The following is a 57,671-nucleotide window of genomic DNA, read 5'->3' as shown; positions in this document are numbered from 1 at the left end:
TGTTTTTTTTAGTGATGAATTACATTTTAGAAATATTGTACCAATTGCTTATATTGCCGAACAGTATAGTGTGGAAGAAGAGCAAATTCAAATAGTTATTTAATACTGATAAATTAGTATGTATATGGAGAATAAACAATCCCTAATTTTACTCTTCTTTATTCTAATTCTTGGATTTTCAGCTTGTAAGAAGGAAATAAAGAATCCAGAGAAAATAGATCACGATACAAAAGAAGATCTGATAAAAGATTCTGTGTTTTACTATACGAAGTTCCTCTCATTATGGCAGGAATATATGCCCCCAAGAAATGTAGATGATATATTAAAACAAGATGTTCTCCGTAAATATACGCAGGCCTTTAGCAGTGGAGAAGAAGTGTTGTACTCTTTAGTGAAGTTGACACCAAATGACCCTTTAACTAATCGGCCTATTGACCGATTTAGTTTTTTAGATCGTGATGGTGAAATTAGTGGCGAGATGCAGGGAATTGCTACAACTAGCTTTGGTGTAACATTTTTCTTTTTACAAGATAGTGAGGAAAGAAACCGATATGATTTATCAGTGCAAATGGTTGATAAAGCTTCGCCTGCTTATACTGCAGGAATGAGACGGGGTGATAAGGTTCTAAGTATCAACGGTGACGATAAAATAGTTTCTGTATATGGAGATAATCCCGAGGACCCTTTATTAGGAAAATATTTAACAGCCGGATCAATGATAATAAAATTTGTAAATAAAAAAGGAGTTATCATTGAAAAAGAAATTACGAGTGGTACGTTTATTCCTAATCCTATTTTGGCTGACAATATTCTAGATCTGGCAGGCAAAAAAGTTGGTTATTTGGCTTTTAACTCTTTTTTAAATATAGATGAAAGTGTGGGTACTAATGGAGAAGGGGGAGTATTTGTGAAAACGGATATGTATCATGCGTTTGAGAAAGTGTTCAAAAATTTTGAATCTGCAGGGGTGGATGAGCTGGTCGTGGATCTACGATATAATGGAGGAGGTTCTGTATTAACAGCAGAGTACCTGGCAGATAAAATTGTGCCTTCAGCTATGGATAAAAAGCTAATGTATACAAACCAAGTAAACGGAACTTTAGAAAGTTGGGGGTGGTTAGATGAAGGTGATGAGTTTGGCCCTGTATACTTTAGTAAAAAGGGCCATTTAAACCTTAGGAGAGTCTATTTTTTAGTTACATCTGCTACAGCATCTGCAAGTGAGCTTTTGATGAATGTGTTAGAACCACATATGGAGGTTTATATAGTTGGAACATATAGTAATAGAGATGGCAATCAAATCGCTGATAATACATATGGAAAGCCCGTGGGATTTTTTGGAATACCTATAGTTGATCCAAAGATTGAATTGTATGTGACATCTTTTATGACAATAAATAGTGATAACAATAAGGGTGGTAAGAGTAGTAAAAGATATGACGGAGGTGAGTATTTTGGTGGTATGAAGCCTGACGCACATGTTTGGGAGTTTGGGAGTTTCGCAGATTTCGGCGACAAAGAAGAATCAATGCTAAGTGCTGCGTTAAATCACATTCAAACCGGATCTTTTGAAAGTTTAACAAGAAGCATTAGTAAAGTTGCTAGTTCAAATATGAGAAAAGAACGACCGAAATCACATATTCAAATTGGTGGTAGTAAGCTTAAAAACGGGATGTATAAGTTTCCAAAGAGAAATTTGCTAAAATAAAGCTTATATTTGTGAGTGATAAAAAGCATGAAGCATGAAAAAAAAGCCCACAACAATAAAAGAAATTGCTAAAAAGCTAAAAATATCACCTTCAACTGTTTCTCGGGCATTGAATGATCATCCTAGTATTGGTTTGGTAACAACTATGCGGGTCAAAAAGATGGCTGAAGAGTTGAATTACGAGCCAAATCAAACAGCTATTTTTTTTAAACAAAAAAAGACGTTTACAATCGGTGTTATCTTACCAAGTCTTTCTGAACCTTTTTTCTCTTCGGCCATAAGCGAAATAGAGAATGTAGCTAGCGGCCACAAATACACAGTTCTAATGGGACAATCTCATGATGATGCTGATAGAGAATTACAGATTATTCAAACTTTTCGAAAACACAGAGTTGATGGTATTTTAATGTCTTTAGGTAAAAATACGGAGGATTTGAATTTTGTACAAGTGCTTAAAGAAGCAGATATTCCTGTAGTTTTTTTCGACTGTGTACCTAAAACTGAAGGAGTAAATAAGGTATATAGTGATTTATCATCTGGTATGCGTGAAGCTATTCAGGCATTTGCTTCTATAGGGCATCAGAATATAGCATTAATAAACGGGCCTGAAAATTTACTAGCTTCACAGGAACGGGAAGAGTCCTATAAAAAAGCGTTAAAAACCGAAGGTTTAGTATACGATGAAAAGTATGTAGTTAATACAGATTTAACTGAGGAAGGGAATGTTGTTGCTATGGAAGAATTGCTAGTTTTATCTGATCGTCCTTCTGCGGTAGTTTCTTTTAATGATTTTGTTACCCTGGATGTTATGAGGTATGCAAGACAGAGAGGTTTAGTTCAGAAAAAGGATGTTTATTTTATTAGCTATGCTAATTATCCATTATGGAAGTATATGGAAAATCCACCAATGGGAAGTATTGAACAATATCCCGATCAACAAGCTCGTAAAGCAGCGGAGATTCTCTTTGAAAATATTATGTCAAAAGAAGAGCTTGCAACCAAAGATGTTGCATTTCCCTCGAAGTTAGTTTTAAAATAAAAAAGTTTATAAAATAAAAAGAGCCTTTAAGAATTCTTAAAGGCTCTTTTTATTTTATAAGTGAATAACTTCACCATATGCGTCTGCTGCTGCTTCCATGATGGCCTCACTCATTGTTGGGTGCGGGTGTATTGCTTTAATAATTTCGTGCCCAGTAGTTTCTAGTTTTCGTGCAACTACAATTTCTGCTATCATTTCCGTGACATTAGCACCAATCATGTGAGCTCCTAATAATTCACCATACTTTGCATCGAAGATAAGCTTTATAAAACCATCTTTAGCTCCTGCCGCAGAGGCCTTCCCAGAAGCAGAGAACGGGAACTTGCCAACTTTGATTTCATACCCTGCATCCTTGGCTGCTTTTTCGGTATAGCCTACAGAAGCAACTTCAGGAGAACAGTATGTACAGCCAGGGATATTGTTATAATCAATAGGATCTACTTGCAGCCCCTTGATTTTTTCCACACATGTAATGCCTTCTGCAGAAGCAACGTGGGCTAAAGCTTGTCCTGCAACAATATCTCCTATAGCGTATACTCCGTCTATGTTAGTTTTGTAGAAGCTATCTACTACAACACGACCTTTATCAGTCTTAATGCCTACTTCTTCTAGGCCTAAGTTTTCGATATTAGGTGCTATTCCTACGGCTGATAGAACAACTTCTGCTTCAATAACTTCTGTTCCTTTTGCTGTTTTTATAGAGACCTTACTTAACGTCCCTGAACTATCAACAGACTGTACTTCAGCTTTTGTAAGAATTGTTATTCCAGCTTTTTTAAGAGACTTTTCTAATTGTTTAGAAACCTCTTCATCTTCAACCGGTACAATTCGATCCATAAATTCGACAATGGTTACATCTACACCAATTGCGTTATAGAAATAGGCAAATTCAACACCTATAGCACCAGAACCAACTACAACCATTGATTTTGGTTGTGAAGGTAAATTCATAGCTTGTCGATAGCCGATTATTTTTTTGCCGTCTTGTGGCAGGCTTGGTAATTCACGAGAACGTGCTCCTGTAGCTAAGATAGTGTGTTTTGCTGTATATTCTTTTACTGAACCGTCGGCAACTTTTACTTCAATTTTACCGCCTTTTTTAATTTTAGCAGTACCCATGATAACATCAATCTTGTTTTTTTTCATTAAAAACTGTATGCCTTTGCTCATGCCTTCTGCTACACCACGGCTTCTTTTGACAATAGCTGGAAAATCAGCCTCTCCACCTTGAACTTTAATGCCGTAATCTTCTGCATTATTTAGGTATTCGAATACTTGTGCACTTTTTAATAATGCTTTTGTAGGTATACACCCCCAGTTTAAACAGATACCACCTAATGCTTCGCGTTCAATAACTGCAGTTTTGAATCCTAGTTGTGATGCGCGAATAGCAGCTACGTAACCGCCGGGGCCACTACCAATTACTATGATGTCGTAATTCATATGTAAATAATTTGTCTTTTAATAGTTATATGAGATATCCAAGCCGATTGTCACGAGCTCGTGCAATAATTATATTCATTTGGGCTTGTGCTGTCTCTGTCATATGGATATTTCATATGTGTATAATCTATTTTTTATCCGTCATATGGAGCTCTCGTGTTTTTTACTTATTAAACATGAGAATGTCATATGTGTTTAATTTACCAATTAAAGGTAATTTAGTGTTTTTTTGCTCTAAAAAAATATAGAACCTTTAAACTCTTTAAATCTATAATGTTAAACTTTCTGAGCGAGTAAGTTTGTTGTAAAATTGCCTATTATTCGAATAAATTATATTCGCTTCGATAGGCCTCTATTTAATTTTTACAATCAAATTATACCAGTTTCTGTCCTATATTTCAAATATGATGTTTGCTGTGATTTTACAGTAATATACATGATATCTGTTTACCAAAAATACATATTTTTTTGGGGATAGAGCAAAGCTTTTTCGCTTTGTTTATATAAATGAGTGGGTGTTTAACGGGGCTAGTCTTTAAAATGTCAAAAAATATGGAGTTCAATGTTCGTATAATACTATATTAGTAATTTTGTCACAAATTGCAACCGCAAAGTATGGGGTTGTATTGATTAGTTTACGAATATTTTATTATCTGATATGTTACGAATTTTTCAACAAATTGCCTTATGGGAGGCGGTGTCTACTGTTATTTTGTTCTTTGTGGCTATGCCTTTAAAATATTTTGCTAACATTCCTGAGGCTGTTAAAATAGCCGGATCCATTCATGGCTTTTTAGTTGTACTTTTTGTTATATTATTAGTAATGTGCTGGAATGAATATAAATGGTCTTTCTCTAGAGTGGCAAAATATTTTTTTCTATCCCTTATTCCAATTGTCTCTTTTTGGGTAGAAAAAGATTTGAAAAAACAGGTGTTCGCAAAAAAGTAATATTTTATTCGGGTTTCTCTACTCCCATATAGGCATAAGTTATTTCTGTTTTGTTATGAGGGGTAGGGGTGCCATTCTCATCTAAGTTTACGAAAACAAGCTTGTCTATTGATAAGATTGTTTTTCTAGTTATTTTATTTCTAACTTCACAGCGCATAGTAATAGAAGTCCTACCAAACTGAGTCGCTACTATGCCCATTTCAATGATATCGCCTTGTTTGGCTGTATTGATAAAGTTGATTTCAGAAATATACTTTGTAACCACATGGTGATTGCCTAGTTGGACAATTGCGTATATAACGGCTTCTTCATCTATCCAACGTAAAAGTGTTCCACCAAATAGTGTTCCATTAGGGTTCAGATCTTCTGGTTTAATCCATTTACGAGTGTAAAAGTTCATGTTTTTAATTTTTAAAAGAGAATATTTATTCTATATAAATGAATAGCTAATGCAGTTGAGCATATAAGATTATAGGGTGGAATATCTCAAAGGTACAGTAAGTGCCTTTGAGATATTTGATTTTACGCATGTATTGCTCGATTAGCTGTAGCAGCTAAAGCAGCTTCTTTTAAAGCTTCTGTAAATGTAGGGTGCGCATGACATATACGTGCAATGTCTTCAGCAGATGCTCTATATTCCATAGCAACGACAGCTTCTGCAATCATATCAGCAGCTCTAGGGCCAATCATGTGTACACCTAAAACCTCATCAGTTGTGGCGTCTGCAAGTACTTTTACGAAACCGTCAGTATCTCCTGATGCTTTGGCTCTGCCCGATGCTTTGAATGAAAATGAACCTGCTTTATATTTAATCCCTGATTCTTTAAGTTGTTCTTCAGTTTTTCCTACTGAAGCAACTTCTGGCCAAGTGTATACTACACCAGGTATCAAATTATAATCAATATGTGGCTTTTGTCCAGCAATTCTCTCTGCTACGTAAACTCCTTCATCTTCAGCTTTATGTGCTAACATTGGCCCCTTTATAACATCTCCAATAGCATAAATCCCTTCAACAATAGTTTCCATATGCTCATTGGTTGAAATCTTGTTTCCTCGCTCTTCAGTGGTTATGCCGATATTCTCTAAGCCTAGACCTTCTGTATAAGAAGTTCTTCCAACAGAAACAATGCAGTAATCACCTTCAATTGTGATAGGTTCACCTTTCGCATTTTCTGCTGTTACTGTTACGTTTTTACCTTTACTGGTTGCTCCCGTAACTTTGTGACCTAAAAAGAATTCCATACCTAAATTCTTTTTTAGTACACGCTGTAATTCTTTGCCTAAGCTTCCGTCCATTGTACCTATTATAGATTTAGCGAATTCTACCACAGATACTTTTGCTCCTAATCTCGCATAGACAGAACCTAACTCTAAGCCGATTACACCACCGCCAATAACAATAAGATGTTTTGGAACCTCTGTTAAGTTTAAGGCTTCTGTTGACGTAATTATTCTTTTTTTGTCTATAGGTAAAAATGGTAATGCAGTTGGCTTAGATCCTGTAGCAATAATTACATTTTTAGCTTTAAGTTCTTCAGTCGCTCCGTTTGTTTTAGTTACTTTAACGGTGTTTTTGTCGATGAATGAACCAACGCCTTCGAAAGAGTCAATTTTGTTCTTTTTAAAAAGATAGGTAATGCCTGCTGTATTTTGCGCAATAACATCATTTTTGCGCTCAATCATTTTTTTTACATCGATTTTTAAGCTACTGATCCCAATTCCATGCGTAGCAAAATTATTTGCTGCATTATGGTAATGCTCAGATGTGTCAAGTAATGCTTTAGAAGGTATACAGCCTACATTGAGGCACGTTCCTCCGAAAGTACTATATTTCTCAATTATAGCGGTTTTTAATCCTAGTTGTGCACAGCGTATAGCACCAACATATCCTCCCGGGCCACTTCCTATAACGATTACGTCGTATTGCATAAATAAAGTTTTAATGTTCCTAGATCAAAGTTAATTAATATAATATATTTATTTGTATTTAAGATGTAAAAAGCTCTGAGTGTCTTTTTATTAAAAAAAGGCACTCTTTATTAAAAGAAGTGCCTTTGTTTTTTTTATATAAGGAGACTTATTCGGCAACGATTTTACCTTGCATTAAACCGTAGTGACCCGGAAAACTACAGATAAATGTGTAAACACCTTTCTCTAAGGTAAAGGTGATTTTATCTTCTTCAGCTGGTCCTAAAAGCTTTGTGTGTGCTACGATTGATGAAAGGGAAGTTTTAGGTATATATTCATTATCAGACGCAGCAGTTGCTTCACTTGCAAATGTTGCAACATCAACATCTGATTTAAGAACTACGAAGTTATGCCCCATAGATTCTTTTGGTAGAGAACCTACATTTTTCAGAGTTAACTCAACTGCTTCTCCCGCTTTAACACGTAATAACTCTGTGTTAAACTTCATCTGATCGTTACCTTCAACGACGATTGTGTTTGATAATTCTACATTTTCAATACCTGGAACAGTCTCAGCTGGAGCTTCTTCTACAGATGTTGTAGTTTCTTGAGTGGCAGTGGTTTCTGTTTTGTTTTCAGAACCTCCGCACGCAGTAAATGACAATGCTAGTGCAATTGCCGGTACAATGAATAACTTTTTCATATTAAAATTTGATATTTTATGCTTCTGACAAATTTAAGAATATTATTTAAGAATCAATATATTACATTTTTTGTGTCAATAAGCTGACTTATTTTATCGTGAAGCTCATTCGGGTCAAAAGGTTTTCTTATGACAGAGTCGGCACCAGCTTCATAAGCAGACTGTTGTTCATAGTCAAGAACGGAAGCGGATATTGTGATGATTGGAACTGCGGCTTTTACTGCGTCAGGATGATTTCGGATTTCTTTTATGGCTTCAAAACCTGACATGATGGGCATATGTGTGTCCATCATAATAAGACTATAGTCTTTAATGTTTATATGCTCGACAGCTTGTCTACCATTTTTTACGATATCGACTTGGCAACCCCACGATTCTAAAATATGGCTGAGCATAAAGCTATTTAAATCGTTATCTTCTGCTACTAATACAACGGTGTTATTTAGTCTGGTTAATTGAGAAATGTTTTTCTTATTAATGTTTTTATCGGAAGTTGGTTGTAATCCATTTTCAAACTCAGCCATAAAACAAAAACGGGAACCTTGTCCGTAAACACTTTCTGCAAATATTTCTCCTTTTAATAGATCTGCTAAACGTTTTACAATAGCTAATCCTAGCCCTGTGCCGCCGAATTTTTTTGTAATTCCATCGTCTCCCTGTTCAAATGCAAGAAATATTTTTTCAACAGATTCCGGTTTAATACCTATACCAGTATCAATCACAGAAAATTTTATTCTGGTAGAATTTTTGAGCTTCTCAACAACCTTGGCTTGAAAGATTATTTTTCCTTCATCGGTAAATTTTAGACTATTAGAAATAAAATTATTGATTATTTGTTGTAAGCGTAAAGGGTCGCTTTGTATATACTCTGGTAAGTCTGGGTCAATTTCTATTTCAAACTTCAGATTCTTGTCTAAAGCTTTTATTTTGAATAAATTACATATGTCTTCTAATTTTTTGTGCAAAGAGAAGTTTTCTTTTTCAACCTTCATCATGCCGGAATCAATTTTTGAAATGTCAAGTACGTCATTAATGATGAGGAGAAGAGAGTTAGAGGCGTCTTCTAGTCTATTTACCCAACTTTTTTGCTCTTCATTTAGTGTAGAGTTTTTAAACATGTGTATAATTCCAATAATACCGTTTATTGGTGTACGTATTTCATGGCTCATATTAGCAAGAAAGATCTCTTTAGATTTTCGGGCTTCTTCTGCTTCTTCCTTTGCTTTGATGAGTTGAGCTTTTGACTCTTCTAGTGCTATGTTTTTTTGTTTTATTTCCTCTTGGTTATGCACCTGTTTGACAAAGGAGCTAACTTTAGCAATAGTAATTTCAGGATTTAAAGGCTTGTATAGATAATCAACAGCACCACTTTCTAAGCCTTGAAGTAAATATTTGTCCTCCTTAGAAATAGCAGTAACCATAATGGCTATGACGTGACTTGTTTTAGGGTTTGATTTTAAAATAGAAACGAATTCAAACCCGTCTATATCGGGCATTTGCACATCAACTAGAGCGATAGATATATCATTCTTCCAACATATTTTTAATGCTTCGTTCGGATCAGTTGAACTTATAATGTTAATATGCTCTACTTCGGAAAGTAAAGCTGATAAACTAATTATGTTTTCTTCTTTATCATCTAATATTAATAAGTTGATATTTTTCATAATCATTTATTTTAATTTTTGGAAAAAAGAAATGATTTGTTCGTTTTTCCAAATTTTAGCGTTTTGATTTCCAGCTATTGCGCTTTCAGGCATCGTTGACATCAAAGCCTCCGCTGGAGACTGTATGTATATTTCTCCTCCCATGTGGTAGACGTGTTGTAGGCCATCTGTTCCATCTCGATTTGCACCAGACAATAAAATCGCTGTGCATTTATCTGTATAAGCATCCGCAGCTGATTCAAAAAGTACATCTATCGAGGGACGAGAAAATTGCACAGGTTCAGATTGATCTAGGCAAAATGTTTTGTTTGGTTCTATTAGTAAGTGATAGCCAGCTGTTGCAAAATATATATTATTAGGTAATATTATGGCTTTATCACGTGCTGTTAAAACCGAACGCTTTAAACGTACTGTTAGTGTTTCTTCAATCTTTGTTATGAATTTAGGGTTACGATGAATTACGATTATAATTGCAGCGGAGAAAACAGAAGGTAATGATTCTATACAACTTAAAATAAGGTTATATGAACCAGCACTTCCTCCAATTAAAATAATATTCTCGGCCGGTAGCATTACTTAATTTTTTGATAAATGTTAAACTCTTTATTGATGATTTTAAACTTTGACATGATGTTATGGTGACTTAGAGATTCTTTAGCTCCTAAACATAAAAAGCCAAACTCACTTAATGATTCATAAAATAAATCAAATACTTTTTTTTGTAGTTCTATATCAAAATAGATCAGCACGTTGCGACAGGATATGAGCTGAAATTCGTTAAAGGCAGAATCGGTAGCTAAATTGTGTTGTGAGAAAAGAATATTGTTACGAATTTTCTGGTTGAATATAGCATTCTCGTACATCGCAGTATAATAATCAGCGAGGCTATGTGGAGCGTTTGTTGCGTGGTAATTTTCTGAATATAACTTTAGTTTTTTAACGGGATAGATTCCCTTTTTTGCTGTTTCTATTACTTGGTTATTGATGTCAGTACCATATATAAAACTTCGTTCGTATAAATTGCTTTCTTCTAGTAGAATAGCTAATGAGTATACTTCTTGCCCTGTAGAGCAGCCTGCACTCCATATTTTTAGACGTGGATAGGTTGCAAGGTAAGGGAAAACCTCTTGGCGTAGCATTGCGAAATATTGAGGGTCTCGGAACATCTCTGTAACATTTACCGTCACCTCATTCATTAAGAAGTTTTGAAACCCATCGATGTTTGTTATAGCATTTTTTAAATCAACGATATCCATTCCTTGTAGATCTAAAATGCGCTGAATTCGCCGCTTTAAAGAGGATTTTGTGTAGCCTCTTAAATCAAAATCAGAAATATTTTTAAGGAGTGTTACTACCTCTTCAAGTTCTTCAAATGTTATATAAGATGTATTTAACTTAGCCATACTCGAAGTAAAGAAATTAATTTATCAATATCTATTGGTTTACTTATATAATCGTTGGCTCCTATTTTTATCGATTTTTCTCGGTCGCCTTTCATTGCCTTTGCAGTAACTGCAATTATAGGAAGCTGTGCGTTTCTTTTGTTTTTTCTGATTTCGTGAATCGCTTCATATCCATCCATCTCGGGCATCATGATATCCATCAGCACAATCTCTATTTTACTATTTGGATCATCTATTATTTTTAAAGCTTCTAGTCCATTATTAGCGATTTCTACTTGCATACCTAAGCTTTGTAAAGTTGTCGTAAGAGCAAAAATATTCCGCATGTCGTCATCTGCAACTAGTACTTTTTTGCCAGAAAGGCTATCTTTAGCGTTTGTTGCGGGAGCTAATTTTTTGATATTTTTAATCGGTGAGTAGTCTTTTGAACTAATTTTATTAAGAAATAAGGTTGCCTCATCGATTAAACGACTATTACTTTTACTTGATTTTAGAATCATCGCCTTTGTGTGCTGTGTTATGCGGTCTATTTGCTGTTTGGAAAGGTCGTACGCAGTATTAATAATAATAGGAGTGTCTTGATGTTCGGGGATTGACTTTATCTTGTCTAGAGTATCTAGTCCGTCTTCATCTGGTAGCTTAATGTCCAGTATTATACAGTCTATATTGCTTTCATGTGTAAGTTTATCAAGTGCTGATTGTGCAGAGAAAGCTTGTAATACATTAATGTTTTGTTCTGCAAAGGCATTTTTAATTATCTCGCTCTGGAACTCTTGATCCTCAACGAGTAGGATCTTTTTGACTCCTTTGTCAATATTTAGATTAATGTTCTCAAATGCTTTTTTTAAAGTTTCTTCTGTAATGGGTTTTGATAAAAAACCGATAGCGCCGTGTTCTATAAAATCTTTTTGTTTAAAATCTGCAGCTGACATCATATGTATAGGAATATGCTGCGTTTTTTCGTTTTCTTTTAGGGTACGTAAAACTTCCCATCCATCTGAGATAGGAAGCATAACGTCCAAAATGATAGCATCAGGCTTCTCTTCTTGAGCTTTTTTTATACCTTCGGCACCATCGTTAGCGATACTTACTGTGAATTTATATTGTTCAGCAAAATCTTTAAGTATATCTGCAAACTTAATATCATCTTCAATAATTAATAGGTGACGATCAGAAGTCATTGATTTATCATTTTCAATTGCTATTGAAGGCTTTTTAATTAGGGGGGGGCTTACAACTTGAGTTGCAAGATTAATTTTATTATTTTCTATTTCCGAAATTTGTTTTTGGGTATTAGGAATAATTAAAGTAAAAGTGCTACCTTTTCCCAATGTACTTTTTAGTGTTATTCTTCCCCCAAGTAAAGAAGCTATTTCTTTACTAATGGATAATCCCAACCCAGTTCCTCCATATTTTCTGCTTGTCGAACCATCTTCTTGACGGAAAGCATCGAATATTAATAATTGTTTTTCTGGGGAAATACCCTTGCCATTATCTTCAACAACAAACTTAATGTTATCAATATCTGCTTTCACTTCAAGTGTGACAGTCCCATTTGTATTTGTAAATTTTAGTGCATTGGATAAAAAATTCTTTAAGACTTGTTCTATGCGATTTTCATCGCATAGAAATGTCTCAGGTGCACTTGGATTTATTAAACATCGAAAATCTATTTGTTTTTCTTCTGCAGTGGGGCTAAACAGGCTTTCAAGATTGCGGACAAAGTTTTGTAATTGTATATGTTCATAGTTAAGTTCTACTTTGCCAGATTCTATTTTTGCAAGATCAAGGAGCTCGTTAATAAGCTGTAGCAGATCTCCTCCGGCACTATAAATAACTGAAGCATACTTAATTTGCTCTTTAGTTAGGTTATTTACTTTGTTGTCTTTTAATAAGCGCGCTAATATTAGTATGCTATTGAGTGGGGTCCTAAGTTCATGACTCATATTAGCTAAAAACTCTGACTTGTACTTACTTTCTAGTTTAACTTCCTGTATTTTTTCTTCTACAACTTTTTGTGCATTTCTTAATTCGATATTACGAGATTCTAGTTGTTCGGCTTTTTCCTTGAGTTCTTCGTTACTGTTATGTAATTCTTCTTGTTGAACACGCAATTCTTCTTCAGACGTTTCAAGCAAGTTCGTTTTGTAGACCAACTCTTCGTTTGTTATGCGTAACTCTTCTTGTTGAGCTTCTAGTTCTTCAGTCTGTTGTTGAGTCTCTTCTAGTAATCGTTCGACTAGCGTATGGTTTTGGGCAAACTTGATAGTCATTGCCATAGTACGAGTAACACGCCTTAGGTAGCGGGTAATGCGGTCTAAATCTTTTGTCGCGTAGTTACCTCCAATCTCTAAAACACCGTATGTTTTATTTTCATTGACTAAGGGGTATATGATAATAGTGTTTATTGTATTATGAGTCAAAGAAGTTGAGGAGGAAATGTTAGCATTGATATTTGAGTCAATTATATGAACATCTTGGTCGGTACAGACTTTCCCGAGTAAGGACTCTCCTTCGATAAAAAGTGACAAGGGTTTGTGGCTTGGGTCTATACCAATAGATTTCTTTAGATGATACTCTTTTGATTCGGCTTTTTTTATATAAAAAGAACCAGCATGGAAATTTAAGGCGTTGTTAATATGATCAAAACTGATTTCCGCTATTCGATCTTCATTGTCTTGTCCATTTATAGCGTCGTTTAACAAAGCAGATTCTTTCAAGATCCAATTTGCAATTTCGATATCTTTTTGTACATCTTTTATTTCTTTATTAAGCTCATGTGTCTGTTTGGATCGGCGCCCCAATTCCTTCATAACTTTTAGTATCCTATTGAAAATAAAAAGTAGGAATAGCAAAGGGATGCCTATAGTGAAGTACGCAATTGTTTTAAGGTCGTTTAATGAGTTGTAAAGTTTTGCTGTGGAAATCTTCCTTTCGTCTGCTAAGTCAAATCGTAAAGTGGTAATTTGGTCATTTATACTTAATAAAGAAGTAAATGTTTCCTTAGGAATGTGCGATTGTTGTTGGGTATTGGAAATTAAATTGAAAAGCTGCTCAATAGAAATTTTTAAGGAGTCAATTTGAGCTTGAATTTTTTGATTTTCTGAATAAGAGGTTTTAAACTCATCTAGGTTAGATAGAACGTCTGTCCTGATGTTAGTGTATGATTGGACCTCACCAATATACTTTGGTGCTTCCGTTATTTTTTTATCAATATCAATGATTTTTCTTATCTCATTTTCTGCAGCTTCTGTAGCACCTCTAATGGCAGTTACTTTATCTGTAAATATGTTAAATAAGTATAGTGTTGTGATGATAATAATGAGGTATGAAATTGAAACCCCTATAAATAATTGCCATTTTAGTATAGTTTCTTTCTTCATGTGGTTATATTGTTTGTTTTAACTTTACCGATCTGCTTATTATACAGTATCATCTTTTGAGAATGCTTAATGCTATTTGAAAAATATGTTGTTTACAAAGAGCTTTTAATCAATGCGTGTAAAATTAGCCATTAAATTAATTAAACAATAATCGTGAAAGTAGAAAAATGTTAAGTAGACTCACTTTGAATGAAATGTAGCCAACTTTGCTAAATTGTAAGATCTATCTGTATGTGGTTTGAAAATATTAATCCTTCATAATTTCTATGAGATGAACTACTTATAGTCTATGGGGAAAAGAGGTAGGGATAGGGGCAGTATTATATTTGGAGTGATTATTTGAAGATTCCGATCATTCTTCTTAGTTTTTTGATATAGAAAATGCTTTTTTAAAATTAAAACAATACCTTTAATGAAATTAATAGGGTCTGTCAAAAACTTAATTATTGAATAATATATGGAACCAGGAATCAGTTTAATTTTAATAATCGTTGGGAGTGTTATAGCGTTTTTCTTACTTCTTTATTTGCTTCCAGTGAATCTATGGTTTACGGCGCAGTTATCGAATGTCAAGATTAGTCTTTTAAACTTGGTTTTAATGCGTTTGCGTAAAGTTCCTCCAGCCTTAGTATCTAATGCTATGATTATATCCACTAAAGCAGGCCTTAAAATCTCCACGAACGAGATCGAAACACATTATTTGGCAGGAGGAAATGTAAATAGGGTCATAAAAGCATTAATTTCTGCAGATAAGGCTAATATACCTTTGGACTTTAAGTTAGCGACAGCTATTGATCTTGCTGGTCGTGATGTTTTTGATGCTGTACAGTTGTCTGTAAATCCTCAGGTTATCAATACCCCTGCCGTTGCAGCTGTTGCAAAGGATGGAATTCAGTTAATTGCGAAAGCGCGAGTTACGGTTCGTGCTAACATTAACCAGTTAGTTGGAGGAGCTGGGGAAGAAACAATATTAGCTCGGGTAGGTGAGGGAATTGTAACAACTATCGGTTCTGCTAAAGATCATAAGGAAGTATTAGAAAACCCAGACCGTATATCTAAAACCGTCTTGGCTAAAGGGCTAGACTCGGGTACGGCATTTGAAATTTTGTCTATTGATATTGCAGATATTGACATTGGAGAAAATGTCGGCGCAAAATTGCAGACAGATCAGGCTGAGGCTGATTTAAAGGTTGCTAACGCAAGAGCTGAAGAGCGTAGAGCAATGGCTGTAGCAAGTGAACAGGAGATGAAAGCTAAGGCACAGGAAGCAAGAGCTAAGGTCATTGAAGCTGAATCACAAGTGCCTCTGGCTATGGCAGAAGCATTTAAAAATGGTAATCTAGGTATTATGGATTATTATAAAATGCAGAATATACAAGCGGATACTGATATGAGGTCTTCAATTTCTAAACCTAGCGGCCCGTCTAAAAGCTCCTAAAAATAGGAAAGTTGAAAAATAGAGAACCGATTAGCAGAGCTAATCGGTTTCTTACTTTTAAGAAAGAAAACAATTAAATAATGATGATTAAATTTTTTTTAAAACTGTTAATGGGTATCTTGTTGATACCTCAATTCTTTACTTCTTCATATGCACAATCACAGGTTGCTAGTCATGAGATTATTTTGCCTATATCAGGTAATACTTGGCAAAAGCCAAATGAGAATAATTATTTAACCGATCAAAATGGCATTAAATCTGGATTTAGCTCTGGATCTTTTTATACATATGTACGTTTTAAAAATATAGGTTCAGTAAATCTGTCTTTGATGTTGGGTAATGTAGCGCAGCCAGCCTCTTTATTAGTTTCACATAAAGAACAGCGGTTTAAAGTGTCTGTATTGGCAGAGAGTAGTAATAAAAGTGTATATGTTGGTAAGTTAGAAGTGCGAGATACTGGATATGTTAAGATAGAACTTAAAGTGTCTAATGGAGACATAGGACCCGAAGTGAAGTCTTATAAGTTAGCTGGAGAGAAGTCTATCTTAAGCAGTCTAAACTATGTGCAAAACAATGATGGGAACTTTTTCTACTGGGGTAGAAGGGGACCTTCTGTGCACTTAGCTTATGAAATACCTACACAAGAGAATATAGAGTATTATTATAATGAAATTACTGTCCCTACTGGAGAGGATGTAGTAGGTTCATATTATATGGCAAATGGTTTTGCAGAAGGGTATTTTGGTATGCAGGTGAATAGTCTTACGGAAAGACGGGTCTTATTCTCTGTTTGGAGCCCTTTTCATACTGATAATCCAAATGAAATACCTGATGAAGAAAAAATTATATTGACTAAAAAGGGAGAGGGAGTTAATACAGGAGAATTTGGAAACGAGGGATCTGGCGGACAGTCCTTTTTAAGGTACGATTGGAAAGCTGGGAATACTTATAAGTTTCTTTTAAGAGGGAGACCTGTCGAGAAAGAGTATACAGAGTATACAGCTTGGTTCTTTGCTGAAGAAAGTGGAGAATGGAAGTTAATAGCTCAATTTCTAAGACCTAAGACTACAACCTATCTAAAAAGGTTTCATTCTTTTTTAGAAAACTTCCTGCCAAATCAAGGAGATGTTCAACGAAAAGTTCTGTTCAAGGATCAGTGGGTACGAGATGTGAATGGGAATTGGTATGAATGTGCAAAGGCAAAGTTCACTGCTGATGCGACGGCTTCTGTTGGATATAGAATGGATTATAAAGGAGGAGCTTTAGGCAGTGGGTTTTATTTGCAAAATTGTGGTTTTTTCGAAGATTATACTCCTATAGGAACGAGTTTCAAAAGGAAGGTTAAAGGTGTAAAACCATCATTAGATGTGAGTAAGTTACCTATGTAAAATATAGTTGTTATAAAAACAAAACCCTGACGATGGGCGCCAGGGTTTGCTACTAACCAATTATAAACCTAAATTATGAAAAGACAATTAAAAATGTAATCTCTTATTAACCATTGATTACATTGCAAATGTACGACAAAAAGTTAGGGGAATCAATCTTTTTTTGTATAAATAGTTGTTTGGGCAATATTTTCTGACAATTATTTGATCTTATGTCTTTTGTTGATAATATGATGGCGGTTGTGAATTAAGTATGTTTTATTCTTTAATGTTAGGATTATGATATTGGCGAAGTTTGCGCAAACGAAAGCGCTGTTTTTGGATGTTGACGGTGTATTAACTGATGGTACTGTAGTGGTTACAGAAGAAGGAGAGCAATTACGTCGCTTTTCCATAAAGGATGGATATGCTTTGCAATATGCCATTAAGCAAGGATTGATAATAGTGGTGATATCAGGAGCTCAATCTAAAGGAGTTCTTGCTCGATTGAAAGGACTTGGTATTACAGAAATTTACTTAGGGGTTGCGGATAAGCTAGGTTTAATGGAAGATATAATGCAGAGATTTAGTTTAAAGTCAAATGAGGTTGTTTTTATAGGAGATGATATTCCAGACTTATTATGTATGAAACAAGCTGGAATAGGTGTGTGCCCGTCGGATGCTGTGGAAGAAGTGAAAAAAATAGCTGATTACATTTCTCCTAAAAATGGAGGTGAAGGATGTGTTCGGGAAGTTATTGAGATCATATTGAAATTAACAGACCGTTGGATGAGTGACTCAAGTATTAAAAGTGTTTAAATAGGTGAAATGAGCTCTAAGAGCTTTTTAGTTATTTTTGAATATGTTATTAATAGAGCTTTTGCGAAATATTCCTGTGATTTTAGGATCGCAATCTCCTAGAAGAAAGAAGCTATTGGAAGATATTGGGGTAAATTTCGATGTTGTTGTGAGGGAAACTGAAGAAGAGATTTTGCCAAATGCAAATGCATTTGAAATTGTAGAATATATTGCTTGTAATAAGTTGAAACAATTTGATGGTGATTTTGATACTAGTTTAGTAATTACGGCTGATACAGTTGTTGCTTATAGAGAGGATATATTAGGTAAGCCTAGAGATAAACAAGAGGCGCAGTATATGTTAGAAGCTTTGCAGGGGGCAGAGCATAGGGTATTGACAGCTGTGGCGTTTGCATATCAAGGTGAGCGATTATCGTTTGTTGAAGAAACAATAGTGGAGTTATTTCCTCTGTCCAGTAAAGAGATTGAATTTTACATTGATAATTTCTCTCCCTTCGACAAGGCGGGAGCTTATGGAATTCAAGAGTGGATAGGTTTTGTAGGTGTGAAGTCTATACGCGGCTCTTATGACAATGTGGTAGGCTTGCCTGTTGCAAGATTATACCAAGAATTAAAGAACCTGTTGTCTAATTATTAAAAGAAGGGACACTCCCTTCTTTTAGTTTATTTAATATGATACCTGATACCTGTGTAAAAAAGACTACCCGTCATAGGACCCCATAGCAAATTAGAATCGAAAAAATCGCCAAAAGGTTCTTTGAAAGCTAGAATAGGGTTCTTTTGATAATAGTTTGTGAGGTTTTCTCCACCCAAATAAAATGTGAGATTTTTATTTGTGCCAAATGTTTTGCTGACTTGGGCATTCATTGTAACATAGCTTTTGGAGTATGGGGAAAGCTGATACTCCACGGGGTTGTCGCTGGTAGAAGGTAGACGCTTTTTGCCTACTATATTTAGTGTGTAATCAAAGCTCCAACCTCCACTATGCGTATTGTACGCTAAGTTTATAAAACCTCTGTGTTTTGCAGTTAGAGGCTTGTTTAACCGCTCTGTTTTGTAATCTGTTTGTACATCTAAGAAACGGTAAGCCATTTTGGCTTCAAAGTGTGAAATAGGCATGAACCTGAAGTCAGCTTGTATGCTATTCGAGAAAGACTTTCCTGTTAGGTTATAAAATGACACTTCTCGAGGGTTTTCCCAGTCTATAACAACTTGGTTTGTAAATTTATTATGGAAAAGCTCCAGTGAAAGGCCAGACTCACGCCCAAACAAGCGGAAGTCTTGATCTACGCTAAAACCGCTATTCCACGAAACCTCTGGTTTGAAACCATAGGCTGTTTTGTTGGCATGTGTTAAAGCCTGAAAATTGACCGCACGGCTAGATGCGAAAATCCCTAGATTATCGGCAAATATATTAGCAGTGCGTTGACCACGTCCACTACTCAAACGGAAGGTTGTTGTCGAAGTTGCGGCGTATCTTAAGACTGCACGAGGGGTGGTAAACCAGCCGTAAATATTATTATAATCTTGGCGGATACCTAATATAGCATCAAATTTTTCTGAAGGTGAGTATGTGTATTCAAGAAATGCACCTGAAACGGTTTCTGTCCTGTCGAAATTTATCTCTTTTACTGTTTCTTTATACTTATCGTGCATGACGGATAAACCTGCGCGGTATTTGTGCTTCACACTGCCCAGTACATCTTGGTATAAAAGGTTCGCGTATCCGCTATTTTGATTGTTGTCGTATGTGCTTAAACCAAAATAGCTATCTTGTTCATAGTGGGAAGCAGAGACTTGTAAGCCTATGCTGCGTAATTTGTGATTAGGGAATACGTAGCCAATTTTAGCAAAACCCTCAATACGGTTGATGTCAAATCCAAGCCCGTATTTGTGTGTTGTCAATTTATCTCTTTTTTTATCAAAATCTATTTCTCCACCTGTACGGTTATCTTTTAGGTATTTAACCCCAAATTGAGCAATGAGACCCTTCCCGTCTTCATAATGCCAACGATTAATACCTGAAAATATATTACCCACAGGCATGTCTCTGAAGCCATTGTCGCTGAAGTTCATGGTTTTGTTATACATAAAATTGTCGTGGAGCAATACGCCTACAGACCAACGATCATTTAGTTTATGCGCTAGATTTAAGTTAACATCCGTACGGCCCTTATTATTTGCATAAGCATTGAAGTAAAGACGGTCGGTTTTATGTGGCTTTTTTAACTCTACATTGATCTGTCCAGACATACTTTCAAACCCATTGGCTACTGATCCAACTCCTTTACTAATCTGTATGGATTCAATCCAGGGACCAGCCATACTATTCAGGCCTAATGGCGAAGAAAAGCCTCTAGGGCCGGGTAGATTTTCAATAGTAAGTTGGTTGTATATACCGCTTAAACCGAGTAGCTGAATTTGTTTGCTCCCCGTAGCAGCGTCGCTGCTAACGACATCTACGGAAGCGTTGGTTTCGAAGCTTTCGCTTAAATCGCAACATGCAGCTTTGAATAGCTCTTTTGCTGTAATCATTTCTACACGGTTTGGGCTGAGACCAGAAATATAATTCGAACGTTGTTTTTTAGATATAATAATTTCTGTCAGCACATTGTCTTTCGCATGTATTACAATAACGTCATGTATATTGTTTACTAGTAATGTGTCTGGAGTCATGCCTACATATTTGACTATCAGCTTTTTATTGATAGGTTCATACTTGATGTCAAAAACGCCGTTTTCATTCGTTTGGACTTGGCTGCTAGACTTGTTTAGCCAATATACATTAACACCGCTTATAGGCGTTAATTCACCTTTTTCATTTTCTTTAACGACAACCCCCCGAACGATGGGTTCTTTTTCACTGCGTGTATTAGTGCCAGTTTGGGGTTTGTGAGCTTCTACAATTTCAGCATGTCGATACAAGCAGCATTCATGAAGATTATTATAAGACTCGTCTGTTGCCTTAATTAGGTCTGTGTCGTGGCCTACAGCAGCGATAGCCTGCCTTATTTTCAAAGAAGATGTGCCTGTTGTGTCAAACTTAACGTTAGCTAAGCCCGATTTCATATCCCAGACTGCTTCTTGCACGCCCTTTATTTTGGCAGCTTTTTCAATTCTTTGTTTACACATGCCGCACACACCGCTAACTTCAAAGGTAATCGTAGAGTTTTGTTGAGCGTAGGAAAAGGTATAAGTATGTAGAATGATAGATACTAAAAGTACTTTATATAGAGGATTCATGTTTTAAAATTTCTTTTATCTTGACAGATTTGATAACAATGTTTGTTGTAAGGCAGCATATAGTTGTTGGAAGAGATTGAATTGCCAATAATAAACTAGTTTTCTTCCTAACCCTGTCCGCAGGGACATTTTACCTTAATGTTTTTATTCCTGTTTTTTCATCTGTATATACATATACATATACAGACCTTTGTCTCCTGGTAGATAGTCTAGAGTCTATGTCTTAAAGCTTTCACCCTAACATAACAGTTTCTTTAAAAAACTACTAAAGACTAATCAATCGAGAGACCTGTTAAACCAACTCAGGGTTAGTCAATTTTCAAAGGAAAGTATCAAATTCTGAAATTACAGCAAGCTAGATAGAGGGGAGCTGTGGAAGAAGCTAAAAGCTTCGGGCTATTGCCATATTGTTTAGGGTAACTATCAGTTATCTTGCTTGTATTGACTAATAGTCTATTTAAGGTCGTTACAGGAGGAGCAATTGATATGAGCGAAGAGGTGCCAATCAATTGTTTTGTATCATTTTTTTTATAATCCAGATGGAAGACAAGGGTGTTACAGCAGCCTTCTTGTTGCGGGTGACAATCTGCTGTTGGCGTTTTTGTCTCGGCATCGTTCGGTAAGCATAGGGGACAGCTATGATTGATATCGGTGTGTTTGTTTTCTATACTTATTAGAGAATTACCTTGACACTGATGCATATAAACTGTAGCTCCTACAGAAGTAATCGTGTAGAAAAACAGTAGAAAATATGCGAATACTACTCTCATCTGTGTAAATGTAGTAAATAATTATCGTTTATTTATTTGCTATAGTTACCATGACTTTTGTCTATTAGTAACTATAGCTTATTGAACTAGTACGGGCTGTTGTTAATTTCCTCTTTTAATATTTTTTATAAAATTGTCAATTTTGTTTTCGTAATCAGATTCGTCTAACATACGGACAAAGGCAGTCCCAACAATTGCACCCTGTGCATATTGAGTTGCTTTGTCAAAAGTTTCTGCATTTGATATGCCGAAACCAATGATTATAGGATTTTTTAAATCCATTTTCTTTATTCTTTTAAAGTATTTTTCAGATTCATCGTTTACATTTAAGTTTTTGCCAGTAGTTGCATTGGAAGATAGTAAGTAGATGAAGCTATTGGATAGCTCATCTATTTTCCGAATGCGCTCTTCTGATGTTTGCGGTGTTACTAAGAATATATTTGCTATTTCATTTTCTTCAAATATTTTTTGGTAGAGCTCTTCATATTCATAAAGCGGAAGATCAGGAATAATCGCACCATTTACTCCAACTTCTTTACATGCTTTACAAAAATTTTCAACTCCATATTGTAGAACAGGATTAAAGTAACCCATTAAGAAGACAGGGATCGATACATGTTCTCGAAGTTTCTTTAAGTCTTTAAAAAGAACATCTAGCGTCATTCCATTCTGTAGTGCTTTTTCCGAACTTCGTTGTATTACAGGGCCATCTGCGACAGGGTCTGAATAAGGGAAACCGATTTCTAGGAAATCAACCCCAGCTTGTTCCAGTTTTTGAGCAATATTTAGTGTTGAATGAAGCTGAGGATACCCCGCTGTATAATATATAGATAATAATCTGCTTGAATCTTTCATTTTAATTAGAACGTTAATTGCCTTTTAGAACCCAAAATATTTCATATAATTATCTAAGTCTTTATCTCCTCGCCCAGATAAACAGACTACAATATTTGTATTTTTGTCGACTTGCATCTTTTCTAAGTGCGCTAATGCATGTGAGCTTTCTATAGCTGGTATTATACCCTCTAATTGGGTTAATTGTAAGCCTGCACGCATTGCTTCGTCATCGGTAACGCTGACATACTTGCCACGACCTGATTTAAATAACCAAGCATGTTGAGGACCTATACCTGGATAGTCTAGGCCGGCTGATATGGAATAAGGCTCAATTACTTGTCCGTCTTTTGTTTGCATAAGTAAAGAGCGGCTTCCATGTAAAATTCCTTCATTGCCTAATGCAGTCGTTGCAGCGGATTCACCGCTGTTAACACCATGTCCAGCAGCCTCTACAGCAATTAATTGTACCTCTTCGTCGTCTAGGAAGTGGTAAAACATTCCTGCTGCATTAGAGCCGCCTCCTACACAAGCTAAAACATAGTCGGGTAAACTATTACCTGTTTTTTCGAAGAGTTGTTTTTTTGTTTCTTCAGATATGATGGACTGAAATGTAGCTACTAAGTCTGGGTAGGGGTGAGGACCAACAACTGAGCCAATAATATAATGTGTATCGACAGGGTTGTTAATCCAGTCTCTTAGAGCTTCATTGGTAGCGTCTTTTAAGGTTTTACTACCCGATTGAGCTGCCACGACTTTAGCTCCCATCATTTTCATTCGTGCTACATTTGGCGCTTGTCTTCGAATGTCAATCTCTCCCATATATACTACGCACTCTAACCCTTTAAGAGCGCATACCGTCGCTGTAGCGACTCCGTGTTGCCCGGCACCTGTTTCTGCAATAATTCTTTTTTTTCCCAGACGTTCAGCAAGTAAAATTTGCCCAATTGTATTGTTTATCTTATGTGCTCCGGTATGATTAAGGTCTTCTCGTTTTAGGAATATGTTTGCATTGTATTTTTTCGAAAGACGTTTAGCATAATAGAGTGGTGAAGGTCTACCTACATAATCACGTAATAATTCGTTAAATTCTTTTTGGAAATTGTCTTCTTGTATAATAGAGAGGTATTTTTTCTGCAATTCCTCAACATTTGGATAGAGCATTTCTGGAATGTATGCGCCTCCAAATGGGCCATAGTAGCCTTTTTGATTAACTTGATATTTACTCATTTTTTAATATTTTCAAAGCTTTTTCTAATTGTTTACTATCTTTCAGTCCTGGATAAATTTCAAATTTTGAATTTAAGTCTAAAGCAGCTAATCTGCTGTCTTTTATCTCTAAGCTCGACTTTATGTTTTCTAGACTTAAACCTCCACTTAAAAAGTATGGCTTATCATATTTATAATTATTTAAAATCGACCAATTAAAAGTTAGACCTGTACCACCGTAGTTCGGACTTTTTGTGTCGAAAAGGAAGTAGTCTACATAATTTAAGTAGGGCTCAAGGCTATTCCATTGAAAAGCATCACTGATGCCAAAAGCTTTAATAATAGGGAGATTATACTTTTTTATGGACTTACAGAAAGATGGACTTTCGTTTCCGTGCAATTGGATAATATGAATCCCTTGTACTATTTTTTCTTCTATATAAGTTCTGGTTGAATTCACAAAGACCCCTACTTTTTTAATAGAATCAGGGAGGTCTACACTTGGTACTTTATCGGTGTACCTAGTAGAATTTTCATAAAAAATAAAGCCCATATAATCAATATTTAAAGAGGAGATTGATTGTATATTTTTAAGGTCTTTCATGCCACAAACTTTTACTTTCATTTTAGTGTTTTAAGAGTGTGTTCAAACTAGCTAAAGCTTTTTTCCCAAGTAATGAATCTTCGGCTTCGTAAAAACAATCGCCAAAACTTTTTTCGGGATGTATTGTTTTAATAGCGAAGGCAGCATTAGATAATACTACATTGTTCTGTTGGGTATTGCCTGTTCCACTTAAAATGCTAAGGAATATTTTGGAGGCTTCCTGAATGGATTCCCCTCCCGTAATGTCACTACTTTCTACTCTGTTAAAACCAAAATCCTCTGTTCTATAATAGTTTTCTCCCTCATTACTAATTATTTTAAAGTCTCCTGTTAAAGATATTTCATCATATCCATCTAATGCATGTATAATGCTGTATCGTTTATCCGTAGTTTGGTATAAATAATTGTAAAGACGGGCTAGTTCTAAGTTAAATACACCCACTGACTGATATCTTGGATTTGCAGGGTTTGTTAAAGGGCCCAGCATATTGAAGAAGGTTTTTACACCTAAAGCGCGGCGTATAGGAGCTACTGTCTTCATTGCTGGATGAAATAAAGGAGCGTGTAAAAAGCAAATATTTGCTTTATCAAGCTGTCGTTCTAATTTTGCGCTGTCATTGGTGAAAGTATAGCCTAAATATTCCATTACGTTACTTGAACCGCAGCTCGACGATACTCCAACATTGCCATGTTTAGCGACATGGTAACCAGCTCCAGCTACAACAAACGAAGCGAGAGTAGAAATATTGAAAGTGTTTTTCCCATCCCCGCCTGTTCCGCATAAATCAATGAGTTGATAGTTTGAAAAATCTAACTTGTTACATAGGTCATACATAGCTTTTTGAAAACCGCTCAACTCTTCCACACGAATACTCCGCATGCCATATATCGTCATGAATGCTGCAATTTGATGTGTATCATATTGGCCTGTTGCTATCTTTGTTAATATAGTATAGGCCTCATCTTTGGTAAATGTTTTATGTTCGAACAGATGCGCTAGTATTTCTTTCATGTCAGATAAAAATGTTTTAGTTCTTGAGTCCTTGTTGATTTTTTAGGGTAACGTATTGTAATAAAATAGTGTAAATAAAAAAGGCCTGCCTTTTTAGGCAAGCCCACTATATTTTTGATGTAAAAAAATCAAGCAATAGGTTTTCGCCACAACGTTATTCGTTGTGCCACCACCATGCTGTATTTACATTTGAATATTTCATTTTGATACTTAAGAACACAAATATGGGATATTTATCACACTCTTGCAAGAAGAATAACTCATTTTAGTGTAAATATTTTAATAATGATGAAATAATGTTAGTAGGTTATAAATCGGGCTTTATTATTCTCTTTTGCAACCAATGTAAATGAAGCTATTTTATTCTCCGTAATATATATAGCTAGCATTTGCCTCTTCTTATATTTTAGAAAATATATGTGATCAACTGATTTTCCCTCTAAATCTATGTCATTTGTTTCTTTTTTTGGCAAGGAGTTGAACGTTAAATATTCTATTTCATCGATATTTTTTGTTTGTAAATTAACTCGGATTTCTTCAATACTTGCCTCTAAATAATCATACTCTTCATCTGTCGAGGTTTCTTTCAGTAGAACATGTTGATTTAGAATTACATCAGGACTGATAGTCTCTATCGAGACTTGTTGAATAAAGTCTTTTATCAATTGAATATTAGCATCCGTTTTTTCCTGAGCTTGTGTTAAAAAAAAAGTGAAAAATAAAATAAAAAAAGTGAATAGTCTGTACTGCATACATACACTGTTTTAAGTCTAGGTGATACTTCGATTTATAAAAAACGCCTCTATATAGAGGCGTTTTTTATGTTAATTTTAGTACTCGTCTTCATTGAAAAAGAAATCATCCTTTGTGGGATAATCTGGCCAAATTTCTTCAATGTTTTCGTACGGTTCACCATCATCTTCGAGTGCTTGAAGGTTCTCAATAACTTCAACTGGTGCTCCTGAACGAATACCATAGTCAATTAACTCATCTTTAGTTGCTGGCCATGGTGCGTCTTCTAAATGAGAAGCTAATTCTAGTGTCCAATACATATCTAATAATTTAAGCTACCTTTTTGCGCAAAAGTAACATTATTATTCACTAAAACAAGTCAAAACATTGTTACTATTTTATTTTTTTTAAAAGATGCTGATATATAGGTGTTTATATTTTCTCGAAGTCATCACCCTTTTCTTTGAGTGCATGTAGTCGGGGAGCTACTGATTTTACAGTAGTATTAATATGGTCATCTTCAATTAGACCATCGCGCATCCGTACAATACGATGTGCATGTTGGGCGATATCTTCCTCATGGGTCACTAATATTATCGTATTCCCATTAAGGTGTATGTTTTCCAATAGCCCCATTATTTCTACAGATGTTTTTGTATCCAAGTTGCCTGTGGGCTCATCAGCAAGGATGATTGACGGGGTGTTAATTAGTGCGCGTGCTACAGCAACACGTTGACGCTGCCCGCCGGAAAGCTCATTAGGCTTATGGTGTATACGATTTCCTAACCCTACATTTTCTAAAGCCATTAAAGCACGGTCATTTCTGTTTTTTTTGTTTATGCCCGCGTATATTAGAGGCAGAGCTACGTTATCTAAAGCGCTACTTTTAGGCAGTAAATTAAATGTCTGAAAGACAAAGCCAATCTCTTTATTACGCACTTCTGCAAGCTCATTTTCTGTCATGTCGGATACATTAATACCGTTAAGAATATATGTACCTTTGCTCGGTGTGTCTAAGCAACCCAATATGTTCATTAATGTCGATTTTCCAGAGCCAGATGGCCCCATTAAAGCAACAAATTCGCCTTTTTTAATTTTTAAAGAAACTGATTTTAATGCTTGAATTTTTTCGGAGCCAATTATGTACTCTCGACCTATGTCTTCAATATGAATGAGAAAATTTTCGCTCATAAATTTAAAATTTATGACGTTAAGTTACACTTTATTGTATAAAATCCATGATTCTTTCATCATATTATAAACTTTGGTTTCTAATTCGCTGTCCGTAGAGTTTATTTCAATAGGGGATAATACATTGATTTTAATTATTCCGGGCTTAGAACCGTATTTTGCGCCGTCATCCCACATAAGTTTCCAGGCATTCTGTATCACGACAGGTAGTATTTTTACATTGTTAATTTCAGCTAACTTAAAAGCACCTTTCTTAAAGGGATGCAATAACGGAGGATAAGTGTCATCTATTTTTCCTTCCGGAAAAATGATCATTGTTTTTTTTTCTTTTAATAAACTACTAGCCTTTTTAAAGGCTTGAAAGGATGAGCCTTTGCTGCTTCGGTCGACAGGGATGTCAATAGTTTTAAAAAATATACGCGTAAAAGGGTTTTTTAATAACTCTACTTTACCCATAAATGAGCAAGGAGCTTTACATAAAGAACTGATAATGGCTATATCTAATATTGAAGTGTGGTTAGGGCATATTATATAATTAGTCGACCAGTCTACAGGTTGTTGATAATTTACTTCCAATCGTATTCCTGCTATCTGAAGGCTCTTAGCACTAATTAACCTACGGATTTTGTGGATTTTACTGTAGTTTTTTTTATGATCTAGTGTATAATAGTATAATAACGGTAGGAAAACTATAAACAGTATAATTACGGTGGAAAGATAAAAGTATCTATGCACTAACTTGGGGAACTGTGTCATCTGTCGAGGAAAAGAAAGTACTATTGATTTTTGCTCCTTTCTCTTAAAAAAACATAAGAGAAAGGAGTAGTTCTTTAGTTATTTACTTAGCTCAGCAAAATGTTTGAAAAAAGAAGGAATTGTTTCAATACCTTTCAGGTAGTTCTCAATACCGTATTTTTCATTAGGTGAGTGCAGATTGTCACTATCTAAACCAAAACCTAATAATACAGTTTTTGACTGTAATTCTTTCTCAAATAATGCTACAATTGGAATAGAACCGCCACCACGAGTAGGGATGGGTTTCTTCTTAAAAGCTTCTTCTAATGCTTTTTCTGCAGCTTTATACGCAATACTATCTGTTGGTGTAACTACAGGTTCACCACCATGATGAGGTTTTACTTCTACTTTTACACTTGAAGGAGCAATCTTTTCAAAATGATTTTTGAATAATTCTGTTATACGGTTAGAATCCTGATTAGGGACTAAACGCATCGAAATTTTAGCATATGCTTTTGAAGGAAGTACAGTTTTAGCACCTTCTCCAATATAGCCGCCCCAAATACCATTTACCTCTAACGTAGGACGAATGCCTGTACGTTCTATTGTTGTATATCCTTTCTCTCCCCATACATCTGTTACTTGTAGGTCTTTTTTATAAACTTCGATATCAAATGGAGCTTTATTTAAAGCGTCCCTTTCACTTTCTGTCAGTTCAATTACATCGTCATAGAAGCCAGGAATAGTAATATGATTGTTTTCGTCATGTAGAGAGGCAATCAGTTTAGCTAATATAGTAGCCGGGTTTGCCACAGCTCCACCGTACACTCCAGAGTGTAAGTCTCTATTTGGACCAGTTACTTCAACCTCTACATAGGATAAACCGCGTAGTCCAGTTTCTAAAGAAGGTTGCTCCATACTGATCATTGATGTATCTGAAATAACAATGACATCATTCGTCAAACGCTCTTTGTTTTCTTTAACAAATGTGCCTAAGTTTGCCGAACCAACTTCTTCTTCCCCTTCGATCATAAACTTAATGTTACAGCTTAACTCGTTCTGGCTCATCATATATTCAAAGGCCTTAACATGCATATAAAATTGACCTTTGTCATCTGCAGCACCTCGAGCGTATATTTTTCCATCTCTTATAGTAGGTTCGAAAGGGGGAGTGTCCCATAGCTCGATAGGATCCGCAGGCTGTACATCATAGTGACCATAAACTAAAACAGTAGGTAAGTTAGGAGCGATGATTTTTTCACCATACACGATAGGATTACCTGCTGTAGGGCAAACTTCAACGTTATCAGCTCCCGCATCTTTTAGTTTTTGTGCTACAAACTCTGCAGTCTTGATAATATCCTCTTTGTATTTAGGATCAGCGCTAATAGAAGGGAAACGTAGTAAAGTAAACAGTTCTTCTAAGAATCTATCCTGATTGGATTGAATATAATCTTTTATCATTGACATAATTATGTGTTTTTACAAATCTACCAAATAATAATTTAAGAGAATAAAGGTATATCTGCAAACTGTCTACTTTCCCTCTTCAGGCTGTGGATTGTGTTTGCTACCTTCTACTCTTTTCCTAAATAGAGAGTGGGGGGGAGTAGCTAATGAATAGGCAAACAGTCGAGAAGGTGTGGTTAACCTCCCTTTCTTGATTGATAGTTGTATGCGCATAGAGGAGAGCTAATACATAAATAAGTATTTCATAGTAAACTTTTAATCTTTTGTGGATTTTAAAGATGTAATACATCTTTAAAAAAATAATATAGAGTTAAAAAATTGTTAAATTTAGAAATCTATTTGGAGGATAACGCTTGTTATGATATTTTCGTAGATAACTTAACACAACTAATTACTTTGTTCGTCAGAACAGATCTAATTTTAAAATATTCGCCGAGTACTAGTTGAAGTTTACCGACAAAAAAAGGGAACTCCCCGATTATAGGTTCCTTAAAGAGTTATATAATTACACCTTTGCATAAATTGAAATAGAAAAAAATAAAAACACTAACGCACTTTTAATACATGAAGAACCTAAGTTTATTTTTTCTCTTAGCACTTTTTAGTTATTCATTCAGTATTTATGGACAATCTAAAATCACAGGAGAAGTTGTTGATGACGTTGATCGGACAGTTAAGCTATCGAATGCTACTGTTATGTTACTTCAAGCGAAAGATTCCATTTTGGTAGACTTTGCGCGAGCAAATGAAAATGGAAAGTTTTCATTAAATAAGCCAGATTCAGGGAGTTTTCTTGTTGTTATTACTTATCCTAAATTTGGCGATTACTTTAAGCAGATTAATGAAAGTGATGATGGGCAGCTTGGTCAGGTGGGGTTGACCAGTGTTAGTCATCTTATTGAAGAGGTCATGGTAACAGGTCGTATACCAGTAGTGGTTAAAGGAGATACTGTCGAATATGACGCCTCCAGCTTTGCAGTAGAAAAAAATGCAAAAGTTGAAGACCTCTTGAAAGTTCTTCCGGGTATTTCAGTAGATGCTAATGGGAAAATAACTGCGCAGGGAAAAACTGTCGAGAAAGTGCTGGTTGATGGGGAGGAATTCTTTGGTGATGACCCTACTTTAGTAACACGAAACATTCGGTCGGATATGGTTGATAAAGTACAGCTCTATGAGAAGAAGTCTGAGGAGGCAGAGCGTACAGGAGTTGATGATGGAGTACGTACACAGACTATTAACGTAAAATTAAAGGAAGAGGCTAAAAAGGGCATGTTTGGTAAAGCGGAAGCTGCCGGAGGAACAGATGATTTTTATTTAGGGAAATTAGCAATTAACAAGTTTAGCGGAAGCCAGAAAATAGGTGCTTATGCTATGGGGGCTAATGATGGTAATATATCTCTAGACTGGCAAGAATCTGAAAAATTCGGGATGTCGAGTGTCGAAAGTGGAATGAGTGATGATGGGGGGATGTATTTCATGATGTCCGGAGATAGCTTTGACTACTGGGATGGTAAAGGCCGACCTAAAGCATTCAGTACTGGAGCTAGTTTCTTAGATTCCTGGAAGGAAAATAAACATAAATTGAATGGTAGTTATAAATATGGGATTGTTCAGAATGATGTAGTGGAGAGTACGCTATCAAAAGAAGGTTTACCTAACGGCGAAGAATTAAATAGTACAAGTAACTCGATAAGAGAGACAGATTCTAGAAAGCATCGGTTTAATACAAAATATGACTTGAAAATAGACTCGCTTACTACTTTAACGTTAAATCTCTCTGCTTCAAAGTCTAAAAGCGAATCGGAAGATTACTATGATGTGCTTTCAGTTGATGGACAGGGTAATACTGTAAATGAAAATACTCGTACACAGGTTAATGAATCGGAAAACTCTAGCATATCTTATAATACATATTTGACGCGACGGTTTCGGAAAGTGGGGCGTTCGGTGTCTTTTAGATTTGGAGGGGACTATTCAGAAAATGAAGGAAATACTTTGTTGAATTCGAAAACTGATTTGTATAAAGATGGTGCTTTTCTACAAACAGATTTGACTGATCAGCTGAAAGGAATAAACAGCAAATCAAATAGTGTAAGAACTAATTTAACATATACAGAACCTATTACTTCAAAATTGAATGCTTCTTTAGGTTATGAATATGGTACATCTAGATCACATTCTGTGAACGACTCTTATAATAAGGGGGCTAGTGGTAATTATGATGAGTTTGATAGTGAATATAGTAGTGACTTTAATTTTAACACGACACGGAATGCGCTGAATTTATCATTAACGTATAAGTTGGAGAAACTGGAAGCAAACTTTACAAATAATGTAAGGAATGATGATATGGCTCAGCAAAACAATTATGAAAAGATCCGTGTTCAACGTGATTTTTTAACTTACAATCCTAGTTTACGCCTTCGGTATAATCTTACAAAAAATCAATCGATAAACTTTCATTACAATCATTCGAATAGTTTACCTTCACTGTCTCAAATTCAGCCGTTACGTCAGAATACAGACCCCCTTAATATTGTAGAAGGTAATGAAGACCTGACTCCCGCTAAAAATGATAATTATAGCATTTATTATAACTCTTATAATATGTTGAAAGGAAAACATTTTTATGGTAATTTAAGTTTGAGACAGACTAGAAATGCTATTCAGCAAAATGTTGAAATTGAAAATGGTGTGCGCACTCTATTCTATGAAAACCTTGATGGTTATGTCGCAAATAATGTGAATCTTTGGTTTGGAACTGGGTTTGATTTGATGAAGAAAATCAAACTGAGAGCAGGAGTATCTGGTAACGGTAGTTTCAATGAATATTATAATTATATTAATTCTGAGTTGAATAAGAATACCAATTATAACTATTCTGTGAGTTTTTATGTAGCGAAGAATACTACAAAAAATATAGACTTTAATTTGAGTTTTGCACCAGGATGGAGAACAATGAAAACCTCTCTCCAGTCTAACCAGAATAGTTCAGGATTTACTTATAATACAAACTTATGGTACAATTGGAAATTACCTTTAAAATTAAGTTTGTATGGCGATCTTTCATATCAGTACGAAGCACCTACTAAAGCAATTGATGAAAAGTTTGATTTGTTACTCTTTAAACCAGGTGTCTCTCGCAAATTCTTTAAGGATGAAAGCTTGATTCTAGATTTTTATGTGACGGATGTTTTTAATAAAAATAAAGGATTTAGAAGACAACAGATGGGAAGTACAATTACGCAAAACACGTACAATACAATATCAAGATATTTTATGTTAAAAGTTACCTGGGAGTTTACATCAATGAAAGGAGGAAAAGAATAATGAAGAGGTTATTTTATTTAATGACAATGTTTTTTCTAATCTGTTCGACAGGTTATGTGAAGGCTCAATATGCTTATTTCCCGACAGAAGGAACGATTATGTATGATAAGACAATTCATGTCAAAAATTTGTTAAAAAGACATATATCCACACTTAATGACGATGATTGGTCAACTAAATACTTTGAAGAATTGATGCAAAGAGTTAATGAGACAACTGTGCTGAAAAAAAGACTGTCTTTTCGAGGTAATGAAATGAGTTTCGAGTCAGTAAAAGAAACTTATGACCCCATTATTAATAATTTATTAAGGCAGGGGCTGTTGGATTATCAAGGCACATTGTATCAAGACTTGTCAAAATCAGTTTCTAGATCAAGTTTTGATTTGGGAGGGTCATCAATTTTACTTAAAGATTCATTGTTAAATGTAAAATGGAAAATAACGAACGAATATAGAAGTATTGCTGGTTATGAATGTCGTCGCGCTAATGGTGTGACTTTAGACTCTGTGTATGTCGTCGCTTTTTTTACGGATCAAATCCCTACTACTGCAGGGCCTGGGACAGTACATGGTTTGCCAGGAATGATACTAGGATTGGTAGTACCTGAGCAACATTTTAATATTTATGCTACAAAGGTCGAGTTTAATCAACCTACATTAGCATCTGTTACGGAAAAGAAGCGGGACACGCCTATGAGTAGAAAAGAAGCGCAAGCAAAGCTTAAAGACCTAATGGGAAGATGGATGTCGGAGCAACAGTTTAATCTCATGATAGCTGCGATGTTTTTGTAATATACTTCGTTACATAAAAAATCCGCTCAGAATTATTTCGAGCGGATTTTTTATGCAATAGCTAATTCGAGTTATTTTTTAACTTCGTTTTTTTTAGCGGTTACGTCGTTACGAATATCTTGTGCTAAGGTCTTAATTTCTTGTAAACCTTTGCGTACACGAGTACCTGCTGCTGAATTACCATTGTTGAAGAACTTATCTGCATCGGCTTCGATAGAAGCGACTAAGTCTTTTAATTTGTTGTAGTTTTCCATTTTTAATATAATTTTAGTTTGTAATAATTAACACTTTAAATATATTATAAATATACAAAAACAACGAACTAATCTCCAATTTTTACCGTTACAGTTTTATATAATTTCAATTTACAGATGTTATTCTACAATATTTAATTCGTCGATAATGTTTTGAGCCCCTGCGTATTTATCGATAATAAATAGCACATATCGAATGTCAACCGAAATTGTGCGTTGCAATATAGGGTCAAAAATTACATCACCCGCCATTGCTTCAATATTACCGTCAAAAGCTAATCCGATTAATTCTCCATTTCCATTTAATACCGGAGAACCTGAATTACCTCCTGTGATATCTTCGTCACTTAAGAAGTTGACGGGCATGTATCCGGCTTTATCTGCATATCTACCGTAATCTTTTGTAGCGTGTAGTTCTATTAAACGTTTAGGAAGATCAAACTCTTCATCGCCGGGTTGATATTTAGCAATAGTACCTTCTAAAGTAGTGTAGTTATTTATTTTAGCGTCATTTTTACCATCTTCAGGTAGCGCTCGTATTTTTCCATACGTCAAACGAAGAGTAGAATTTGCATCTGGATAATACTTAGTATTTGGGTTCATGCTTAAAAAGCCTGCTATATACTTCCTGAATGCAGCTTGATACTGACCGTCTAGCTTAACTTGTTTTGGATCACTTTCGCGATACTTATCCAGTAAGGCAGTGGATATTTTATAAAGTGGATCTTCATTAATAGTTTCTAAAGAAGGAGTATCTAAAAAATTATTTAAATTCTCCATTTTACTGAAGATACTTTTATTAAAAGCGTCTTGAATCGTTCCACTAAAATCTCCATTATTGTTTTTAGCTAAGTTCGCTATATAGGGCGCTATATTACCAGCTTTAGAAGTGTATAAATTTAATTCGTCAATTAATACATCTATTTCAAGTGGTAGATATACTTTTTCTAAATTTGTTTGAATAAAATTTTCTAAGCGAGGACGTAAATTTACTCTTTCTGCTTCAGACGATTCTGCATATTTTTTCAGCCCATTACCTAAACTTTGTGGAAGAGCTGCAAAGGTTGAGGAACGGAGCATGCCCATTAAATAGTTGTCATGTTTTGCCTTTTCATTGGTTGCTGCATAATAATCATTTATCGTAGTCAGGACATTTCCATATTTAGACCTGTTTTCTTTTTTAGAAGCCCATTGAGAAAAATCTTCTTCTTGTTTCCTTTTGGCGGCTGAAGTTTCATGTTTTTTCAATGCATCAATCATACCCTGTCTATTTTTCCAATAGTTGGAAACACCCGAGTATTGGGATGCGTAGTTGATGTTGACTGACTGGTCTTTGTCCATATGTTTTTTCATAGCGTCCATCCCCACTTTCGATGCCTCTACCCAGGCTGGATATGCATAATTGACATTTTGATCTATACCTGCAGCAGGCATCCAGCGATTTGTACGACCGGGGTATCCTAAAATCATCGAAAAATCACCTTCTTTAAATCCTTTTATGCTTATTGGAAGAAAGTGTTTAGGAACTAAAGGAACATTTTCTTCTGAATAACTAGCCGGGTTTCCATCTTTATCGCCATATACTCTAAAAATAGAAAAATCACCAGTATGTCTAGGCCACTCCCAGTTGTCCGTATCACCTCCAAATTTTCCAATGCTACTAGGCGGCGTACCTACCAATCGTACATCTGTGTAATCTTGATATACGAAGTAGTAGTATTCGTTTCCATTATAGAAAGACTTTACCGATACAACATATTTTCCATTTTCGCTATTTTCCTGTTCTATTTTTGCTATCTCTCGGTTGATCGTTCTCTCACGATCTTCTTCAAGCATTTTATCATTAACTAAATTTAAAATTCTCTCCGAGACATCATCCATACGTACAAAAAATCTAATGTATAGTGATTTAGGTTTTAATTCTTCTTGGAGAGACTTGGCCCAAAAACCATCTGTTAAGTAATCATGTTTTGTAGAGGAAAGCTCAGCAATAGCACCATAACCACAATGGTGGTTTGTAAATACAAGCCCTTGACCTGAAACAATTTCAGCCGTGCAACCACCATTGAATTGTACAATAGCATCTTTTAGAGAAGAGTTGTTAATACTGTAAATGTCTTCAGCTGTTAGCTTTAATCCTTTTTTTTGCATGTCGGCTTCATTTAGCTTTTTTAGATGCATTAAAAACCACATGCCTTCGTCAGCATAAGTGCTCATGCTTAGTGCACTAAGAAGTACGAGGAAGAATATTTTTTTCATAAATAACCGTTTTATTATTCTACAAATTTGACTTAATTCGTGTTGAAATCAAAATTTAATATAGTATTTAACTGAATATAGAGAAGTTAATACACTTATATAAATTTGTGGTTTGTGTCATTTAACTGGATTTATCAAGGGTTCTGGTAGCTTTTTTTTATCTTTGTGAAATGGCATCATTTGAAGATTTTAAATTGAACAAGCAGCTTTTAAATGCTATTTCTGAGGCAGGTTATGAGATACCTACAGAGATTCAGCAGAAAGCAATAATTCCCATTTTGGCTGGCCAAGATGTGATGGGGATTGCGCAGACAGGGACGGGGAAAACAGCTGCTTTCGTTTTGCCTATGTTAATGAAGTTAAAGTTTGCACAAGGGAATGACCCTCGCGCACTCATTTTATCGCCTACACGAGAATTGGCTATGCAGATCGAAGGAGATATTCGTTTGTTTTCCACTTATTTAGATTTACGTACGGTTGTGCTATATGGAGGTCTGGGACCTAAAACTCAGAAAGAAAATCTAGCAAAAGGCTGTGATATAATTGTTGCTACTCCTGGGCGGTTCCTGGATCTATATCTAGCAGGAGATATTAATACACGATCGTTACAGTTTTTGGTGATGGATGAGGCAGATAAAATGATGGATATGGGCTTCATTGGTAAAATTCATCGCATATTAGAGGTTGTACCCCGTAAGAAACAAAACTTGCTTTTCTCTGCAACGATGAGCGATTTGGTTCAAAAGATAGCAGGAGATTTTTTAGCCTTTCCGACTGTTATTGAAGTTACGGAACAAGCTACCCCTGCTACAACGGTGACGCAGAATTTGTATCATGTTCCTAATTTGAAAACCAAATTAAATTTATTGCAATATCTCTTAAAAGATGAAGAATCTTTTAGCAGGATTATTGTGTTTTGTAAAACAAGAGTTGTTGCCGATGAAGTTTATCGCTATCTAAGTAAACAGTTTGGTAAAGAGCATATTAGAGTGGTTCATGCTAATAAGGGGCAAAATACAAGAATTAACTCTATACAAGCTTTTAAAGAAGGAAGTATACGTGTTTTAGTAGCAACGGATGTCGCAGCTAGAGGTTTAGATGTGTCTAACGTTAGTCATGTTATTAACTTTGATGTGCCCATAGTTATTGAAGATTATGTACACCGTATAGGACGTACAGGGAGAGCATTTAATTTAGGAGACGCGATAACCTTTTGTAATCCAGCAGAGGAATATTATGTTGCTAAAATTGAAAAGTTAATCAGACAGACTATTCCTGTGTTAGATTTGCCTACGGAAGTTTTTGTAGAAAAGGTAGGTTTTGAAGAAAAGCAAGCAATTGCTCGTGAGATAGACAATCAAAAGCGAAAAGAGAATCCTGATTTTAAGGGGGCTTTTCATGAGAAGAAGCATGTGTATAATGCTGGTAAAAAGAAGGCGGTAAAGAAAAGTTTTAAAGGCATTAAAAAAAGATAGATGAAACTTACTCCTCTAAATATTGTTATTGCATGTTTTTTGACCTGGTGTGTGTCCGAGTGGGGAAATGATGACTTGGTTTTATCTTGGTGGAAATTAGCTTTATTTAGTTTGGCTCTATTGATTAGTGATATTTTACTACGTATCACTATAAAAGATGTAAAGAAGTTGTGGGCAGCGCAAATTGGATTTGTTTTGGTCGCCAGTATACTTATATTAATAATTAGAGTAGTTTTTAGTTGAAAATTGATATTTCGTAAATTACCGGTCTCAGTAGGTTTTTACGTGAATGATAAGTGAATTTTAGAAGATTGTAAAATGAAGAAAGCAGAAATAAAATTAAATGTGGTATTAGATGAACAGAATATCCCCGAAAGCATTGATTGGAGTTCGACAGATGGAGAAACTTCTGACTCAATGCCGGCAAAGGCAATGTTCTTGGCATTATGGGATGCGCAATATAAAAACTCATTGAGAATTGACCTCTGGACCAAAGATATGCCTTATGATGAAATGAAAAGATTCTTTTATGAAACATTGCAAACGTTAGGAGATTCTTTTTTACGAGCATCGGGAGGAGATCCTATGGCTGATAAAGTAATAGGTGACCTGCGTGATTATTGCGCACACTTTGGTGAAAAGATGGAGGTTTTGGAAGATGAACAGTAGACACTGAGATCATTGAGTTGACTAGTGAAAAATTAGTGTAAATAAGGTGTTGTCACTTTTAGAAAATAAAAACTAAATATGAATTATTTTTTAGTCAAGTCTGAGCCTTTTAAATATAGCTGGGAGCAATTTAACAAAGACGGAGAGACATTTTGGGATGGTGTACGGAATTATCAGGCCCGAAATAATCTTAAGGCAATGAAAAAAGGAGATTTAGTTCTTTTTTACCATAGTAATGAAGGAAAAGAAGTGGTCGGTTTAGCTAAGGTCGTGAAAGAATATTATCAAGATCCTACAACAGATGATGAACGTTGGGTAGTCGTGGATCTTGCACCGGTTGAGACATTTAAGAAGCCGGTAACGTTGGAAATGGTAAAGCAAGATGAATTGTTACAAGAGGTTGCTTTAGTAAAACAAGGAAGGTTATCTGTTATGCCTTTAAAAGAAGAAGAATTTGATAGAATTGTTGAATTAGGCAATTCCTAAATAATAAAGAGTTCCCACTTGAGAGAACTCTTTATATAGTTTTATGACTTATGATTAAAAGATTGAATCATATCTTTTAGACTTATAGCATCTTTTGGCTTTAATTTACCTGCAAGAATAAGACGTAGCTCTCGACGCTGGCTAGCTTCATTGTATAATTTCACTTCTTCATCGGATTCTGGAATCAGCTTAGGAACAGGTAGGGGCTTATTATGAGGATCGATGGCGACAAATGTATAATAGGCCTCATTTGACTTGTATACCGTTCCTTTAGGTAGGTTCTGGGCAAACACTTCCATCCTTACTTCTAATGAAGAGTTAAAAGCTCTTGTAACTTGTGCTTTTATATTAACCACTTCTCCTAATTTAACCGACCTTTGGAAAGAAACATTATCAACTGAAACTGTAACAACTACATTGTTGCAGTGTTTCTGTGCAGCCATCGCTGAACAAATATCCATCCAGTACAGAAGGCGACCTCCCATTAGATTACCAAAGGTATTTGTATCATTGGGTAGAACAAGTTCGTTCATTTCGGTAAAGGATTCTTTTGCAAATTTTGAAGACATGTTTATTAATGTTAAAATCTATGCTTTGTGTAATTGTTGTTTTATTATAGCAAAGCTTTCTTTAAGGGGGGTAGGGACATAGCTTAATTCTCGGTGAGCCTTATCTAATATAAAACTTGTTTTACGAGGTCTATTCTTGTCTTGCTTAAGGTGTTTCGCACTTATTTCTGTAATAAATGATGTGTCGAGCTCCCAAAAGTTTGCTACTGCATATATAAAATCACTTATTGATAAATTTTCACCTCCTGAAATATGTAATATACCCTGAGGCTGTCGGTCTACGGCGAGCTTACAGGCATTAGCTAAATCCTTAATAAAGGTAGGACTTCGCCATTGATCATTTACTACATTGATGTTTTTTTTCTCTGACAGCATGTTTTTTGCCCACGTTAAAATATTACTTCGTGAAGTGCTTTTTGGCAAACCATATATTAATATTGTACGTAAGACACTATAACTGATGTGAGCTTGTTCAAGAATAGCTTCGGCAGCTAATTTACTTGCTCCATATTCATTAACTGGTGCTGTTGGAGAATCTTCCTGATAAGGCCCATTGATCCCGTCAAAAACAAAGTCTGTCGAAAGTTGTATAACATAGGCATTTTCTTTTTTTGCGTACTCTGCAAGAGTTTTTACTAATTTTACATTTAACTCATCACACCCTTTTTTGTCAAGTTCACAGGCATCAACACTTGTTATTGCAGCTGTATTGATAATAACGTGAGGCCTTATTGTGTTTAGTAGTTCTCGAGCGTGATGAGTTTGCTTGAGATCTACCGACTGAAAAGTATACCCTCTTTTATTACTGTTTTTATTAATACTTTGAGAGGTCGCAAAAACATCATACGCTTTGTTGCTAGCCAATAAATCGGTGAGTTCTTGGCCAAGAAAACCATTAGAACCAGTTATTAATATACGTTTTTTCACTCTTTTAATTGGTAAATTGAAAATCCATTTTATCTTTTTGCTTCATGGTATTGTCAATAACCATGATTTCCAACTCGATGATTCCTTGCAAAGACGAATAATCTATTTTATCGGGATCATCTGTGGGCATATGGTAGTCAGGGTGTCCACCTGTGTGAAAAAATAGTACAGGGATATCTTTTTTGTAAAAAGATGTTTGGTCCGAACCTCCATTTCCATCGTGCCCTGTATAGTACTTTACAGGAGATTTTATTTCACTAAAAATATCGGGCCATTTTTTACTTGTACCATAACCTATAATAGCTACACCTTGCTCAGGGTTATAGCGTCCTATCATGTCCATGTTAAGCATGCATAATATGGAATTTAAGGGGATAGTGGGATTATTTGTAAAGTGTTTAGATCCTATTAGTCCTAATTCTTCTGCGCCAAACGCTATAAATAATATATTGTGATTTTCTTTGACGTTATTAGTGCTGTAGTGTCTAGCGAGTTCTAATAGGGCTGCTACTCCTGATGCGTTATCATCAGCGCCATTATGGATAGCTCCAACGCCTAAGGAGTCTTTAGAGCCTCCCTGCATCCCTTCACCTAGATGGTCATAATGTGCGCCTATTACAATAGTATATGGAGCTCCATTGTCAAGGTATCCGATTATATTTTCTGCTGTTCTTATACTATCCATAACCTGTACGCGACGAACACGTGCTTCAAATGCTTGTCTAAATTGCTTTGTACCTTTCGGAGTTAGTTTGTATTTTTCAAAATGTTTTTCAATATAATCTGCCGCTTGCTTAACCTCTTTGGAGCCAGTCCCTCTTCCTTTCATTTTATCATCTGCAAGATAATAAATATGTTTCCTTAGGTTGTCTTGGTTGATTTGTGCCCAAGTTAATTTAAATGGAATTATAGTCGTGATTAATAAAAATAGCGTATAGATGGTTAGACGATTTGATTTTTTCATTTTCAAAGATACTAATTTGGCTATAAAAATAAACCTCGGTTACGGGCCGAGGTTTATTTTTAATCTTCTAATACTTCACTATGTATACTCTCTTTTTCTTGATGTTCTTCTTTAAAATATCGTTTCTGAAAAATCAAAATTAAGAAAACACCTATTGATATTGCCGAGTCAGCGATATTAAAAACGGGGCGAAAAAATAGAAAATGTTCGCCACCCCAAAAAGGAAACCAATCTGGGAAGTTACCTTCAATTAATGGAAAATAAAGCATATCAACCACTTTTCCATGGAATAGGGAAGAATAACCTCCTTCTGTAGGGAACAACGCAGCTTTTTGATAATATGTACTTTCACTAAAAATTACACCATAGAATGTAGAATCAATAATATTTCCTAGTGCTCCAGCAAAGATAAGCGCGACATTTAATATAAATCCCCGATGGTATTTATGTTTAACCATGTAATGTATACCATAACCGATTCCTGCAACTGCGATAATGCGAAAAAGGGTTAAAAATAATTTTCCAAATTCTCCTCCAAATTCTAAACCATAGGCCATGCCGTTGTTTTCAATAAAATGAATTAAGAATTTATTTCCAATGACATTAAAGTCTTGACCTATGGTCATATTCAGTTTTATCCAGAACTTAGAAACCTGGTCGATGAGGAGAATGATTATAACTAGAAAAACGGGTTTTGTATAGCCTTTCATATAGATAAAAAATGGTCTTTGATGTAAAAGCAAAGACCATTTTATTGTTTTGTTAAATTAATACTGCTTATTTTTCGCTTCAATACTTAAAGTTGTGTGAGGAACAGCCTTTAACCTTTCTTTTTGAATAAGTTTTCCTGTCTCACGACAAATGCCATAAGTTTTGTTCTCGATACGAACTAATGCAGCCTCCAAATTGTCTATAAATTTCTTTTGACGTGCGGCTAATTGATTAATTTGCTCTTTCTCAAGAGTGGCAGAACCATCTTCCAATGTTTTATATGTTCCAGCAGTATCGTCGGTTCCATTGGCATCGCTATTACTTAGTGTTGATGTTAATGCTGTAAGCTCTTCTCTCGCAATACGAATTTTTTCAAGAATAATTTCTTTGAATTCCTGTAGTTCAGAGTCGCTATAATGTGTTTTTTCGTTAGTCGCCATACTTAATTTTTTTCAATTAATACATTTAATTTAATGCCGTCAATTTCAATTAAATCTCCTCCTGTAGCAATTGTGTCTACAATCTTTAAATTGTCAGCAAGTATTTCGGTGCAAATATACGATAAATTATCGTTGATAGCTTCTTGTATCCCAGTATTTTGTGTGATGCTTACGTTAATTCTATCTGTAACTTCGAAGTTTTTATCCTTTCTTAATGTCTGTATTCTATTAACAAGTTCACGTGAAATTCCTTCTTTTTTCAGCTCATCTGTTATATTAATATCTAAAGCAACGGTTAAACGACCTAAATTTGCTACCTGCCAACCTGCAACATCTTCTGCAATTATTTCCACATCACCTGTATTGATACTGTAATCTGTGTTGGAAAGCTGGAGTATACCTTCCTTTTCCAACTGTGCAATATCTTGCTCTTGCAACGACTGAATCGCGGAAGCAACAAGTTTCATATCTTTACCGACTTTAGCCCCAAGTGACTTAAAGTTAGGTTTTATTTTCTTTTTAATTATTCCGGTTGTATCGGTAATAAATTCAATCTCCTTAATATTTGTTTCAGAGAGAATAAGTTCCTTAACTTTTTCTATTTTCTCTTGGAAGTTGAGATCGAGAACCGGAATTAAAATTTTATTTAAAGGTTGCCTAACGTTTATGCTTGTTTTTTTGCGAAGAGATAATGTAAGTGAAGATATTTCTTGCGCTAGGGACATTCGTTCCTCCAGATCCTTGTCTACTAACTCTCCATTATAAACGGGGTAGTCTGCTAGGTGCACAGATTCGAAAGATTCTTTCTTTGTACCTTCATTTAAGTCTAGATAAAGATTATCGGAGAAAAATGGAGATATAGGAGACATCAGTTTTGCAATAGTATTTAAACAAGTATATAAGGTCTGGTAGGCAGATACCTTATCCTGACTATAGTCACCTTTCCAGAAGCGTCGACGACATAAGCGGACATACCAGTTACTTAAGTGTTCGTCTACGAAATTTTGTATCGCTCTGGCTGCTTTTGTGGGCTCATAATCTGCATAAAAATTGTCAACTTCTTTTGTTAAACTATTTAATAGGGAAATTATCCAGCGATCTATTTCTGGACGTTCTTGAATTGCAATATCAACTTCTTGGTACGTAAACTTATCGATATTTGCATATAAAGCGAAGAAGGCGTAAGTGTTATACAGGGTGCCGAAAAACTTTCTTCGAACTTCATCTAAACCTTCTATATTAAATTTAAGGTTGTCCCATGGAGCAGCATTACTAATCATGTACCAACGGGTCGCATCTGCACTATACTGTTCTATGGCAGAGAATGGGTCAACTCCATTCCCTAGTCTTTTAGACATTTTGTTTCCATTTTTGTCTAATACTAAGCCATTTGAGACAACATTCTTAAAGGAAACAGAGTCACAAATCATAGTTGATATAGCGTGAAGGGTAAAAAACCAGCCCCTTGTTTGGTCAACTCCTTCAGCAATGAAGTCTGCAGGGAATGCTTGTTGGAAGCCCTCTTTGAAGGGTAGATTCTCGCCTTTAGCCAACTTATCGTGATCTAATCCCCATTGTGCATAAGGCATAGCACCAGAATCAAACCATACGTCAATAAGATCTGGCTCTCTGTACATTTTTTGACCATTATCCGATACTAATATAATATCGTCAACATACGGTCTATGCAAGTCCAGTGCTTCGGTATCGAATTTGTCTAGGTATTGTTGGTTAATAGCTTTTTCTTCTGCAGTAAGTACGCTCGATGCTATAGATTCCTGTAAGACATTTTTTAGCTCAGGGAGCGAGCCTATGCATATTTCTTCATTTTCATCACTTGATCTCCATATCGGTAAAGGAGTTCCCCAATAACGAGATCGGGATAAGTTCCAGTCCACAAGGTTCTCAAGCCAGTTACCGAAGCGACCTGTTCCTGTAGCTTCCGGTTTCCAGTTGATTTCTTTATTAAGTGCAACTAATTTCTCCTTTACGGCTGTAGTTCGAATAAACCAACTGTCCAATGGGTAATAAAGTATTGGTTTATCTGTTCTCCAACAGTGTGGATATGTGTGCTCATATTTTTTAACGTCAAAAGCTTTGTTCTCTTCTTTTAGTTTAATAGCTATTAAAACATCTGTAGGTCTAAAGTCTTCTGCAGCACGCTCTTCGTTGCTATAATATTCCTCTTTTACATAAAGCCCCGCAAAGTCTGTAATAGCAGTTATAAATTTTCCTGTACGATCTACAGTTGGTACATCTTTTCCGTTCTCGTCTCGTACTAATATGGCTGGAATTTTATTTTCCTGACAGACTCTAAAGTCGTCCGCTCCATAAGTAGGGGCAGCATGGACAATTCCTGTACCGTCTTCAGTCGTTACAAAGTCCCCTGGGATAATGCGGAATGCTTTTTCTACTAATGCTTTATTAGTGATATAAGGCATGAGTTGTTGGTAACGTAGCCCTAACATTTCTTCTCCTCTAAACTTGGCGCTAACTTCCCACGGGATTACTTTGTCTCCTATTTTAAAATCTTGAAAAGATCCGTTCTCTCCTTCTTTTTTAAAATGTTTATAGAGTAGGTTTTTAGCTAAAACGACTGATACGGGTGTCCCTGTATATTGATTGAAAGTTTTAACTTTTACATAGTCAATGTTTTTACCAACTACTAAAGCTGTATTGCTGGGCAGTGTCCATGGAGTAGTTGTCCAGGCTAAAAAAGCGAGATCCTCATCTGTTGTATCCAATAAAGAGGACATTAATGGGTGAACCTGCTTCTTATCTAGACGAAATTGAGCGACAATAGTAGTGTCTTTAACATCCTGATAAGTTCCTGGCTGATTGAGCTCATGTGAGCTTAATCCTGTGCCGGCAGCTGGGGAATACGGCTGAATAGTATAGCCTTTATATAATAATCCTTTTTTATGCAACTCTTTTAAGAGATACCAGAGTGTTTCTATATAATTGGTTTCATAGGTGATATAAGGGTTTTCAAGGTCAACCCAATATCCCATTTTCAATGTGAGATCGTTCCAGATATCGGTGTATTTCATGACCTCTTCACGGCACGCCTTATTGTAATCTTCTACAGATATTTTATCACCGATGTCGACTTTAGTAATACCTAGCTTTTTCTCCACGGCTAATTCAATTGGAAGACCATGGGTATCCCAACCTCCTTTGCGCTTAACCTGGAAACCTTTTAAAGTTTTGTAGCGGCAGAAAATATCTTTAATTGAGCGGGACATCACATGATGTATACCCGGCATGCCATTAGCAGAAGGTGGACCTTCAAAAAACGTGTACGGTTTATTTTCCGGGCGGTTAGAAATACTTTTTTCAAATATGTTTTCTGACTCCCATCTTTTCAATATTTCCTTACCTATTTCAGGTAAATTTAATTGCTTGTATTCCTTGTACATCCGAATTCTCTGTTATTTTGTTAAAGGTCGCTAATTTAACGAAATTTAATTTAAGAAGAAATAGAGAAAACTATGGATTAAGTGTTATGAAGTGACTCGTACTTGACTTGTATAGGGAAGGATACCTAACTAAGAAAGGGAAACTGCTTTCAGTTGGTTATACTAATTAAAGGTAATACTTAGAATACGTGCTACCTTTAATTAGTCTTTTTTTTAAAAAATTAAGCGGAGAATGAGCTTCCGCAACCGCATGTGCTTGATGCGTTGGGGTTATTAAAAGTGAAGCCTCGAGCATCTAAGCCACTTCTAAAATCTATTTCCATGCCCGCTAAATAGAGACCATGAGCTTTGTGCATAAAAACACGTATGCCATTTATAGTATATTCTGTATCTCCTTCTTTTTTTTGATCAAAGCCAAGTATGTAGCTCATACCTGAGCAACCTCCGCCTTCAACGCCTAAGCGCAGACCAAAATCAGGACCTATTTCTTGCTGGTCTATTAACTTCTTAAGTTCGGTCACAGCCCCTTCAGTTAATGTTACAGGTGCTACTGTTATATTTTCTGTGCTCATTTTTCTTATTTAAAATTGTTAACTATGTTGCCCTCTGTTATGGAAGAATAATTGAATTTAAAAAGGCATTTACTACTCTAACAGATTTTGATAGCAATTATTATCAGCAAAATTACATAATTTTAAACATTTTTAGAGATAGTACTTTGTTTTTGACACGAATAAAACATTCATAAATGAGTAAAGAGTATATTGATTTTTTTTTAATGCTAGGAGCTGTGACATTAGGAATGTTACTGGGAGGTTTGCTGTTGTTTAAAATTATTTGGCCCAAGGTTGAATCTTATATTTTAAGATTAAATGCATTGAACCAGACCAGGGCTTCAACAAAAGAATTACAGAGACTAAAATGGAATGCTTATGAACGGATGCTTTTGTGGACGCATCGTGTTGAACCTAAGCAGGTGATGTTGAGAAAACACAATACATCTATTAATGTGCAGCAATTTAAACAATTATTGATCCAGGATGTGGAAGATGAATTTCAACATAATTTAACACAACAATTATACATCTCAGATATCGCTTGGCAATATATATCCGATTTGAAAAATAATACCATTCTTCTGTTTAAGAATGTAGAAGAGGGATTGAATGAGACTGCGGATGTAGATCATTTTGTTGCTGCGGTATTAGAACATATGAGTGAATTGCAAGAAAATCCTTATCTATCTGTGCGTAATATTTTGAAAAAGGAATTGAATTACTGATAAGAAAGGAGCTTGTATGGGCTCTTTTTTAATGATTTATATTATATTTGTAGCAAAAGTTAAAGAGTTTAAATCTTAATATAGAACAGCAATAATAAAATAATGGAAAGAGATCAGGTCGTTTTTAACCTAATAGCAGATGAACTTCAACGTCAAGAGGAAGGTATTGAATTAATCGCTTCGGAAAACTTTGTTAGTAAGCAAGTGATGGAAGCTGCCGGTTCGGTGCTAACAAATAAATATGCAGAAGGACTTCCTGGGAAGCGTTATTATGGAGGGTGTGAAGTCGTAGATCAGATTGAAAATATAGCAATTGATCGTGCAAAGAAATTGTTTGGAGCAGAATGGGTGAATGTACAACCGCATTCTGGAGCCCAGGCAAATGCTGCAGTTTTCTTAGCAATTGCAAAACCGGGAGATAAGATATTAGGATTTGACTTGGCACATGGGGGGCATTTAACGCATGGCTCACCTGCAAACTTTTCAGGAAAGCTATATGAACCATTGTTCTATGGAGTAAAACAAGATACTGGATTAATTGATTATGAGCAGTTGGAAGAAACCGCTCTGAAAGAGAAACCGAAAGTGATAATATGTGGTGCATCTGCGTATTCACGCGATTGGGATTATGCACGTATTCGTAGTGTAGCTGATAAAATAGGAGCTTTAGTATTAGCGGATATATCGCACCCTGCTGGTTTGATCGCGCGTGGATTGTTAAATGATCCAATGCCGCATTGTCATATTGTGACTACAACGACACATAAAACACTAAGAGGACCAAGAGGGGGGATGATTATGGTTGGGCAGGATTTTGAAAACCCATGGGGCATTAAAACGGCAAAAGGTGAAATCCGAACGATGACACAATTGTTAGACTTGGCTGTGTTTCCGGGTATCCAAGGAGGACCACTAGAACATACTATCGCTGCAAAAGCAATTGCTTATGGCGAGGCTCTGTCTGATGATTACTTGTCTTATATTAAACAAGTGAAATCTAATGCAGCAGCATTAGCTCAGTTTTTTGTGGAACAAGATTACCAAATTATTTCCGGTGGTACCGACAACCACTTAATGTTGGTAGATCTGCGTAATAAAGATATTTCAGGAAAAGATGCAGAAGCGGTATTAGGTAAGGCAGGAATTACGACAAATAAAAATATGGTTCCTTTTGATACACGTTCACCTTTCGTTACCTCAGGGGTTCGCTTCGGAACAGCTGCAATTACTACGAGAGGTGTTAAAGAAAAGGAAATATTACAAGTGGTAGAATTGATCGATGAGGCTATCAAAAATAGAAATAATGATGCTACATTAGCTAAAATTCAGTTAAAAGCTAAAGAAATAATGGCACAGTTTCCTTTGTATAGTTAAACACGGAAATGGTCTACTAGCAAAAAGCCTCGTTAAAAGTAACGAGGCTTTTTGCTATAAAAGATAGTTAACCTTGATTGTGAATAAATGTTAAAAACGTTGCTCTTAGTTTGAATAATCAATATTTTTCTTTTCATTTGATATACAAACAAAAATAAAGCGCCTATAGAACACAATTACTTTTAAAGAAATCAATTCAAATTAAATCGTGGGATTTACTATGAAAAAATTAGAAGAAAAAAGTGATCTGGAATTAATTCAGGCGTATATAGGTAATGATGAGCAGGCTATAGAAATTTTGTTGAATCGTTATAAATCTAAAGTATACACATCCATATATTTACAGGTGAAAGATGAACATTTAGCTGATGATATTTTTCAGGAAACGTTTATTAAGGTAATTAGAACATTAAAAGCAGGTCGCTATAATGACCAAGGAAAGTTTTTGCCTTGGGTAGTGCGTATTGCACAGAATATGGTGATTGATCATTTTAGAAGAGAGAAACGTGCACCTGCAATTGTAAGTAGTGATGGGTATGATATCTTTGAACTTTTACAGATAACAAGTGAAGATAGTGAAAGTAAAATGGTTCGAAAGCAGGAGCATTCAGATTTAACTAAAATTATTCAACTATTACCGGATGATCAAAAGGAAGTCTTAATCATGCGGCATTTCTGTGATATGAGTTTTAAGGATATAGCAGAAATCACCGGGGTAAGTATTAATACAGCTTTAGGTCGTATGAGATATGCGCTGAATAATATGAGAAAACTGATTGAGGAGAACAATATGATATTTCAATTGGGCTAAGCATGTTAGTTTATTTTTAAGGAATAGTATGTGGGGCATTTAGATTGTAACTTTATATGTTATGAAGCAACCGTTAAAAAGACACATTGTACTGCAACCCATCAGCCGGGAGCATCATCAAAGTTTATTGCTGTGTTGGAAGATTAAGAAAGGCTTAGACAAAGATGTGTCTATTACACGTATCTCTGCTTATTTAAAAGCAGTTTGGGAAAGTGACATCAAACCTCATTTTAAAAAGGAGGAAGTGTATGTTTTTCCTATTCTGGGGGCAGATCATCCGCTTGTAGGGAGGGCATTGATGGAGCATGAGCAACTTGAGATATTATTTGATAAAAAGCAGTATTCTCGGGATGAGTTGTTTGAAATAAGCTCTTTTCTGGAAAGGCATATTCGTTTTGAGGAAAGGACTCTATTTACTGAAATTCAAAGAGTAGCAACGAAAGAAAATTGGACACTTTTAGCAGAGCAGAATCAAGGTGAAGATTGTGAAATGCATTGGGATGACAAATTTTGGGCTTCCTAATTATTGATAGTACTATTACAGCTCTTAAAAACAAGCCGTTATTCCATAAAGTTGTGGTTTTTTTGCCTAAATAAAATATTCTTTTTTGGAAAATGGCTACATCAACGGCTGTGAAGCAGTTGCACACTAAGAATTCAATATGTTCATTTTTTTTTAAAACACATATGTAATAGTGTCAGTATAATCGATTAAAAAAGTTTGGTTTATGACAATTTGAGTGTGTTTTACTATATTTATATAGTTGTTTTAAATATGGAATGTGAATTGATATACATATATCAATATTAAAAAAAGGAAAAATAGAAATATGGGATTATATTGGATAATTTTTATTGGTATTGCACTGATTAGTTGGATAGTGCAAGCGAGGTTTAAAAGTAAGTTTAAGAAATACTCTGAAATGCCACTGACTTCGGGCATGTCTGGAGCGGAGGTTGCACAAAAAATGTTGCATGACAATGGAATTTATGATGTGCAGATTTTTCAGGCTAATGAGGGGCAATTGTCGGATCATTATAATCCAGCAAATAGATCTGTTAATTTAAGTGCCGAAGTTTATCATGGGCGCAGTGTGGCTGCGGCTGCAGTAGCTGCTCACGAATGTGGGCATGCGGTGCAACATGCTACGGCTTATTCTTGGTTGCAATTCAGGTCTGCAATGGTGCCGATTGTTAGTGTAGCATCTCGTATGACCACTTGGGTACTGATGATTGGTGTGGTTATGATGTTTTTTAATAACCCGTGGGTATTAGCGGTGGGGGTAGGAGCATTGTTCTTAACAACATTATTTTCATTTGTTACTTTACCTGTAGAGTTTGATGCTTCTGCTAGAGCATTGGCTTGGTTAAATTCTGCAAACATTACTCACACTACTGAAGAACATGATGGGGCTAAAGATGCTTTGAAGTGGGCTGCTATGACCTATGTTGTTGCCGCCTTATCTGCTTTGGTTACTCTTTTATACTACGCATATATTTTATTTGGTCGTAGAGATTAAAAAAGATACATAGATGAAATAAAAAATGCGGTCTGTAATTAGATCGCATTTTTTATGGGTTGAATGTATAGATGCTTTCGCTTGTATTTTGTAACTTTGCCACATCTATATTAGATTGTTATAATATAAATAACAAAGAGCAGCTAAAAATTGTTTTTTTGTTTTTAATAAAGAATAGAAGGGACAGTATACCCACTCAAAATTATTTTACGTTTTAAGCCATGTTTCAAAATTTACAGGATAAGTTAGATAGAGCCTTTAAAGTATTAAAAGGACAGGGGAGCATTACGGAAATAAACGTCGCTGAGACGATGAAAGAAATTCGTAAGGCACTGTTGGATGCCGATGTGAATTATAAGACCGCAAAAACCTTTACAGATGAAGTAAGGCAAAAAGCGTTAGGAGCAAATGTTTTAACCAGTATTTCTCCAGGTCAGTTACTGACTAAAATAATGAATGATGAGTTGACAGCGCTCATGGGAGGGTCTGTTACTGATTTAGAACTTTCTAAAAATCCAACAGTTGTTTTAATAGCCGGTTTAAACGGAGCAGGTAAGACAACTTTCTCCGGTAAACTTGCAAATTATTTAAAAAACACGAAAGGTAAAAAGCCTTTGTTAGTTGCTGGTGATGTGTATAGGCCAGCAGCAATTGATCAATTAGAAGTGCTTGGGGGGCAGGTAGGAGTTCCTGTATATGTAAATAGAGGTTCATCAGATCCAATCGCTATTGCACAAGAGGGGGTTGAAGAAGCTAAACGTAATGGTAATAATGTTGTTATTATAGATACTGCAGGGCGACTGGCTATTGATGAAGCATTAATGACTGAGATCACGGCAGTAAAGGATGCTACAAAGCCTCAAGAAATTCTGTTTGTAGTGGATGCTATGACAGGACAGGATGCGGTGAATACAGCAAAAGCGTTTAATGATCGTTTAGATTTTACTGGGGTAGTTCTTACTAAATTAGATGGAGATACGAGGGGAGGAGCTGCATTATCAATTAAATCGGTTGTTGATAAGCCCATTAAGTTTATAGGTACGGGGGAAAAAATGGAAGCATTGGATGTCTTCCACCCAGATCGTATGGCTTCCCGTATTTTAGGAATGGGAGACGTTATTTCTTTAGTTGAGCGCGCACAACAGCAGTTTGATGAGAAGGAAGCAGCAGAACTTCAGAAGAAAATACGTAAAAATAAATTTGATTTTAACGATTTCAAAAGCCAGATACAGCAAATTAAAAAAATGGGGAATATGAAAGACCTTATGGGTATGATTCCTGGTGTTGGTAAGGCTTTAAAAGATGTTGAGGTTGATGATAATGCCTTTAAACCTATCGAGGCTATTATTGATTCAATGACTCCGTTTGAGCGAGAAAATCCGGATGCTATTGATACCAAACGTAGAAATCGTATTGCAAAGGGCTCGGGAACTGACATTAATGAAGTTAATAAATTAATGAAGCAATTTTCCGATATGCGTAAGGTGATGAAGCAAATGTCTAATCCCGGTATGGCGGCAAAAATGATGAGAAATATGCCAAAAATGCCAGGTAAGCCTTTTTAATAGTTCTCTAAGATACTAAATAAAAAGGGGGGCTATATAGCCCCCCTTTTTATTTAGTAAATCTTTAATTAACTTTATTGGTAATATTTAGTAATTTTGTATTATGGATGATCCTGCGCAGCTTTCAGAATATGGTAACATACTATTAATTATTATAGTAGGTATTCTGTTGGTATGTTTAACTATGCTGTTAGCAAAGGTTATTTCTCCCAATAAACCAAATGCGGAAAAATTAAGTACTTATGAATGTGGGGAAGAACCCACAGGTAGTGCTTGGATTCAAATTAATCCTCGATTTTATGTTTTAGCTTTAATTTTCTTGTTATTTGATGTCGAGCTGATATTTGTATTCCCTTGGGCGACAGTCTTTGGAAATGCTGACTTTATAGCTAGAGATAATCGTTGGGGGTGGTTTACTTTGATTGAAATGGCTATTTTTATAGGTGTTCTAGTCGTTGGTTTAATATATATATGGAGGCGTGGTGATATTGCATGGATTAAACCTAATGTTATTAGCCCGGCTATATCAGTCGGTATTCCTACAACTGCTTATGATGATTTAAACAGAAAGAAGTATAACTTACAAAGTTTTAAAATAGAGACTGTACCTGAACAGGGTGAAAAAAAACAAGGTTTTAAACAGACAGAATCCGTTCCCCTAGGATTTCGACCTAAATTTAAAAAATCAAATTAGAATTTATGAATGGATTGCAGCATCAAGAGCAAGGCGGTGTCATAATTGCTAAGATGGATGATTTGCTGAATTGGGCTCGATTATCTTCCATGTGGCCTATCAGTTTTGGAATAGCCTGTTGTGCAATTGAAATGATGGGAGCTATGGCCTCTACATACGATTTAGATAGATTTGGGGTGTTCCCAAGACCGTCTCCCCGCCAATCGGATGTCATGATAGTAGCTGGAACTGTCACATTTAAAATGGCTGATAGGATAAAGAAGCTATATGAACAGATGCCTGATCCTAAGTATGTAATATCTATGGGCTCTTGTTCTAATTGTGGGGGGCCGTATTGGCAACATGGTTATCATGTTGTGAAAGGAGTAGATAAAATTGTACCAGTAGATATATACGTACAAGGATGTCCTCCACGTCCGGAATCATTGATAGGCGCCTTCTTAGAACTGCAAAATAAAATAGAAACAGAAAGTATTTTACATGATAAGTTCTTTTCTGAAAATATGGTTTAATAGATTGAACCTGTAAATATTTGTGGTTTTATATAAAAAGCACGAAATGAAAGTTACTTGCCTTATGTAGGCTAATTGTATATAAATTTAATTTTTTTTTAATAATATGGCCAAAGATTTTTATGGCGAATTACGTTTGGGTATTCTTGGAGGCGGACAGCTTGGTCGCATGATGATTCAGGAAGCGATAAACTATAATGTAAATGTGCATGTATTGGATCCGGATAAAAATGCTCCGTGTCGTAAATTATGTGATCATTTTGAGTGCGGCTCACTTAGTGATTTTGAAACTGTTTATAATTTTGGAAAAGATTTAGACATGATCACCATTGAAATAGAAAAAGTGAATGTAGATGCTTTGGAGAAACTTGAAGATGAGGGCGTCCTTGTTTACCCACAGTCGCGTGTGATACGGTTGATTCAGGATAAAGGTCTTCAAAAACAGTTTTTTAAACAAAATGATGTTCCTACAGCAGCTTTTCAATTGATATCTACGAAAGAAAACCTTTATGAGACGACTTTAGTGTTTCCTTTTATCCAAAAGTTGAGAAAAGATGGGTATGATGGTAAAGGGGTCAAGCGAATTGCTAAAAGAGAGGAGATAGAGAATGCATTTACCGAGCCTTCTTTGGTTGAAGAGTTGATTGATTTCGAAAAGGAAATTGCTGTAATAGTTGCACGTAATGATAGAGGGGATATTAGTGCGTTTCCGATGGTAGAAATGGAATTTAACGAAACGGCAAACCTAGTAGAGTTTCTGATATCACCATCTACTTTAGCATTTGAGATACATACTCGTGCAGAGGAAATAGCAAAAAAAATTGCAGAAGACTTGCAGATTGTTGGTATACTTGCTGTAGAGATGTTTTTGACAAAAGAAGGAGAAATACTTGTTAATGAGTTAGCTCCAAGGCCTCATAATAGCGGTCACCAAACGATAGAAGGAAATGTCACATCACAGTTTGCTCAGCATTTACGAGCTATTTTCAACTTACCTTTAGGATCAACACATGCTAAAAGTAATGCAGTAATGATTAACCTCCTAGGAGAAGAAAAGTATGAAGGCTTAGCAAAATACGATGGTGTGGAAGAAGTTTTGGCTGTGGAAGGGGTCTATGTACATTTATATGGAAAGAAGTATACAAAACCTTTTCGTAAAATGGGACATGTTTGTATTATTAATGACGATCGAGAATTGGCGATTAAAAATGCAAGGTGGGTGCAGGAAACGCTAAAAGTAAAGGCTTAATACTTTTGGGGCAATTTGTCTGATTAGTTGTGAAAATTATTGTATAAAGTTATTTTAATAAAATGATAGAGGAAAATAAAGTACTCGTAGGTGTGATTATGGGAAGCAAATCGGACTTACCAGTTATGCAAGAGGCCATTGATATATTGAAAGAGTTAGGTGTCTCTTTTGAGGTTTCCATCGTTTCTGCTCACCGCACACCGGATCGTATGTATTCATATGCTAAGACCGCAGAAGATCGGGGATTGAAGGTTATTATTGCAGGAGCAGGAGGAGCTGCGCATTTACCAGGTATGGTTGCGTCGATTACTCACTTGCCGGTTATTGGTGTGCCAGTAAAATCAACTAATTCAATTGATGGCTGGGATTCTGTGTTGTCAATTCTACAAATGCCTAATGGTATCCCTGTGGCTACTGTAGCATTGAATGCTGCTAAAAATGCAGGCATTTTAGCAGCTCAAATTGTTGCTAGCTTTAATATAGATGTCGCAAATAATATAAAGAAATTTAAATCCTCATTAGCTCAAAAGGTTAACGAAACTGCAAAAGAAGTTGAGAATATGAGGTTCTAACAAAGTAAAGGAGCAAATAGAACAGCTCCTTTTACTTTGTTAAAAACTCCTGTACGTATTTGTAACTTTTCTTAATACTCTCAAATTTGTTAGCGATATAAATATCATCTTGTTCAACAAAAGCATGTTTTAAACCTGCTTTTTCTGCATAAGTTGAGATGTTTTTAAAATCTATTGCTCCTGCCCCTACTTCTGTATAGCGGATTTCTTTCATTATATCTTCTAATCCCACCTCTTTAAACTCTTCGTCTAAGATTGATTTTGTATATTGTCTGTCCATATCTTTGATATGCCATAGTGGAAAACGACCAGGGTACTTTTCAAAATATGATTGTGGACTTAGTCCGGACTTTTCCGTCCAAAATAAATCGAGTTCGAAGTCTACTAAATTAGGTTCAGTAAATGCAAGTAAGATATCCAGCCCCTTAGTGCCATTTGCAAAACTCCTGAATTCCCAAAAGTGATTGTGATAGCCAATTTTTATGCCTGCTTTTTGAGACATTTCTCCCGCTTTGTTTAATTGCTCGGCAGCATATTGATAATCTTCCACGGTTAAGGCGTTAATATCATCCATAGCTGATACAGGAGCAATAATATAGGTCTGTCCTAGCTTGTGTGCTGTTTCAATATAGCGTTCTATACTATTTTTATCTGTTTGATGTCTGCTTAAATAATTTGCCATATCGTAGTGCCCGCTATGGCTCTTCAGGTTATTATCCGTTAATATTTTTTTCAAATCATCAACATTGAGATCCCAAAAACTATGTTTTTCGAGATCAAAACCAAAAGTTTCTACATGGTTATATCCAATTTTAGCTATAGTTTCTAACGTCTTTACTGGATCTTGCGTTAGTAAATCTCTTAATGTATAAAGCTGTAAACCAATATTGTGAAATGGACTGCTCCCTTTGCTATTATTTTCACAAGAAAATAAATAAGGGCTTAATAAAGCTCCTGAAATTCCTATGCCGGCTTGCTTTATGAAAGTTCTTCGACTATTTTTCATTTCTTTTTATTTAAAATTGGTAATATAATAATTAATGAAAATAAGCATAATTTATAAATGAAAAAAGGATTCAAATTAAAGAATCCTTTTTTCATTTATAAAACAGTAGTAAAAATTTATACTGTCATTATATCTTTCTCTTTTAACTCTGTCAATTGGTCTACTTTTGCGATGTAAGTATCCGTTAATTTTTGCACTTCGGCTTCGCCTGATTTGATTTCATCTTCAGAGACACCGTCATTTTTTAATTTTTTGATAGATTCATTTGCATCCTTTCTCATGTTACGTATTGCTACACGGCCTTTTTCAGCTTCTTCTCTCACTTTTTTAACAAGATCACGACGTCTTTCTTCCGTCAATGGAGGTACTGCTAAGCGAATAATAGAACCATCATTCTGCGGGTTTAAACCTATATTAGAATCTATAATAGCTTTTTCAATTGCACCTAACATGTTTTTCTCCCAAGGCTGAACAATGATAGTCCTTGCATCAGTGGTATTAATATTGCTAATTTGAGAAAGTGGTGTCATACTTCCATAATAATCCACAAATATGCCATCTAACATAGATGGAGTTGCTTTCCCAGCTCTAATTTTCGTTAACTCAGATTCTGCATGGGTAATAGCTTTTGACATATTTTCATTGCAGTCTTCCAGTTCTAAAGAGATTAGTTCATTCATATCTTTATTGTTTCTAAATATGCTGTAATCTAACTTACTATTGTTCCAATATGTTCGCCACTAGCTAATTTTTTCAAATTTCCCGGCTTATTCATATCAAATACAATTATTGGTAGCTTGTTTTCTTGGCATAATGTAAAAGCAGTCATGTCCATTACATTTAAACCCCTTTCATAAACCTCCTGAAAAGAAATATTGTCATAGCGTTGTGCTGTAGCATCTTTTTCAGGATCAGCAGTATATATGCCGTCCACACGGGTGCCTTTTAATACGGCATCAGCGTTAATTTCTATCGCTCTTAAAGATGCAGCTGTATCTGTCGTAAAATAAGGATTACCAGTCCCTGCACCAAATATTACAATTCTTCCTTTTTCCAAATGTCTTACTGCTCGGCGACGGATAAATGGTTCACATATTTGTTCCATTTTAATCGCTGTTAATAGGCGGGTCTTAAGACCTATTTTTTCTAAGGCGTCTTGTAAGGC

At 35.5% G+C, this 57,671-nt stretch carries 55 protein-coding genes (2 of these 55 only partly in view); 24 read left to right on the top strand and 31 right to left on the bottom strand.

The annotated features are described in order from the left end of the window. The 3 genes in view from ORI89_RS00915 to ORI89_RS00905 are tightly spaced (at most 34 nt apart) and all read left to right on the top strand, a layout consistent with a single transcriptional unit that may run on beyond the window. Positions 1-103, top strand: partial view of an HAD hydrolase-like protein gene (locus ORI89_RS00915; RefSeq protein ID WP_268228542.1) — the final stretch only. It extends 440 nt beyond the left edge of the window; the window shows 103 of its 543 coding nt (coding positions 441-543); its start codon lies beyond the left edge, outside the window; the stop codon is at positions 101-103. Positions 104-124: 21 nt separating this feature from the next. After that, positions 125-1,708 (top strand): S41 family peptidase, encoded by a 1,584-nt coding sequence (locus ORI89_RS00910; protein ID WP_268228541.1) that lies wholly within the window; start codon positions 125-127, stop codon positions 1,706-1,708. 34 nt (positions 1,709-1,742) lie between these two features. Continuing rightward, positions 1,743-2,747, top strand: coding sequence for a LacI family DNA-binding transcriptional regulator (locus ORI89_RS00905; RefSeq protein WP_268228540.1), 1,005 nt, complete (start codon positions 1,743-1,745; stop codon positions 2,745-2,747). 54 nt (positions 2,748-2,801) lie between these two features. Here ORI89_RS00905 and lpdA (ORI89_RS00900) read toward each other — a convergent pair whose 3' ends face one another. After that, complete coding sequence (gene lpdA / locus ORI89_RS00900) at positions 2,802-4,190, bottom strand: dihydrolipoyl dehydrogenase (protein WP_268228539.1); 1,389 nt, start codon at positions 4,188-4,190, stop codon at positions 2,802-2,804. 658 nt (positions 4,191-4,848) lie between these two features. On the opposite strand from lpdA (ORI89_RS00900), the gene ORI89_RS00895 reads away from it, so the two are divergent. Continuing rightward, positions 4,849-5,139 carry a DUF3817 domain-containing protein gene (locus tag ORI89_RS00895; protein ID WP_268228538.1) on the top strand — a complete coding sequence of 97 codons (291 nt, stop codon included), beginning with the start codon at positions 4,849-4,851 and terminating at the stop codon, positions 5,137-5,139. A 4-nt stretch (positions 5,140-5,143) separates the two neighbouring features. Here ORI89_RS00895 and ORI89_RS00890 read toward each other — a convergent pair whose 3' ends face one another. The 7 genes from ORI89_RS00890 to ORI89_RS00860 form a co-directional block, all read right to left on the bottom strand. Then, positions 5,144-5,539, bottom strand: coding sequence for an acyl-CoA thioesterase (locus tag ORI89_RS00890; protein WP_268228537.1), 396 nt, complete (start codon positions 5,537-5,539; stop codon positions 5,144-5,146). Between the two features lie 122 nt (positions 5,540-5,661). After that, the gene (gene lpdA / locus ORI89_RS00885; protein WP_268228536.1) at positions 5,662-7,068 is read right to left on the bottom strand and encodes a dihydrolipoyl dehydrogenase; all 1,407 of its coding nucleotides are present in this window, start codon (positions 7,066-7,068) and stop codon (positions 5,662-5,664) included. A gap of 148 nt (positions 7,069-7,216) precedes the next feature. Next, entirely contained in the window at positions 7,217-7,750 is a 534-nt protein-coding gene (locus ORI89_RS00880) for an azurin (protein ID WP_268228535.1), read from the bottom strand. Between the two features lie 53 nt (positions 7,751-7,803). Continuing rightward, positions 7,804-9,417 carry a response regulator gene (locus ORI89_RS00875; RefSeq protein ID WP_268228534.1) on the bottom strand — a complete coding sequence of 538 codons (1,614 nt, stop codon included), beginning with the start codon at positions 9,415-9,417 and terminating at the stop codon, positions 7,804-7,806. Positions 9,418-9,423: 6 nt separating this feature from the next. Next, positions 9,424-9,990 (bottom strand): chemotaxis protein CheB, encoded by a 567-nt coding sequence (locus ORI89_RS00870; protein ID WP_268228533.1) that lies wholly within the window; start codon positions 9,988-9,990, stop codon positions 9,424-9,426. Then, positions 9,990-10,820: a CheR family methyltransferase gene (locus ORI89_RS00865; RefSeq protein WP_268228532.1), complete on the bottom strand. Its 831-nt coding sequence runs from the start codon at positions 10,818-10,820 to the stop codon at positions 9,990-9,992. The genes ORI89_RS00870 and ORI89_RS00865 overlap by 1 nt, the downstream gene beginning before the upstream one ends. Beyond that, the gene (locus ORI89_RS00860; protein WP_268228531.1) at positions 10,808-14,203 is read right to left on the bottom strand and encodes a response regulator; all 3,396 of its coding nucleotides are present in this window, start codon (positions 14,201-14,203) and stop codon (positions 10,808-10,810) included. The genes ORI89_RS00865 and ORI89_RS00860 overlap by 13 nt, the downstream gene beginning before the upstream one ends. 457 nt (positions 14,204-14,660) lie before the next feature. Here ORI89_RS00860 and floA point away from each other — a divergent pair, with 457 nt between their 5' ends. The 4 genes from floA to ORI89_RS00840 all read left to right on the top strand — a co-directional run bounded on the left by floA (position 14,661) and on the right by ORI89_RS00840 (position 18,464). Then, positions 14,661-15,641 (top strand): flotillin-like protein FloA, encoded by a 981-nt coding sequence (floA, locus tag ORI89_RS00855; protein WP_268228530.1) that lies wholly within the window; start codon positions 14,661-14,663, stop codon positions 15,639-15,641. Positions 15,642-15,721: 80 nt separating this feature from the next. Further along, positions 15,722-17,029: a DUF3472 domain-containing protein gene (locus ORI89_RS00850; RefSeq protein WP_268228529.1), complete on the top strand. Its 1,308-nt coding sequence runs from the start codon at positions 15,722-15,724 to the stop codon at positions 17,027-17,029. A 279-nt stretch (positions 17,030-17,308) separates the two neighbouring features. Further along, positions 17,309-17,827 carry a KdsC family phosphatase gene (locus tag ORI89_RS00845; RefSeq protein WP_268228528.1) on the top strand — a complete coding sequence of 173 codons (519 nt, stop codon included), beginning with the start codon at positions 17,309-17,311 and terminating at the stop codon, positions 17,825-17,827. Positions 17,828-17,870: 43 nt separating this feature from the next. Next, positions 17,871-18,464, top strand: coding sequence for a Maf family protein (locus ORI89_RS00840; protein ID WP_268228527.1), 594 nt, complete (start codon positions 17,871-17,873; stop codon positions 18,462-18,464). Between the two features lie 26 nt (positions 18,465-18,490). Here the strand turns inward: ORI89_RS00840 and ORI89_RS00835 are convergent, their stop codons facing one another. The 11 genes from ORI89_RS00835 to ORI89_RS00785 form a co-directional block, all read right to left on the bottom strand. Next, the gene (locus ORI89_RS00835; RefSeq protein WP_268228526.1) at positions 18,491-21,070 is read right to left on the bottom strand and encodes a TonB-dependent receptor domain-containing protein; all 2,580 of its coding nucleotides are present in this window, start codon (positions 21,068-21,070) and stop codon (positions 18,491-18,493) included. Between the two features lie 332 nt (positions 21,071-21,402). Further along, positions 21,403-21,840 carry a hypothetical protein gene (locus ORI89_RS00830; RefSeq protein WP_268228525.1) on the bottom strand — a complete coding sequence of 146 codons (438 nt, stop codon included), beginning with the start codon at positions 21,838-21,840 and terminating at the stop codon, positions 21,403-21,405. 102 nt (positions 21,841-21,942) lie between these two features. Then, complete coding sequence (trpA, locus tag ORI89_RS00825; RefSeq protein WP_268228524.1) at positions 21,943-22,695, bottom strand: tryptophan synthase subunit alpha; 753 nt, start codon at positions 22,693-22,695, stop codon at positions 21,943-21,945. Between the two features lie 24 nt (positions 22,696-22,719). After that, positions 22,720-23,904, bottom strand: coding sequence for a tryptophan synthase subunit beta (trpB, locus tag ORI89_RS00820; protein ID WP_268228523.1), 1,185 nt, complete (start codon positions 23,902-23,904; stop codon positions 22,720-22,722). Further along, complete coding sequence (locus ORI89_RS00815; protein ID WP_268228522.1) at positions 23,897-24,508, bottom strand: phosphoribosylanthranilate isomerase; 612 nt, start codon at positions 24,506-24,508, stop codon at positions 23,897-23,899. Before ORI89_RS00815 ends, trpB begins: the two co-directional genes overlap by 8 nt. Before the next feature lies 1 nt (position 24,509). After that, positions 24,510-25,499, bottom strand: a complete 990-nt coding sequence (gene trpD, locus ORI89_RS00810; protein ID WP_268228521.1) for an anthranilate phosphoribosyltransferase — start codon at positions 25,497-25,499, stop codon at positions 24,510-24,512. Between the two features lie 299 nt (positions 25,500-25,798). Beyond that, positions 25,799-26,251 (bottom strand): hypothetical protein, encoded by a 453-nt coding sequence (locus ORI89_RS00805; RefSeq protein ID WP_268228520.1) that lies wholly within the window; start codon positions 26,249-26,251, stop codon positions 25,799-25,801. A 78-nt stretch (positions 26,252-26,329) separates the two neighbouring features. Beyond that, positions 26,330-26,551 carry a DUF2795 domain-containing protein gene (locus ORI89_RS00800; RefSeq protein WP_017258669.1) on the bottom strand — a complete coding sequence of 74 codons (222 nt, stop codon included), beginning with the start codon at positions 26,549-26,551 and terminating at the stop codon, positions 26,330-26,332. Between the two features lie 112 nt (positions 26,552-26,663). Continuing rightward, positions 26,664-27,422, bottom strand: a complete 759-nt coding sequence (locus ORI89_RS00795; protein ID WP_268228519.1) for an ABC transporter ATP-binding protein — start codon at positions 27,420-27,422, stop codon at positions 26,664-26,666. A 24-nt stretch (positions 27,423-27,446) separates the two neighbouring features. Next, positions 27,447-28,178: a lysophospholipid acyltransferase family protein gene (locus tag ORI89_RS00790; RefSeq protein WP_268228518.1), complete on the bottom strand. Its 732-nt coding sequence runs from the start codon at positions 28,176-28,178 to the stop codon at positions 27,447-27,449. A gap of 78 nt (positions 28,179-28,256) precedes the next feature. Further along, entirely contained in the window at positions 28,257-29,627 is a 1,371-nt protein-coding gene (locus ORI89_RS00785; protein WP_268228517.1) for a dipeptidase, read from the bottom strand. Between the two features lie 564 nt (positions 29,628-30,191). Here ORI89_RS00785 and ORI89_RS00780 point away from each other — a divergent pair. Together ORI89_RS00780 and ORI89_RS00775 are read left to right on the top strand one after the other, a co-directional pair. Beyond that, positions 30,192-32,957 (top strand): TonB-dependent receptor domain-containing protein, encoded by a 2,766-nt coding sequence (locus tag ORI89_RS00780; RefSeq protein WP_268228516.1) that lies wholly within the window; start codon positions 30,192-30,194, stop codon positions 32,955-32,957. Continuing rightward, entirely contained in the window at positions 32,957-33,748 is a 792-nt protein-coding gene (locus tag ORI89_RS00775) for a GLPGLI family protein (RefSeq protein ID WP_268228515.1), read from the top strand. Before ORI89_RS00780 ends, ORI89_RS00775 begins: the two co-directional genes overlap by 1 nt. 71 nt (positions 33,749-33,819) lie before the next feature. On the opposite strand, the gene ORI89_RS00770 is transcribed toward ORI89_RS00775, so the two are convergent. Together ORI89_RS00770 and ORI89_RS00765 are read right to left on the bottom strand one after the other, a co-directional pair. Further along, positions 33,820-34,002, bottom strand: a complete 183-nt coding sequence (locus ORI89_RS00770; protein WP_268228514.1) for a histone H1 — start codon at positions 34,000-34,002, stop codon at positions 33,820-33,822. A 120-nt stretch (positions 34,003-34,122) separates the two neighbouring features. After that, complete coding sequence (locus ORI89_RS00765; RefSeq protein WP_268228513.1) at positions 34,123-36,261, bottom strand: S46 family peptidase; 2,139 nt, start codon at positions 36,259-36,261, stop codon at positions 34,123-34,125. A 170-nt stretch (positions 36,262-36,431) separates the two neighbouring features. On the opposite strand from ORI89_RS00765, the gene ORI89_RS00760 reads away from it, so the two are divergent. The 4 genes from ORI89_RS00760 (at position 36,432) to ORI89_RS00745 (ending at position 38,891) form a co-directional block, all read left to right on the top strand. Continuing rightward, positions 36,432-37,736, top strand: a complete 1,305-nt coding sequence (locus tag ORI89_RS00760) for a DEAD/DEAH box helicase (RefSeq protein ID WP_268228512.1) — start codon at positions 36,432-36,434, stop codon at positions 37,734-37,736. Next, a complete protein-coding gene (locus ORI89_RS00755) occupies positions 37,737-37,979 on the top strand; it encodes a hypothetical protein (protein ID WP_268228511.1) in 243 nt (80 codons plus the stop codon). A gap of 75 nt (positions 37,980-38,054) precedes the next feature. After that, a complete protein-coding gene (gldC, locus tag ORI89_RS00750) occupies positions 38,055-38,405 on the top strand; it encodes a gliding motility protein GldC (RefSeq protein ID WP_268228510.1) in 351 nt (116 codons plus the stop codon). A 78-nt stretch (positions 38,406-38,483) separates the two neighbouring features. Beyond that, positions 38,484-38,891 (top strand): EVE domain-containing protein, encoded by a 408-nt coding sequence (locus ORI89_RS00745; protein ID WP_268228509.1) that lies wholly within the window; start codon positions 38,484-38,486, stop codon positions 38,889-38,891. Positions 38,892-38,932: 41 nt separating this feature from the next. On the opposite strand, the gene ORI89_RS00740 is transcribed toward ORI89_RS00745, so the two are convergent. The 7 genes from ORI89_RS00740 to ORI89_RS00710 form a co-directional block, all read right to left on the bottom strand. After that, positions 38,933-39,460: an acyl-CoA thioesterase gene (locus ORI89_RS00740; protein ID WP_268228508.1), complete on the bottom strand. Its 528-nt coding sequence runs from the start codon at positions 39,458-39,460 to the stop codon at positions 38,933-38,935. 18 nt (positions 39,461-39,478) lie between these two features. After that, a complete protein-coding gene (locus ORI89_RS00735; RefSeq protein WP_268228507.1) occupies positions 39,479-40,387 on the bottom strand; it encodes an SDR family oxidoreductase in 909 nt (302 codons plus the stop codon). 4 nt (positions 40,388-40,391) lie between these two features. Next, entirely contained in the window at positions 40,392-41,351 is a 960-nt protein-coding gene (locus tag ORI89_RS00730; RefSeq protein WP_268228506.1) for a M20/M25/M40 family metallo-hydrolase, read from the bottom strand. A gap of 59 nt (positions 41,352-41,410) precedes the next feature. Continuing rightward, positions 41,411-42,061: a lipoprotein signal peptidase gene (locus ORI89_RS00725; RefSeq protein WP_268228505.1), complete on the bottom strand. Its 651-nt coding sequence runs from the start codon at positions 42,059-42,061 to the stop codon at positions 41,411-41,413. Between the two features lie 57 nt (positions 42,062-42,118). Next, positions 42,119-42,502: a TraR/DksA family transcriptional regulator gene (locus ORI89_RS00720; protein ID WP_268228504.1), complete on the bottom strand. Its 384-nt coding sequence runs from the start codon at positions 42,500-42,502 to the stop codon at positions 42,119-42,121. Positions 42,503-42,504: 2 nt separating this feature from the next. Beyond that, entirely contained in the window at positions 42,505-45,921 is a 3,417-nt protein-coding gene (gene ileS, locus ORI89_RS00715; RefSeq protein WP_268228503.1) for an isoleucine--tRNA ligase, read from the bottom strand. A gap of 221 nt (positions 45,922-46,142) precedes the next feature. Beyond that, positions 46,143-46,493, bottom strand: coding sequence for a HesB/IscA family protein (locus ORI89_RS00710; protein ID WP_268228502.1), 351 nt, complete (start codon positions 46,491-46,493; stop codon positions 46,143-46,145). Between the two features lie 176 nt (positions 46,494-46,669). Here ORI89_RS00710 and ORI89_RS00705 point away from each other — a divergent pair, with 176 nt between their 5' ends. The 10 genes from ORI89_RS00705 (at position 46,670) to purE (ending at position 55,500) form a co-directional block, all read left to right on the top strand. Next, a complete protein-coding gene (locus ORI89_RS00705; RefSeq protein WP_268228501.1) occupies positions 46,670-47,203 on the top strand; it encodes a DUF7935 family protein in 534 nt (177 codons plus the stop codon). A 102-nt stretch (positions 47,204-47,305) separates the two neighbouring features. Continuing rightward, on the top strand, positions 47,306-48,577 hold the full coding sequence (glyA, locus tag ORI89_RS00700; protein WP_268228500.1) for a serine hydroxymethyltransferase: 1,272 nt from the start codon (positions 47,306-47,308) through the stop codon (positions 48,575-48,577). 220 nt (positions 48,578-48,797) lie between these two features. Next, positions 48,798-49,388, top strand: a complete 591-nt coding sequence (locus ORI89_RS00695) for an RNA polymerase sigma factor (RefSeq protein ID WP_268228499.1) — start codon at positions 48,798-48,800, stop codon at positions 49,386-49,388. Between the two features lie 61 nt (positions 49,389-49,449). Next, a complete protein-coding gene (locus ORI89_RS00690) occupies positions 49,450-49,911 on the top strand; it encodes a hemerythrin domain-containing protein (protein WP_268228498.1) in 462 nt (153 codons plus the stop codon). Positions 49,912-50,218: 307 nt separating this feature from the next. Then, positions 50,219-50,908 carry a zinc metallopeptidase gene (locus ORI89_RS00685; protein WP_268228497.1) on the top strand — a complete coding sequence of 230 codons (690 nt, stop codon included), beginning with the start codon at positions 50,219-50,221 and terminating at the stop codon, positions 50,906-50,908. Between the two features lie 221 nt (positions 50,909-51,129). Then, a complete protein-coding gene (gene ffh / locus ORI89_RS00680; RefSeq protein ID WP_268228496.1) occupies positions 51,130-52,473 on the top strand; it encodes a signal recognition particle protein in 1,344 nt (447 codons plus the stop codon). Between the two features lie 103 nt (positions 52,474-52,576). Continuing rightward, positions 52,577-53,167 carry an NADH-quinone oxidoreductase subunit A gene (locus ORI89_RS00675; RefSeq protein ID WP_268228495.1) on the top strand — a complete coding sequence of 197 codons (591 nt, stop codon included), beginning with the start codon at positions 52,577-52,579 and terminating at the stop codon, positions 53,165-53,167. A gap of 5 nt (positions 53,168-53,172) precedes the next feature. Beyond that, entirely contained in the window at positions 53,173-53,679 is a 507-nt protein-coding gene (locus ORI89_RS00670; RefSeq protein ID WP_268228494.1) for an NADH-quinone oxidoreductase subunit B, read from the top strand. Between the two features lie 106 nt (positions 53,680-53,785). Beyond that, positions 53,786-54,928, top strand: coding sequence for a 5-(carboxyamino)imidazole ribonucleotide synthase (locus ORI89_RS00665; RefSeq protein WP_268228493.1), 1,143 nt, complete (start codon positions 53,786-53,788; stop codon positions 54,926-54,928). Between the two features lie 62 nt (positions 54,929-54,990). Next, positions 54,991-55,500, top strand: coding sequence for a 5-(carboxyamino)imidazole ribonucleotide mutase (gene purE / locus ORI89_RS00660; RefSeq protein ID WP_268228492.1), 510 nt, complete (start codon positions 54,991-54,993; stop codon positions 55,498-55,500). Positions 55,501-55,531: 31 nt separating this feature from the next. Here the strand turns inward: purE and ORI89_RS00655 are convergent, their stop codons facing one another. The 3 genes from ORI89_RS00655 to pyrH form a co-directional block, all read right to left on the bottom strand. Further along, entirely contained in the window at positions 55,532-56,506 is a 975-nt protein-coding gene (locus ORI89_RS00655; protein ID WP_268228491.1) for a sugar phosphate isomerase/epimerase family protein, read from the bottom strand. A gap of 116 nt (positions 56,507-56,622) precedes the next feature. Next, complete coding sequence (gene frr, locus ORI89_RS00650) at positions 56,623-57,186, bottom strand: ribosome recycling factor (protein ID WP_268228490.1); 564 nt, start codon at positions 57,184-57,186, stop codon at positions 56,623-56,625. A gap of 29 nt (positions 57,187-57,215) precedes the next feature. Then, positions 57,216-57,671: the 3' portion of a UMP kinase gene (gene pyrH / locus ORI89_RS00645; protein ID WP_268228489.1), read on the bottom strand. Its footprint extends 249 nt past the window's final position; only the last 456 of its 705 coding nucleotides appear in the window; the start codon falls outside the window, past its right edge; the stop codon is at positions 57,216-57,218.

It is taken from the genome of Sphingobacterium sp. UT-1RO-CII-1, from assembly GCF_026711005.1.
In the GTDB taxonomy this organism is placed as follows: domain Bacteria; phylum Bacteroidota; class Bacteroidia; order Sphingobacteriales; family Sphingobacteriaceae; genus Sphingobacterium.
The sequence above is the reverse complement of the archived record's forward strand: the minus strand, read 5'-3'. Positions and strand labels throughout refer to the sequence as shown.

Bases quoted from the DNA above. Each gene is read 5' to 3' on its own strand.
- ORI89_RS00910 (WP_268228541.1), top strand. From the start codon at position 125: ATGGAGAATAAACAATCCCTAATTTTACTCTTCTTTATTCTAATTCTT.
- ORI89_RS00905 (WP_268228540.1), top strand. From the start codon at position 1,743: ATGAAAAAAAAGCCCACAACAATAAAAGAAATTGCTAAAAAGCTAAAA.
- lpdA (WP_268228539.1), bottom strand. From the start codon at position 4,190: ATGAATTACGACATCATAGTAATTGGTAGTGGCCCCGGCGGTTACGTA.
- ORI89_RS00895 (WP_268228538.1), top strand. From the start codon at position 4,849: ATGTTACGAATTTTTCAACAAATTGCCTTATGGGAGGCGGTGTCTACT.
- ORI89_RS00890 (WP_268228537.1), bottom strand. From the start codon at position 5,539: ATGAACTTTTACACTCGTAAATGGATTAAACCAGAAGATCTGAACCCT.
- lpdA (WP_268228536.1), bottom strand. From the start codon at position 7,068: ATGCAATACGACGTAATCGTTATAGGAAGTGGCCCGGGAGGATATGTT.
- ORI89_RS00880 (WP_268228535.1), bottom strand. From the start codon at position 7,750: ATGAAAAAGTTATTCATTGTACCGGCAATTGCACTAGCATTGTCATTT.
- ORI89_RS00875 (WP_268228534.1), bottom strand. From the start codon at position 9,417: ATGAAAAATATCAACTTATTAATATTAGATGATAAAGAAGAAAACATA.
- ORI89_RS00870 (WP_268228533.1), bottom strand. From the start codon at position 9,990: ATGCTACCGGCCGAGAATATTATTTTAATTGGAGGAAGTGCTGGTTCA.
- ORI89_RS00865 (WP_268228532.1), bottom strand. From the start codon at position 10,820: ATGGCTAAGTTAAATACATCTTATATAACATTTGAAGAACTTGAAGAG.
- ORI89_RS00860 (WP_268228531.1), bottom strand. From the start codon at position 14,203: ATGAAGAAAGAAACTATACTAAAATGGCAATTATTTATAGGGGTTTCA.
- floA (WP_268228530.1), top strand. From the start codon at position 14,661: ATGGAACCAGGAATCAGTTTAATTTTAATAATCGTTGGGAGTGTTATA.
- ORI89_RS00850 (WP_268228529.1), top strand. From the start codon at position 15,722: ATGATGATTAAATTTTTTTTAAAACTGTTAATGGGTATCTTGTTGATA.
- ORI89_RS00845 (WP_268228528.1), top strand. From the start codon at position 17,309: ATGATATTGGCGAAGTTTGCGCAAACGAAAGCGCTGTTTTTGGATGTT.
- ORI89_RS00840 (WP_268228527.1), top strand. From the start codon at position 17,871: ATGTTATTAATAGAGCTTTTGCGAAATATTCCTGTGATTTTAGGATCG.
- ORI89_RS00835 (WP_268228526.1), bottom strand. From the start codon at position 21,070: ATGAATCCTCTATATAAAGTACTTTTAGTATCTATCATTCTACATACT.
- ORI89_RS00830 (WP_268228525.1), bottom strand. From the start codon at position 21,840: ATGAGAGTAGTATTCGCATATTTTCTACTGTTTTTCTACACGATTACT.
- trpA (WP_268228524.1), bottom strand. From the start codon at position 22,695: ATGAAAGATTCAAGCAGATTATTATCTATATATTATACAGCGGGGTAT.
- trpB (WP_268228523.1), bottom strand. From the start codon at position 23,904: ATGAGTAAATATCAAGTTAATCAAAAAGGCTACTATGGCCCATTTGGA.
- ORI89_RS00815 (WP_268228522.1), bottom strand. From the start codon at position 24,508: ATGAAAGTAAAAGTTTGTGGCATGAAAGACCTTAAAAATATACAATCA.
- trpD (WP_268228521.1), bottom strand. From the start codon at position 25,499: ATGAAAGAAATACTAGCGCATCTGTTCGAACATAAAACATTTACCAAA.
- ORI89_RS00805 (WP_268228520.1), bottom strand. From the start codon at position 26,251: ATGCAGTACAGACTATTCACTTTTTTTATTTTATTTTTCACTTTTTTT.
- ORI89_RS00800 (WP_017258669.1), bottom strand. From the start codon at position 26,551: ATGTATTGGACACTAGAATTAGCTTCTCATTTAGAAGACGCACCATGG.
- ORI89_RS00795 (WP_268228519.1), bottom strand. From the start codon at position 27,422: ATGAGCGAAAATTTTCTCATTCATATTGAAGACATAGGTCGAGAGTAC.
- ORI89_RS00790 (WP_268228518.1), bottom strand. From the start codon at position 28,178: ATGACACAGTTCCCCAAGTTAGTGCATAGATACTTTTATCTTTCCACC.
- ORI89_RS00785 (WP_268228517.1), bottom strand. From the start codon at position 29,627: ATGTCAATGATAAAAGATTATATTCAATCCAATCAGGATAGATTCTTA.
- ORI89_RS00780 (WP_268228516.1), top strand. From the start codon at position 30,192: ATGAAGAACCTAAGTTTATTTTTTCTCTTAGCACTTTTTAGTTATTCA.
- ORI89_RS00775 (WP_268228515.1), top strand. From the start codon at position 32,957: ATGAAGAGGTTATTTTATTTAATGACAATGTTTTTTCTAATCTGTTCG.
- ORI89_RS00770 (WP_268228514.1), bottom strand. From the start codon at position 34,002: ATGGAAAACTACAACAAATTAAAAGACTTAGTCGCTTCTATCGAAGCC.
- ORI89_RS00765 (WP_268228513.1), bottom strand. From the start codon at position 36,261: ATGAAAAAAATATTCTTCCTCGTACTTCTTAGTGCACTAAGCATGAGC.
- ORI89_RS00760 (WP_268228512.1), top strand. From the start codon at position 36,432: ATGGCATCATTTGAAGATTTTAAATTGAACAAGCAGCTTTTAAATGCT.
- ORI89_RS00755 (WP_268228511.1), top strand. From the start codon at position 37,737: ATGAAACTTACTCCTCTAAATATTGTTATTGCATGTTTTTTGACCTGG.
- gldC (WP_268228510.1), top strand. From the start codon at position 38,055: ATGAAGAAAGCAGAAATAAAATTAAATGTGGTATTAGATGAACAGAAT.
- ORI89_RS00745 (WP_268228509.1), top strand. From the start codon at position 38,484: ATGAATTATTTTTTAGTCAAGTCTGAGCCTTTTAAATATAGCTGGGAG.
- ORI89_RS00740 (WP_268228508.1), bottom strand. From the start codon at position 39,460: ATGTCTTCAAAATTTGCAAAAGAATCCTTTACCGAAATGAACGAACTT.
- ORI89_RS00730 (WP_268228506.1), bottom strand. From the start codon at position 41,351: ATGAAAAAATCAAATCGTCTAACCATCTATACGCTATTTTTATTAATC.
- ORI89_RS00725 (WP_268228505.1), bottom strand. From the start codon at position 42,061: ATGAAAGGCTATACAAAACCCGTTTTTCTAGTTATAATCATTCTCCTC.
- ORI89_RS00720 (WP_268228504.1), bottom strand. From the start codon at position 42,502: ATGGCGACTAACGAAAAAACACATTATAGCGACTCTGAACTACAGGAA.
- ileS (WP_268228503.1), bottom strand. From the start codon at position 45,921: ATGTACAAGGAATACAAGCAATTAAATTTACCTGAAATAGGTAAGGAA.
- ORI89_RS00710 (WP_268228502.1), bottom strand. From the start codon at position 46,493: ATGAGCACAGAAAATATAACAGTAGCACCTGTAACATTAACTGAAGGG.
- ORI89_RS00705 (WP_268228501.1), top strand. From the start codon at position 46,670: ATGAGTAAAGAGTATATTGATTTTTTTTTAATGCTAGGAGCTGTGACA.
- glyA (WP_268228500.1), top strand. From the start codon at position 47,306: ATGGAAAGAGATCAGGTCGTTTTTAACCTAATAGCAGATGAACTTCAA.
- ORI89_RS00695 (WP_268228499.1), top strand. From the start codon at position 48,798: ATGAAAAAATTAGAAGAAAAAAGTGATCTGGAATTAATTCAGGCGTAT.
- ORI89_RS00690 (WP_268228498.1), top strand. From the start codon at position 49,450: ATGAAGCAACCGTTAAAAAGACACATTGTACTGCAACCCATCAGCCGG.
- ORI89_RS00685 (WP_268228497.1), top strand. From the start codon at position 50,219: ATGGGATTATATTGGATAATTTTTATTGGTATTGCACTGATTAGTTGG.
- ffh (WP_268228496.1), top strand. From the start codon at position 51,130: ATGTTTCAAAATTTACAGGATAAGTTAGATAGAGCCTTTAAAGTATTA.
- ORI89_RS00675 (WP_268228495.1), top strand. From the start codon at position 52,577: ATGGATGATCCTGCGCAGCTTTCAGAATATGGTAACATACTATTAATT.
- ORI89_RS00670 (WP_268228494.1), top strand. From the start codon at position 53,173: ATGAATGGATTGCAGCATCAAGAGCAAGGCGGTGTCATAATTGCTAAG.
- ORI89_RS00665 (WP_268228493.1), top strand. From the start codon at position 53,786: ATGGCCAAAGATTTTTATGGCGAATTACGTTTGGGTATTCTTGGAGGC.
- purE (WP_268228492.1), top strand. From the start codon at position 54,991: ATGATAGAGGAAAATAAAGTACTCGTAGGTGTGATTATGGGAAGCAAA.
- ORI89_RS00655 (WP_268228491.1), bottom strand. From the start codon at position 56,506: ATGAAAAATAGTCGAAGAACTTTCATAAAGCAAGCCGGCATAGGAATT.
- frr (WP_268228490.1), bottom strand. From the start codon at position 57,186: ATGAATGAACTAATCTCTTTAGAACTGGAAGACTGCAATGAAAATATG.